Annotated in this window: 53 protein-coding genes (1 of these 53 cut by a window edge); 18 read left to right on the top strand and 35 right to left on the bottom strand. The window is 69.7% G+C overall.

Going from position 1 to position 55,432, the window contains the following annotated elements:
• From ASC98_RS25705 to ASC98_RS25685, 5 genes are all read right to left on the bottom strand, one after another.
• A protein-coding gene (locus tag ASC98_RS25705; RefSeq protein WP_157598275.1) for a TonB-dependent siderophore receptor crosses the window boundary here: on the bottom strand, positions 1-950 show its 5' portion. Its footprint begins 1,450 nt before the window's first position; the window shows 950 of its 2,400 coding nt (coding positions 1-950); it begins with the start codon at positions 948-950; the stop codon falls past the left edge of the window.
• A gap of 88 nt (positions 951-1,038) precedes the next feature.
• The gene (locus ASC98_RS25700; protein ID WP_082542302.1) at positions 1,039-2,046 is read right to left on the bottom strand and encodes a FecR family protein; all 1,008 of its coding nucleotides are present in this window, start codon (positions 2,044-2,046) and stop codon (positions 1,039-1,041) included.
• Positions 2,043-2,621: an RNA polymerase sigma factor gene (locus ASC98_RS25695; RefSeq protein ID WP_056808873.1), complete on the bottom strand. Its 579-nt coding sequence runs from the start codon at positions 2,619-2,621 to the stop codon at positions 2,043-2,045. Before ASC98_RS25695 ends, ASC98_RS25700 begins: the two co-directional genes overlap by 4 nt.
• A 20-nt stretch (positions 2,622-2,641) precedes the next feature.
• The gene (locus ASC98_RS25690; RefSeq protein ID WP_056809255.1) at positions 2,642-3,910 is read right to left on the bottom strand and encodes a lysine N(6)-hydroxylase/L-ornithine N(5)-oxygenase family protein; all 1,269 of its coding nucleotides are present in this window, start codon (positions 3,908-3,910) and stop codon (positions 2,642-2,644) included.
• Positions 3,911-3,912: 2 nt separating this feature from the next.
• Positions 3,913-5,007, bottom strand: a complete 1,095-nt coding sequence (locus ASC98_RS25685) for a GNAT family N-acetyltransferase (RefSeq protein WP_235581398.1) — start codon at positions 5,005-5,007, stop codon at positions 3,913-3,915.
• A gap of 136 nt (positions 5,008-5,143) precedes the next feature.
• On the opposite strand from ASC98_RS25685, the gene ASC98_RS25680 reads away from it, so the two are divergent.
• Together ASC98_RS25680 and ASC98_RS25675 are read left to right on the top strand one after the other, a co-directional pair.
• Entirely contained in the window at positions 5,144-6,004 is an 861-nt protein-coding gene (locus ASC98_RS25680; RefSeq protein WP_056809257.1) for a N(5)-hydroxyornithine transformylase PvdF, read from the top strand.
• Entirely contained in the window at positions 6,001-8,388 is a 2,388-nt protein-coding gene (locus ASC98_RS25675) for a penicillin acylase family protein (RefSeq protein WP_056808874.1), read from the top strand. The genes ASC98_RS25680 and ASC98_RS25675 overlap by 4 nt, the downstream gene beginning before the upstream one ends.
• A gap of 16 nt (positions 8,389-8,404) precedes the next feature.
• Here the strand turns inward: ASC98_RS25675 and ASC98_RS25670 are convergent, their stop codons facing one another.
• From ASC98_RS25670 to ASC98_RS25605, 14 genes are all read right to left on the bottom strand, one after another.
• Entirely contained in the window at positions 8,405-9,337 is a 933-nt protein-coding gene (locus tag ASC98_RS25670) for a DMT family transporter (RefSeq protein ID WP_082542304.1), read from the bottom strand.
• Positions 9,338-9,370: 33 nt separating this feature from the next.
• Positions 9,371-10,690, bottom strand: coding sequence for a type III glutamate--ammonia ligase (glnT, locus tag ASC98_RS25665; RefSeq protein WP_056808876.1), 1,320 nt, complete (start codon positions 10,688-10,690; stop codon positions 9,371-9,373).
• Positions 10,687-11,973 carry a 4-aminobutyrate--2-oxoglutarate transaminase gene (gabT, locus tag ASC98_RS25660; protein WP_056808877.1) on the bottom strand — a complete coding sequence of 429 codons (1,287 nt, stop codon included), beginning with the start codon at positions 11,971-11,973 and terminating at the stop codon, positions 10,687-10,689. Before gabT ends, glnT begins: the two co-directional genes overlap by 4 nt.
• Positions 11,974-11,986: 13 nt before the next feature.
• Positions 11,987-13,474 carry an aldehyde dehydrogenase gene (locus ASC98_RS25655; protein WP_056808878.1) on the bottom strand — a complete coding sequence of 496 codons (1,488 nt, stop codon included), beginning with the start codon at positions 13,472-13,474 and terminating at the stop codon, positions 11,987-11,989.
• Between the two features lie 13 nt (positions 13,475-13,487).
• Positions 13,488-14,900 (bottom strand): DUF3138 family protein, encoded by a 1,413-nt coding sequence (locus ASC98_RS25650; RefSeq protein ID WP_056808879.1) that lies wholly within the window; start codon positions 14,898-14,900, stop codon positions 13,488-13,490.
• A 39-nt stretch (positions 14,901-14,939) separates the two neighbouring features.
• Complete coding sequence (locus ASC98_RS25645; RefSeq protein ID WP_056808880.1) at positions 14,940-15,788, bottom strand: ABC transporter permease; 849 nt, start codon at positions 15,786-15,788, stop codon at positions 14,940-14,942.
• Positions 15,785-16,702 (bottom strand): ABC transporter permease, encoded by a 918-nt coding sequence (locus ASC98_RS25640; RefSeq protein WP_056808881.1) that lies wholly within the window; start codon positions 16,700-16,702, stop codon positions 15,785-15,787. The genes ASC98_RS25645 and ASC98_RS25640 overlap by 4 nt, the downstream gene beginning before the upstream one ends.
• 424 nt (positions 16,703-17,126) lie before the next feature.
• Positions 17,127-18,236, bottom strand: a complete 1,110-nt coding sequence (locus tag ASC98_RS25635; RefSeq protein ID WP_056808882.1) for an ABC transporter ATP-binding protein — start codon at positions 18,234-18,236, stop codon at positions 17,127-17,129.
• A 115-nt stretch (positions 18,237-18,351) separates the two neighbouring features.
• Positions 18,352-19,455 carry a polyamine ABC transporter substrate-binding protein gene (locus ASC98_RS25630; RefSeq protein ID WP_157598280.1) on the bottom strand — a complete coding sequence of 368 codons (1,104 nt, stop codon included), beginning with the start codon at positions 19,453-19,455 and terminating at the stop codon, positions 18,352-18,354.
• 48 nt (positions 19,456-19,503) lie between these two features.
• Positions 19,504-20,886, bottom strand: coding sequence for an aspartate aminotransferase family protein (locus ASC98_RS25625; protein ID WP_082542305.1), 1,383 nt, complete (start codon positions 20,884-20,886; stop codon positions 19,504-19,506).
• 16 nt (positions 20,887-20,902) lie between these two features.
• Entirely contained in the window at positions 20,903-22,270 is a 1,368-nt protein-coding gene (locus ASC98_RS25620; RefSeq protein WP_056808885.1) for a glutamine synthetase family protein, read from the bottom strand.
• A gap of 81 nt (positions 22,271-22,351) precedes the next feature.
• Positions 22,352-23,140 carry a gamma-glutamyl-gamma-aminobutyrate hydrolase family protein gene (locus tag ASC98_RS25615; protein WP_056808886.1) on the bottom strand — a complete coding sequence of 263 codons (789 nt, stop codon included), beginning with the start codon at positions 23,138-23,140 and terminating at the stop codon, positions 22,352-22,354.
• 133 nt (positions 23,141-23,273) lie between these two features.
• Positions 23,274-24,602, bottom strand: coding sequence for an FAD-binding oxidoreductase (locus tag ASC98_RS25610; protein ID WP_056808887.1), 1,329 nt, complete (start codon positions 24,600-24,602; stop codon positions 23,274-23,276).
• Between the two features lie 54 nt (positions 24,603-24,656).
• Entirely contained in the window at positions 24,657-25,961 is a 1,305-nt protein-coding gene (locus tag ASC98_RS25605) for an aspartate aminotransferase family protein (protein WP_056808888.1), read from the bottom strand.
• Between the two features lie 136 nt (positions 25,962-26,097).
• Between ASC98_RS25605 and ASC98_RS25600 the strand changes: the two genes are divergently transcribed.
• The gene (locus ASC98_RS25600; RefSeq protein WP_056808889.1) at positions 26,098-26,577 is read left to right on the top strand and encodes an Lrp/AsnC family transcriptional regulator; all 480 of its coding nucleotides are present in this window, start codon (positions 26,098-26,100) and stop codon (positions 26,575-26,577) included.
• Here the strand turns inward: ASC98_RS25600 and speB are convergent.
• Genes speB through ASC98_RS25585 form a run of 3 tightly spaced genes read right to left on the bottom strand, consistent with a single transcriptional unit; the run spans position 26,549 to position 28,461 of the window.
• On the bottom strand, positions 26,549-27,487 hold the full coding sequence (gene speB / locus ASC98_RS25595) for an agmatinase (protein ID WP_056808890.1): 939 nt from the start codon (positions 27,485-27,487) through the stop codon (positions 26,549-26,551). The two genes, ASC98_RS25600 and speB, sit on opposite strands and share 29 nt — an antisense overlap.
• An 18-nt stretch (positions 27,488-27,505) precedes the next feature.
• A complete protein-coding gene (locus ASC98_RS25590; RefSeq protein WP_056808891.1) occupies positions 27,506-27,961 on the bottom strand; it encodes a hypothetical protein in 456 nt (151 codons plus the stop codon).
• A complete protein-coding gene (locus ASC98_RS25585; protein ID WP_056808892.1) occupies positions 27,961-28,461 on the bottom strand; it encodes a 5'-nucleotidase C-terminal domain-containing protein in 501 nt (166 codons plus the stop codon). Before ASC98_RS25585 ends, ASC98_RS25590 begins: the two co-directional genes overlap by 1 nt.
• A 370-nt stretch (positions 28,462-28,831) precedes the next feature.
• On the opposite strand from ASC98_RS25585, the gene aceA reads away from it, so the two are divergent.
• The 3 genes from aceA to ASC98_RS25570 all read left to right on the top strand — a co-directional run bounded on the left by aceA (position 28,832) and on the right by ASC98_RS25570 (position 31,246).
• Entirely contained in the window at positions 28,832-30,148 is a 1,317-nt protein-coding gene (aceA, locus tag ASC98_RS25580; protein WP_056808893.1) for an isocitrate lyase, read from the top strand.
• Positions 30,149-30,218: 70 nt separating this feature from the next.
• On the top strand, positions 30,219-30,755 hold the full coding sequence (locus tag ASC98_RS25575) for an antitoxin Xre/MbcA/ParS toxin-binding domain-containing protein (RefSeq protein ID WP_235581397.1): 537 nt from the start codon (positions 30,219-30,221) through the stop codon (positions 30,753-30,755).
• Complete coding sequence (locus ASC98_RS25570) at positions 30,752-31,246, top strand: RES family NAD+ phosphorylase (protein WP_235581396.1); 495 nt, start codon at positions 30,752-30,754, stop codon at positions 31,244-31,246. The genes ASC98_RS25575 and ASC98_RS25570 overlap by 4 nt, the downstream gene beginning before the upstream one ends.
• Before the next feature lie 29 nt (positions 31,247-31,275).
• Here ASC98_RS25570 and ASC98_RS25565 read toward each other — a convergent pair whose 3' ends face one another.
• On the bottom strand, positions 31,276-32,424 hold the full coding sequence (locus tag ASC98_RS25565; protein WP_056808895.1) for an iron-containing alcohol dehydrogenase: 1,149 nt from the start codon (positions 32,422-32,424) through the stop codon (positions 31,276-31,278).
• Positions 32,425-32,507: 83 nt separating this feature from the next.
• Between ASC98_RS25565 and ASC98_RS25560 the strand changes: the two genes are divergently transcribed.
• The 5 genes from ASC98_RS25560 to ASC98_RS25540 all read left to right on the top strand — a co-directional run bounded on the left by ASC98_RS25560 (position 32,508) and on the right by ASC98_RS25540 (position 38,380).
• Complete coding sequence (locus ASC98_RS25560; RefSeq protein WP_056808896.1) at positions 32,508-33,419, top strand: alpha/beta hydrolase; 912 nt, start codon at positions 32,508-32,510, stop codon at positions 33,417-33,419.
• Entirely contained in the window at positions 33,416-34,273 is an 858-nt protein-coding gene (locus ASC98_RS25555; protein ID WP_056808898.1) for a YbgC/FadM family acyl-CoA thioesterase, read from the top strand. The genes ASC98_RS25560 and ASC98_RS25555 overlap by 4 nt, the downstream gene beginning before the upstream one ends.
• A 129-nt stretch (positions 34,274-34,402) precedes the next feature.
• Positions 34,403-36,343 (top strand): histidine kinase dimerization/phospho-acceptor domain-containing protein, encoded by a 1,941-nt coding sequence (locus ASC98_RS25550; RefSeq protein WP_056820560.1) that lies wholly within the window; start codon positions 34,403-34,405, stop codon positions 36,341-36,343.
• Positions 36,337-37,347, top strand: coding sequence for an ATP-binding protein (locus ASC98_RS25545; protein ID WP_162249359.1), 1,011 nt, complete (start codon positions 36,337-36,339; stop codon positions 37,345-37,347). The genes ASC98_RS25550 and ASC98_RS25545 overlap by 7 nt, the downstream gene beginning before the upstream one ends.
• 13 nt (positions 37,348-37,360) lie before the next feature.
• A complete protein-coding gene (locus ASC98_RS25540) occupies positions 37,361-38,380 on the top strand; it encodes a Bug family tripartite tricarboxylate transporter substrate binding protein (RefSeq protein WP_056808905.1) in 1,020 nt (339 codons plus the stop codon).
• A gap of 1 nt (position 38,381) precedes the next feature.
• On the opposite strand, the gene ASC98_RS25535 is transcribed toward ASC98_RS25540, so the two are convergent.
• From ASC98_RS25535 to ASC98_RS25525, 3 genes are all read right to left on the bottom strand, one after another.
• On the bottom strand, positions 38,382-39,341 hold the full coding sequence (locus ASC98_RS25535; protein ID WP_056808907.1) for an NRDE family protein: 960 nt from the start codon (positions 39,339-39,341) through the stop codon (positions 38,382-38,384).
• Complete coding sequence (locus ASC98_RS25530) at positions 39,329-39,625, bottom strand: DUF4936 family protein (RefSeq protein WP_056808909.1); 297 nt, start codon at positions 39,623-39,625, stop codon at positions 39,329-39,331. Before ASC98_RS25530 ends, ASC98_RS25535 begins: the two co-directional genes overlap by 13 nt.
• A 62-nt stretch (positions 39,626-39,687) precedes the next feature.
• Complete coding sequence (locus ASC98_RS25525; RefSeq protein ID WP_056808912.1) at positions 39,688-40,608, bottom strand: folate-binding protein YgfZ; 921 nt, start codon at positions 40,606-40,608, stop codon at positions 39,688-39,690.
• 92 nt (positions 40,609-40,700) lie between these two features.
• On the opposite strand from ASC98_RS25525, the gene mltG reads away from it, so the two are divergent.
• The 7 genes from mltG (at position 40,701) to ASC98_RS25490 (ending at position 46,626) form a co-directional block, all read left to right on the top strand.
• Positions 40,701-41,699 (top strand): endolytic transglycosylase MltG, encoded by a 999-nt coding sequence (mltG, locus tag ASC98_RS25520; protein ID WP_082552787.1) that lies wholly within the window; start codon positions 40,701-40,703, stop codon positions 41,697-41,699.
• A 12-nt stretch (positions 41,700-41,711) separates the two neighbouring features.
• The gene (gene tmk / locus ASC98_RS25515) at positions 41,712-42,323 is read left to right on the top strand and encodes a dTMP kinase (RefSeq protein ID WP_056809264.1); all 612 of its coding nucleotides are present in this window, start codon (positions 41,712-41,714) and stop codon (positions 42,321-42,323) included.
• A complete protein-coding gene (gene holB, locus ASC98_RS25510; protein WP_056808914.1) occupies positions 42,317-43,369 on the top strand; it encodes a DNA polymerase III subunit delta' in 1,053 nt (350 codons plus the stop codon). Before tmk ends, holB begins: the two co-directional genes overlap by 7 nt.
• Positions 43,366-43,755: a PilZ domain-containing protein gene (locus ASC98_RS25505; RefSeq protein ID WP_056808915.1), complete on the top strand. Its 390-nt coding sequence runs from the start codon at positions 43,366-43,368 to the stop codon at positions 43,753-43,755. Before holB ends, ASC98_RS25505 begins: the two co-directional genes overlap by 4 nt.
• Positions 43,756-43,818: 63 nt before the next feature.
• Complete coding sequence (locus tag ASC98_RS25500) at positions 43,819-44,610, top strand: TatD family hydrolase (protein WP_056808918.1); 792 nt, start codon at positions 43,819-43,821, stop codon at positions 44,608-44,610.
• A gap of 224 nt (positions 44,611-44,834) precedes the next feature.
• Positions 44,835-45,062 carry a hypothetical protein gene (locus ASC98_RS25495; protein ID WP_056808920.1) on the top strand — a complete coding sequence of 76 codons (228 nt, stop codon included), beginning with the start codon at positions 44,835-44,837 and terminating at the stop codon, positions 45,060-45,062.
• A 70-nt stretch (positions 45,063-45,132) separates the two neighbouring features.
• A complete protein-coding gene (locus ASC98_RS25490) occupies positions 45,133-46,626 on the top strand; it encodes a carboxypeptidase M32 (protein WP_056808922.1) in 1,494 nt (497 codons plus the stop codon).
• Here ASC98_RS25490 and ASC98_RS25485 read toward each other — a convergent pair.
• The 9 genes from ASC98_RS25485 to ASC98_RS25450 form a co-directional block, all read right to left on the bottom strand.
• Positions 46,614-47,057 (bottom strand): DUF3037 domain-containing protein, encoded by a 444-nt coding sequence (locus ASC98_RS25485; RefSeq protein WP_235581395.1) that lies wholly within the window; start codon positions 47,055-47,057, stop codon positions 46,614-46,616. The two genes, ASC98_RS25490 and ASC98_RS25485, sit on opposite strands and share 13 nt — an antisense overlap.
• Entirely contained in the window at positions 47,035-47,826 is a 792-nt protein-coding gene (locus tag ASC98_RS25480; protein ID WP_157598277.1) for a HipA family kinase, read from the bottom strand. Before ASC98_RS25480 ends, ASC98_RS25485 begins: the two co-directional genes overlap by 23 nt.
• 106 nt (positions 47,827-47,932) lie before the next feature.
• Positions 47,933-48,661, bottom strand: a complete 729-nt coding sequence (locus ASC98_RS25475; protein WP_056808925.1) for an FAD-binding oxidoreductase — start codon at positions 48,659-48,661, stop codon at positions 47,933-47,935.
• Entirely contained in the window at positions 48,661-49,269 is a 609-nt protein-coding gene (locus ASC98_RS25470) for a sulfite oxidase-like oxidoreductase (protein ID WP_056808927.1), read from the bottom strand. Before ASC98_RS25470 ends, ASC98_RS25475 begins: the two co-directional genes overlap by 1 nt.
• 79 nt (positions 49,270-49,348) lie before the next feature.
• Positions 49,349-51,931 (bottom strand): ATP-binding protein, encoded by a 2,583-nt coding sequence (locus ASC98_RS25465; protein ID WP_082542308.1) that lies wholly within the window; start codon positions 51,929-51,931, stop codon positions 49,349-49,351.
• Between the two features lie 67 nt (positions 51,932-51,998).
• On the bottom strand, positions 51,999-52,961 hold the full coding sequence (locus ASC98_RS25460) for a hypothetical protein (protein WP_056808931.1): 963 nt from the start codon (positions 52,959-52,961) through the stop codon (positions 51,999-52,001).
• A 172-nt stretch (positions 52,962-53,133) separates the two neighbouring features.
• Positions 53,134-53,520: a hypothetical protein gene (locus ASC98_RS25455; protein ID WP_056808934.1), complete on the bottom strand. Its 387-nt coding sequence runs from the start codon at positions 53,518-53,520 to the stop codon at positions 53,134-53,136.
• A gap of 407 nt (positions 53,521-53,927) precedes the next feature.
• Positions 53,928-54,056 (bottom strand): hypothetical protein, encoded by a 129-nt coding sequence (locus ASC98_RS32070; RefSeq protein ID WP_255358844.1) that lies wholly within the window; start codon positions 54,054-54,056, stop codon positions 53,928-53,930.
• Positions 54,057-54,355: 299 nt separating this feature from the next.
• Positions 54,356-55,366: an IS5 family transposase gene (locus ASC98_RS25450; protein ID WP_056810710.1), complete on the bottom strand. Its 1,011-nt coding sequence runs from the start codon at positions 55,364-55,366 to the stop codon at positions 54,356-54,358.
• Positions 55,367-55,432: the final 66 nt, after the last annotated feature.

The raw sequence follows: 55,432 nt of genomic DNA, 5'->3' as shown, positions 1-55,432 counted from the left end.
TGCGTGCCGGTGTCCAGGCCCAGGCCGACGACACGCCAGCGCCACTGGCCGTCGGCATCGATCGCGCCGCCCACGTCGGCCATCACCTGCTTGCGGTCGTAGCGGCCGGTCTGCACGCCGATCTCGCGCACTGCGTCGGGCCCGGGCACTTTGCTGACGCGGTTGACGACGCCGCCGACGTCGCCCTTGCCGAACAGCACCGACGACGGGCCGCGCAGCACCTCGAGGCGCTCCAGCCCGTAGACCTCGGTCTGCACGCCGAGGAAGGTGATGCCGACGTTCTGCGCGAGGCCGTCGCGGAAGCTGCTGGTGTACCAGCCGTCGAAGCCGCGCAGCAGCACCCAGTCGAGCCCGCGCGAATCGAAGCCGTACGGGTTCACGGTGATGCCAGGGGTCTGCGCGAGCGCGTCGGTCAGCGTCGCCAGGCCCTTGTCGTCGATCTCCTGGCTGCCGATGACCGAGATCGACTGCGGCACCTCGGCGAGCGGCGTGTCGGTCTTGGTGCCGACGCTGGCGCGCTGCGCGACGTAGCCCCCGGCATCGGCATCGGCGCGGGCGCGCACGGTGAGGGCGGGCAGCGTGGTCTCGGCCACGGCCACGGCTGCGGCGGCCGACGCCTGGCGCACCGCGAAGCCGCCGTTCGGCGCACGGGCGGCTTCGAGGCCACTACCGGCGAGCATCTGCTGCAGCGCCTGGGCCGCGCTGAAGCGGCCGGACACGGCGCGCGAGGTCTTGCCGCTGGTGGCGTCACCGGCCGCGAGGACGGCCACGCCGGTCTGGCGCGACAGCTCGTTCAGCGCGGCCTCCAGCGGCTGGGCCGGCACCTGGACGTCGAACTCGGCTTCGGCCAGCACGGCGGCCTGGGCGAGCGCGCGCGACGGCGCGAAGGGGCCGCTGAAGGCGGCAGCCAACGCGACGACAAGCAGGCGTTGGCGGGGGAGGGAACGCATGGGGTACTCCAGTCAGGTTTTTCGGGATTTCCTGCTGGCTTAGACGGATGAGCCGCCCAAAGCAGGACAGCCCGGCCCGATCCGATGGCTAGCGAGCGAACAGTTCGGCGCTGCCATCCGCCCGCGGGCGGACGGTGATCGGCAACACCTGCGGCAGCGCCGCCAGCAACCCGGCCGCATCCCGCACCGGGAAGCGGCCGGTCAGCCGCATCGCGTCGACCCGCGGGTCGGTGCTGACGATCGCCGCGCTGCGGTAGGCGTTGACGCTGGCCAGCGCCTCGCGCAGCGGGGTGTTCTCGAAGCTGAGCCAGCCGTCGCGCCAGCCGGCGAGGGCCGCCGCGTCGCCCTGGCGCGGCGGCTGCGCGATGCCGTGGCGGATGTCGATCAGCTCGCCGGCGCCCAGTTCGATCGGCGGGCCGACGCGGTCACCGCCGCCGTCGGCCGCCGTGGCGCGCAGCGCGACCTGCACCCGCCCGCGTTCGACACCCACCGTCAGTGCACCGCCGCGGTCGCGCAGGCTGAACACCGTCCCCAGCACCTCGATGCGCGCGTCGCGCGTCAGCACCTGGAACGGCCGCGCGGCGTCGTGCGCCACGTCGCAGCGCAGTTCACCGCCGTCGAGCCGCACGATGCGCCGCTGCCGGTGCAGCCGCACGTCGACCGCGCTGTCGGCGCCGAGCGCCAGCTGCGTGCCCGGCCGGGCATCGGGCAGGCTGACATTGAGCAGCTGCAGCGGTTGCGTGCGGTACGCCGCCGTGAACACCGGCGTCTGCCAGTGCTGCCACCCCAGCCGGCCGGCAAGCGCCGCGCCGCCGAGCACCGCAGCCGCCGACAACAGCAGGTTGCGCCGCCCCTTGAAGGCACCGGCGGCCACCGGTTCGTCGAAGTGCTCGCGCAGCTCTTCCGACAGGCCGCCCAGCATCTGCCAACGCCGGCGCGCTTCGTCGGCCGCGGCCGCATGGTCGGGCGATTCGCCGATCCACTGCCGCAGCCGCGCGAGCGCCCGGCCGGCGGCCGGTTCAGGCTCGACCTCGCTCTTGACGACCAGGTCGAGCGCATGCTCGATCAGCTTTTCGGCGGTCGCGGCGCGACTCATGCCCCCTCCTCGGCCAGCGCCGCGCGGAAGCTGCTGCGCGGCGACACCGCCGGCGCCTCGATCAATTCCGCCTGCATCTCGGCAAACACGCGCGAGCAGTCGAGCGCCGCCCGCACCAGGTGCTTGGCCACCGCCGCCTCGCTGAGCGCGAGCCGCGCCGCGATCTCGGTGCGCGTGAAGCCGTAGGCGCGGAACAGCAGGAACACCTCGCGCCGCAACGGCGGCAGCGACTCCAGCACGCCGATCACGCGCCGCAGCACCTGGCGCTGCGCATGCACGTATTCGCACGACGGGGCCGTCGTCTGCAGGCCGGACCCGGCGTGCTGCGCGGCCCAGCTCTGCACCACCTGCCGGTGCCGGGCCTCATCGATGCACAGGTTGCGCGCCACGCGGAACAGCAGCGCCCGCGGCGCCGCGATCGACGCCCGGGGCCCGTCGCCCAGCGCGAGCGCATAGACCCGCTCGAAGCTCGACTGCGCGATGTCCGCCGCATGCTGCGGGTCGCGCAGCTCGCGCGTCAGCTGCCGTCGCAGGTCCGCACAATGGGCCACCAGTTCCTGGATCAGCTCGCGCATGCGTTGGAAGAGCACCTCGCTCAATGAGAATTGTTCGCATTGAGTGTAGCAAGGTTCGTCGCGATCTCGTTCGAGCGCACCGCGGTGATCGACAGCAGTGTGTCGCTCAGCCCGTGGGTGGTCTCGCAGGCCCCCTGCAGGAACACCGCCGGGCGGAACTCGCGCGGCGCGATCACGCGGTAGTCGCGGTCCACCTCCAGCCGCCCAAGCCACGGCGCCAGCTCGCCCAGCAGCGCATGGTGCTGCTCGCGCGCATAGCCGGTGGCCAGCACCACCGCGTCGTAGCGCTGGCTGCGCTCGCGCGAGGCGTTGACGTCGAGCAGGTTCAGGTGGATGCCGTCGGGGACGGCGCGCACGCTCTGGATCTCGTGCCGCCGCAGCAGGCGGTGCCGCTCGTCGCCGCTGACGCGCTGCTCGTAGAACACCGCGAACATCTGCCGGATCAGGTCGAGGTCGGCGCAGGCGTAGTTGGTGTGGCGGAACGCCGCCAGCATCTCGGCCCGCTGCGCTTCGGGCTGGGCATACACCTGGTCGACGAAGCCGGCGTTGAAGATCTCGTTGACGAACGGGCTGTCGTCGGCCGGCCGGATCGCGCGCGCCCGCATGATCAGGTCGACCTGTGGCGCGTTCGGCCGGCCGTGCAGGTCGATGAACAGCTCGGCCGCGCTCTGGCCGGCCCCGACGATCGCGATGCGCTTCGCATCGGCCTGGCGCGCCATCCCGGCCAGGTAGCCGCTGGAGTGCATCACCCGCGGGTCGCCCTTCAGCGCGCGGAAGGCCTCGGGGATGTGGGCGGTGCCGCCGATGCTGACCACCAGGTGGCGCGCGAGCCGCTCGTGCCACCGGCCGCCGGCGTCGCGCGAGCGCACGCGCAGCAGCGACACCTCGCGGCCCTGCGCCTGCGGCAGCACCTCGACCGCCTCTTCGCCGTAGACGCAGGCGTCGTCGAACTGCGCCGCCGCCCAGCCGAGGTAGTCGTTGAACTCGCGGCGGCTCGGGTAGAAGGTCTTCAGGTTGATGAAATCCTGCAGCCGCCCTTGCTGGTGCAGGTAGTTCACGAAGGTGAAGCGGCTGGTCGGGTTGCGCAGCGTCGCCAGGTCCTTCAGGAACGAGATCTGCATGTGGGCCTGCGGCAGCAGCATATCCGGATGCCACGCGAAGCCCGGCTGGCGCTCGATGAACAGCGCGTCGACGAGCGGCCGGCCGGCACGCCGCTGCTCGTCGAGCGCGATCGCCAGCGCCAGGTTCGACGGCCCGAAGCCGATGCCGATGAGGTCGTGCACGCGCATGCTCATGTCCTTGCCTGCAGGGCGGTGGGGGGGGCGGACGTGAGGACGGGCGCGGGCTCGTCCTCGCGCGGCCACCACAGCGTGTCGGTGAAGAAGCGTTCGCGCAGCAGCGTCACCAGCATCGCGCGCTTGTGCGGGAAGTCGAACTCCTTGACCTTCGCGTAGCCGGAGCGGTCGAGGTTGCGCAGCTGCTGGCGGTGGTCGGCGCGCGGCTCGCCGACGATGCGCCGCGTGCGCGGGTCGGCGAGGAACAGGTAGTGCGAGATCGACGTGAGCCAGGCCGTCGCGAAGGCCTTGCCGCGAAAGCCCGGCTCGCCGATCAGCACATGCCAGCCGCGGTCGTGGTCGTCGGCCTCGCAGAACGGCGCGATGCGGTTCTCCTTCGCCCAGTAGGCCTCGAAGTAGCCGAAGGGCTCGCCGTCCAGGCAGGCGATCATGGCCTGCATGTGCGGGTCGACGGCGATGGCGTCGAGGTAGCCGCGGTGCTTCGCGAGGTCGCCGTCTTCCTGCCAGACCTGGGCCACGTCGGGGTCGTTCATCCAGCGGTGGAAGCGTGGCAGGTCGGTTTCGATGTCCAGGCTGCGGAACGAGAACGTGCGGTCCAGCCACGGGATGTGCCGCTGGTACAGCACGCCGCGGCGCTTGGCGGCGCGCAGCGGGTGGCGGCGGTCGCCGGTCAGCGCATAGCGCAGCGGGATCGGCGAGGCCACCTGCGGCAGCCACATCGGTGCGTGCTGGAAGAACATCTCGCGGTGCACGATCCATCCGCCGCCGGTGGCCGGCAGGGCCAGGCCATGCTCGACCAGGTTCAGCGCCGACGCGAACGGCGGCTGCAGCAGCAGGCGGGCGGTGCGCGGCTCGAAGGTGAACGCCGCCTCGACGATCGCCAGCAGGTGGGCGGCCGAAGGCTCGCCGGAGCACGGGCCGAGCCATTGCAGTTCCGAGAGCTGGCCGGCATCGAAGCCGCCGTGCCGCCACTGCCAGCGGCCGATGCGGTCGCGCGGCGCGTCGCCCGCGCGCGCCGGCTGCGGGTCGGTCACCACCAGCCGGTCGCCGTCGCGCTGCACCTGCAGCGCCTGGCCGAACGGATGGCTCACGCAGCGCGGTGCTGCAGGGGAGGGAGAGGATCGTGGGGAGGTGCCGCTGTTCATGCCTCCATGACGAGCGGTCGGTGGGTTTGTTCAGCCGAAGTCGTCCGCTGAACAGCGCGGCCCGTGCTTCGTCATGTGGCACATGGAACCGTCAACCAGACCGCCGGAGAGACCGGCCAGGCTCGTCTACATCGCGTCGCTGCGCAACGCGGCCGCCGACCGCGCCGGGCAGCCCGTCGCGTTCAAGGGCGGGCAGCGCTACATGAAGTCGCCGCTCGAATTCCTCGTCGAGACGCTGAACGGCAGCGCGCTCGGCGATGCGTATTCGTTGCAGGCGGTGATCGTCGACGACGACGAAGGCAACCCGCGCGACCGCGAGCTGCTGAAGGACTACGGCTTCTCGCCGCACCCGAGCCGCTGCTGGCCGTTCCCGCCGGCGCTGCAGGTGCAGGGCAGGCCGCTCGTCGAGCTGATGGAAGCGGTGCCGTCCGACTACCGCCGGCTGCCGCTCGGCGCGGCGCAGCGCGTGGCCGGCAAGCGCGATTTCGAAACCCGGCTGCTGGCGCGGCTGCTCGCGCTGCGAGCCGACATCGTCGTGCTCGACGGCCTGCTGGTCATCCTCGACGCGCTGGTGCGGCCGGGCGCGCCGTTCCACCGCCGCATCGTCAACATCCACCCCGGCATCACGCGCGACGGCTCGCCGCACCAGCGGCGCGGCGCGTGGGCCACGCTCGATGCGCTGCACGGTGCCCGGGGCCAACGCATCGACTGGCGCACGATGGCGCGCACGCCGGTCGAGCCGGTGCGGCAGACCGGCGCGTCGTTCCATTACGTCGACAACGGCATCGATTCGGGCGAGGTGATCGTCGACGTGCTGGCCACCGAGATCGACCCGGCCGACACCATCCTCGAGCTGCGCTGGAACAACTTCCACCGCAGCCTGTTCCCTGCGCTGCAGCGCGGGCTCGCGACACTCGCCGAACAGGCGAAGGAGCCGTCATGAGACTGTCGACCCGAGGCCTGCTGCGGGCGTTCGCGCCGCTGCTGTCGATACCGCTGATGGTCTCGACGGCTTCCGCGGCTCAGCCGGGCGGCGTCGAGATCCGCCGCACCGCCGACCGCATTCCGCACATCCGCGCGCCAGGCTGGCGCGAGCTCGGCGTCGGCATCGGCCATGCGCAGGCGCAGGACGCGCTGTGCACGCTGGCCGAGGCCTTCACCACCTGGCGCGGCGAACGATCGCAGCACTTCGGCGCCGATGCGCGACCGGCGCGGCTGTCCACCTTCGGCCGGCCGACCAACCTGGAGCTGGACTTCTACTTCCGCGCGTTCGCCGACGACGCGATGCTCGCGCGTTCGCGCGCCGCGCTGCAGCCGGACCTGCTGGCCGCGGCCGACGGGTATGCGGACGGCTACAACCGCTACCTGGCGCAGGCGCGCAACGGCGCCGGTGGCGAACCCGGCGCGCCGCGCCAGGCCTGCCTGCGCGAGCCGTGGGTGCACGAGATCGGCGGCGACGACATCCTGCGCCGCCTGTTCGCCGCGCAGGTCGCCGCGGGGCAGGCGCGCTTCATTCCCGAGATCGTCAACGCGCGGCCCGCGGCGACCGGCGCTGCGAAGGTCGGCCACGCAGCCGACGACGGCACGCTGCGCGCCCAGCTCGCGCACCCGCTGGGCGAGCAGGCCGGCCTCGGCAGCAACATGATGGCGTTCGGCCGCGAGGCCACCGGTGAAGCCGGCAGCGTGCTGTTCGGCAACCCGCACTGGTACTGGGGCGGACCCGATCGCTTCTACCAGATGCACCTGAGCATTCCGGGCCGCGTCGACGTGGCCGGGGTCGCCTTCCTCGGCGTGCCGCTGGTGATGATCGGCTTCAACGACCGCATCGCGTGGAGCCACACCGTGTCGGCCGCGCGCCGCTTCGGCCTCTTCGACCTGGCGCTGGACCCGGCCGACCCGACGCGCTACCAGGTCGACGGCGCCAGCGAGGCGATGCAGTCGCGCGAGGTCACGGTGCAGGTGCGCGCGGCCGACGGCACGCTGCAGCCGGTGACGCGCCGGCTGTACGGCACGCGCTTCGGCCCGATCGCCGACCTCGGGCGGCGCGCCGCGCCGTTCGGCTGGGGCACGGCCCATGCACTGGCGCTGCGCGACATCAATGCCGACAACTTCCGGGTGTTCCGCACCTTCTTCGCGTGGAACCAGGCGCGCTCGCTGGACGACTTCATCGCGATCCAGCGCCGCGAGGCCGGCATGCCGTGGGTCAACACCGCGGCCATCGGGCGCGGCGACGGCAGGGTGTGGATCGCCGACGTGGGCACGGTGCCGAACGTGCCCGATGCGCTGCGCGCGCGCTGCAGCACCGCGTTGTCGCGCGGCTTCGCGCAGATCGATGCGGCCACGCCGTTCCTCGACGGCAGCCGCGCGGACTGCGACTGGGCGGCCGATGCCGCGGCGCCGCAGCCGGGTGCGATGCCGGTGGCCGCGCTGCCGAGCCTGCTGCGCAGCGACCACGTCGAGAACATGAACGACAGCCACTGGCTGTTCAGCGTGCAGCAGCCGCTGGAGGGCTACCCGAGCGTGCTCGGTGCGCAGCGGCAGGCCTTGTCGCTGCGCGCCCGGCTGGGCCACACGATCGCGCAGGAGCTGGCGGCGACGCCGTCGCGCTCGGCCGAGGCGCTGGCCGGCCGGCTGAAGCAGGCGGTGCTCGCGCCGCGGGCCTGGGCGGCGGAGCGATTCAGGCGCGAGCTGCTGGCGCCGACCTGCGCGGCGCCGGCGACGGCCGACGTGGGCCGGGCCTGCGAGGTGCTGGCGCACTGGTCCGGTCGCGCAGAGCCCGACGCGCGCGGTGCGCTGCTGTGGGATGCGTTCTGGGCGCGCCTGCAAGGCCTGCCCGATGTCGAGCTGTTCGGCGTGCCGTTCTCGCCGCAGTCGCCGCTGGACACCCCGCGCGCGCCGAACGGTTCCGATCCGCGCATTGCACAGGCGCTCGCGGCCACGGTTGCGGCGTTCGCCGAACGCGGCTGGGCGCTCGACGAGCCGCTGGGGCGGCGACGCTTCGTGCGCAGTGGTGGCCAGCAGCTCGCGCTGTTCGGAGGCTGCCATGGCGCGGGTTATTTCGCGGTGGTCTGCGATGGCGACGACACGCACGGCATCGGCCCGGACGCGGTTGCCAACAGCTACCTGCAGGTGGTGCGCTTCGGGCCGCGCGGCGTGGTGGCGGACACCTTGCTCGCGCATGGCGAGAGCGACGGCGCGGTCGAAGCGGGCGAGGGCGCGGCCGAGGCGTCGGTCGCACGCCATGCCCGCCGCGCGTGGCTGCGCTTCCCGTTCCACGACGACGAGATCGCGCGCGATCCTGCCCTCCGCACGACGCGGCTCCCGTAGGTTCCCCTGCCGGGCGTCAGGCCGGGCTGCGGGCAGGCCAGGTCGCGAACAGCACCCCGGCAATCGCCAGGCCAAAGGCAGCGGCCTGCGTCGCGCTGATCCGTTCCCCGAGGAACACCACGCCGATCGCTGCCGCGCTGATCGGCAGCAGCACCGTGAAGATGCCCGCCGACGAGGCCGGCACCTGGCGCAGGCCCGTCATCCACAGCCACACGGTGACCATGCTGGCCGCGAGCGAATAGAACAGCAGCAGCGACCACGAGCCCGGCTGCACCGCGCCGAAGTCGAACGACATCGCCTGCCACAGCCCGAGCGGCGTCACCAGCGCCAGCCCCCACAGGTTCACCAGCGCGCTGATGCGCCTGGCCGACACGTTGCCGGTGAGCTTCTTGCCCATCACCACGTACGAGGCCTCGCAGATCACCGCGCCGAACAGCAGCAGGTTGCCGAGCAGCGAACTGCCGCCCTGGTCGCTGCCGCCGTGCGCCACCACCGACACCAGCGCGATGCCGCCGACCGCGCACGCAATGCCCACCGCCACGCGCGGCACGATGCGCTCCTTCAGGAACAGCCGCGACAGGATCGCCACCGCAGCCGGGATCGCGGCCATGATCACGCCCGCCGCCAGCGCCGAGCTGAGGCCGACGCCGAACAGCATGCAGATCGAGAACAGGAAATTGCCGAAGAAGGATTCGAAGAACAGCAGGATGCGGTCGTGCCGGCTCAGCGGCGCTTCGCCGGGCCGGCGCCTCACCCAGCCGACCATCGCGACCGCTGCCATGCCGAAGCGCAGCCAGGCCAGCAGGAAGACCGGGAACACCGCCAGCAGCAGCTTCGACAGCCCCACGTAGCTGCCCACCAGGGCCATCGAACTGCCGAGGCAGAGGTAGGCGATCCACGGCGCGTGCGCGCGGTGGGCGGCCCCAGGGGCCGAAGACGAAGAGTTCATTCGAGAAGGAGGAGAGGGGGCACGGGGGAGGGCTCAGAACGCCGAAGCGTACCGCGCAATCTCCCAGCCGCTCACATGGCGCGCGTAGTCGGTCCACTCGGCGCGCTTGAGCCGGATGAACTCGGCCGACAAGGTCTCGCCGAGCGCCGCGCGGATCACGTCGTCGGCCTCGAGCGCGTCGACCGCCTCGCCCAGGCTCTGCGGCAGCAGCCCGATGCCGCGCTCGCGGACCTGCGCCAGGCTGAGCGGGAACAGGTCTTCGGTGCAGGCCGGCCCCGGGTCGAGCGCGCGTGCGATGCCGTCGAGCCCGGCGGCGATCAACCCGGCCGTCGCCAGGTACGGGTTCGCCGACGCATCCGGCAGGCGCCATTCGAAGCGGCCGTCGAGCGTGCGGACCAGCGCGGTGCGGTTGTTCGGCCCGTGCGCGACGTAGGCCGGCGCCCAGCTGGTGCCCGACAGCGATTCGCCGACCACCAGCCGCTTGTAGCTGTTGACGGTCGGCGCGGCCAGCGCGCACAGCGCGGCCGAATGCGCCAGCACGCCGGCGATGAACTGCAGTGCGAGCGTCGACAGCGGCTGCTGCCGGTCGGCGAACACGCAGTCGCCACCGGCCCACAGCGACACGTGGAAGTGCATGCCGCTGCCCGGCTGGTTCGCGAACGGCTTCGGCATCATCGAGAACACACTGCCGTGCCGCTCGGCCAGCGCCTGCGCAGCCAGCTTGAACAGCATCAGGTGGTCGGCGCTCGCCAGTGCCTCGGCATGGTGGAAGTTCAGCTCGTACTGGCCGTGCGCGTCTTCATGGTCGACCTGGAACACGTCGAGGCCGCATTCGGTGAGCGCCGCGGCGAGCTCGTGCAGGAAGGCGGCCTGGCGCGGCAGCGTCTTCAGGTCGTACGACGGCTTGTCGAGCGCGTCGTGCGGATCGGCCGGCGCGATGCCGCCGTCGGCCGTGCGGCGCAGCAGGAAGAACTCCGGCTCGATGCCGGTGCGCAGCGTCCAGCCGCGCCCGGCCAGCCGCGCCAGCTGGCGCTTCAGCACCTGGCGCGGGCAGGCGTCGAACGGCTCGCCGGCGACATGACCGTCGCAGACGATGCGCGCATAGCCCGGCATCCACGGCAACGCGCGCGCGGTCTCGGGCTGGCCGCGGCCGTAGTACTCCGCGCGCGGGCCGGTGCGCGGCAGCCCGGTGCCCCAGATCGACGGACCGGCAAAGCCCGCGCCCTCGGCCAGCAGGCTCTCCAGGTGCGCGAGCGGCACGTACTTGCCCTTCGCGACGCCGTGCAGGTCGGTGAACTGCGCGACCAGCGTGTGGACGCCCTCGGCCTGCAGCCGCTCGCGGAGTTCTTTCATGCGCTCGCCGCGGCCGCCCGCAGCGAGGCCTGCAGGATCGCGGTCGCCTCGACGAAATGCGCGTCGGGGATCGTCAGCGGGAACAGGAAGCGGATCACGTTGGCATCGACGCCGCAGCTCAGCAGGATCAGCCCGCGCTGCAGGGCTTCGGCCTGCACCTGCTTCGTGAACGCGGCGTCGGGCGCGTCGGTGCCGGGGCAGTCGAACTGCACCGCCACCATCGCGCCCAGCCCGCGCACGTCGGCGATCTGCGGCACGGCAGCGCGCAGCTCGTTCAGCACCGCCTTCAGCCGGTCGCCGAGCGCCTGGCCGCGCGCCGGCAACTGCTCGTCGTGCATCACGCCGATCACCGCATGCGCGGCGGCAATCGCCAGCGGGTTGCCGGCGTAGGTGCCGCCGAGGCCGCCGGGCGCGGGGGCATCCATGATCTCGGCGCGGCCGGTCACCGCCGACAGCGGCAGCCCGGCGGCCAGCGACTTGGCGCTGACGAGGATGTCGGGCAGCACGTCGGGGAAGTGCTCCATCGCGAACAGCCGGCCGGTGCGGCCGAACCCGGTCTGCACCTCGTCGGCGATCAGCACGATGCCGTGCTCGTCGCACAGCGCGCGCAGCCAGCGCAGCGCGTCGGCCTGGATCACGTTGAAGCCGCCTTCGCCCTGCACCGGTTCGAACACGATGGCCGCGACGCGCGACGCCTCGATGTCGGCCTTGAACAGGTGCTGCACCGCCTTCTGCACTTCGGCCAGGTTCGTGCCTTCAGCGGGGAAGGGCACGTGGTAGATCTCGGGCGGGAAGGGGCCGAAGCCGGCCTTGTACGGCTGCACCTTGCCGGTCAGCGCCACCGCGAACAGGCTGCGGCCATGGAAGGCGCCGCCGAACGCGATGACACCGGCGCGCTTCGTGTGGGCGCGGGCGATCTTCACCGCGTTCTCGATCGCCTCGGCACCGGTGCTGAAGAACGCGGTCTTCTTGGCGTGGCGGCCGGGCGTCAGCGCATTGAGCTGCTCGGCCAGCGCGATGTAGCCCTCGTAGGGCACGACCTGGTAGCAGGTGTGCGTGAAGCGCTTCAACTGCGCCTCGATCGCCGCGACGATCTTCGGGTGGCGGTGGCCGGTGTTCATCACCGCGATGCCGCCGGCGAAATCGAGGAAACGCCGGCCTTCGACATCCCACAGCTCGGCGTTCTCGGCATGGTCGGCGAAGAACGTGCCCATCACGCCGACGCCGCGCGGCGTGGCCGCGGCCTTGCGGGCCATCAGCTGTTCGTTCTGCGAGTGGTTCATCGCGGTTCTCCGGTCAGTCCAACCGTATCCAGGTGGTCTTGAGTTCGGTGTACTTGTCGAACGCATGCAGCGATTTGTCGCGCCCGTTGCCGCTCTGCTTGAAGCCGCCGAACGGCACGGTGATGTCGTCTTCGTCGTACTGGTTGACGTGCACCGTGCCGGCGCGCAGCGCGCGGGCCACGCGGTGCGCGCGGTTGATGTTGCTGCTCCACACGCTCGCCTGCAGGCCGTAGGCGCTGTCGTTGGCCATCGCGATCGCTTCGTCCTCGGTCTTGAAGCGGATCACCGACAGCACCGGCCCGAAGATCTCCTCGCGGGCGATCTTCATGCTGTTGCTGACACCGTCGAACACCGTCGGTTCGACGAAGTAGCCGCCGCTGTCCTGGCGCGACTGCCGGCCGCCGGCGGCGAGCCGCGCGCCTTCGCTCTGCCCGGCATCGATGTAGCCCATCACCGTGCGCAGCTGCGTGTCGTCGACCAGCGCGCCGAGCTCGGTGCCGGCGTCGAGCGGGTTGCCCGGCTGGTACTTCGACGCCTCGGCCGTCACCGTCTTCACGAAGTCGTCGGCGATGCTGTCGTGCACGAACACCCGCGACGGCGCATTGCACGACTCGCCCTGGTTGAAGAACATGCTGCCGGCCACCGTCTGCGCGGCGCGGGTGAGGTCGTCGAAATCGGGGAACACGACGAAGGCCGACTTGCCGCCCAGCTCGTTGTAGACCCGCTTCAGGTTGCTGCGCCCGGCGTACTCCAGCATCTTGCGGCCGACGCGCGTGGAGCCGGTGAAGCCGATCGCGTCGACCTGCGGGTGCAGTGCGAGCGCCTCGCCGGCCTCGTGGCCGTAGCCGGGCACCACGTTGAACACGCCTTCGGGCAGGCCGGCCTGCAGCGCGAGCTCGGCCAGGCGCAGCGCGGTCAGCGGCGATTTCTCGCTCGGCTTCAGCACCACGCTGTTGCCGGCGGCAAGTGCCGGGCCGAGCTTCCACGAGGCCATGATCATCGGGTAGTTCCACGGCACGATCGCGCCGATCACGCCCATCGGCTCGCGCGTGATCAGCGCCAGCGCGCTGTGCGGCGTCGGCGCGATCTCGTCGTAGACCTTGTCGACCGCCTCGGCATACCAGGCGATGCAGCGCGCGGTGGACGGCACGTCGACGCTCAGGCTGTACTTGATCGGCTTGCCCATGTCGAGCGTCTCGAGCAGCGCCAGCTCCTCCTTCGCGCCGAGGATCAGCTCGGCGAAGCGCTGCAGCACCTTCTTGCGCTGGGCGGGCGCCTTGCGCGACCAGCGGCCGTCGTCGAACGCACGGCGCGCCGACTGCACCGCCGCATCGACGTCGGCCGACTGGCCGCGGGCCACCTGCGTCAGCGTACGGCCGTCGAGCGGCGATACGCAGCCGAAGGTCTCGCCCGCGAGGGCCGCAACGCGCTGGCCGCCGATGAAGGCGCGGCCGTCGAATCGTTGTTCAGCGGCCCGAGCGATCCAGTCGATGGAAGCCATGTCGTCTCCTTCGTCAGAACGTCAACACCACCGAGGCTCCGAGCAGGTGGTTGCTCTTCTTGTAGCTGCCGTCGTTGGCGTCGATGAAGACCGGCAGTGTCGCGCGATCCAGCCGGTATTCGGCCTTCAGGGTCGTGTTGCGGGTCATCAGGTAGTTGAAGCCGACGGCCAGCGCATAGCGGTTCGCGCCTTCGTCGCAGCCGTCGACCAGCGCCCCCGGCGCGCAGCCCAGTGCCGGGTCAGGGCCGATGCCGTTGCGGTCGTCGGCCACCGAGTACTGCAGCAGCCCGCCGCCGTTCTTCTTGTTGTTGATGTAGTCGGCGCGGACCACGCCCTCGAAGCGCGGCTGGAACTTGTAGGCGGCGAGCGCCGACAGGCCCCACCACTTCGCGTCGCGCAGGCTGCCGTCGGCCGCCGGCACGATCGACGCATTGCGCTGGCGGCCGACACCGACCTGGCCCTGCACCGTCCAGTCGCCGCGGATGAAGTAGCCGTCGATCTCGAACAGGTCGAGCCGGGTGTCGTCCTGCGGGATCACCTCGAGCGTCGTCGGATCGATCGCGCTTTCGGAGAAGTTGCCGACCTTGCCGTGCACGCCGGCGAAGCCGAAGCCGTTGAACTCGCCCTTCGAGTAGTCGACGCGGTAGGCGAACACCGGCGCCTTGTGGTTCGCGCCGTTCTTCGTCTTGTTGTAGTTGGCCAGCACGCCCTTGATGTCCCACTTGCCGCGGATGAATTCCAGCCCGGCACCGGTGTACACGGTGGGCTCGGTGAAATCGAGCAGCAGGCCGCGCGTCACCAGCTTGGTCAACGGGCCCTGCACGTATTCGTAGCCCGACCAGTCGGGGATCTGGCCGAAGATGAAGCGGGTTTGCAGGTCGCCGATCGGGATCGACGCCGAGGCCTCGTGCACGATCGAATTGCCGTCGGGGTCGGCGATGGAGCCGGCGCCGCGGTTGGGCATCAGCGTCAGGCGCAGCTTGGTGCCACCATCGAGCTCCTTCTGGAAATCGAGGTTGACCACGCCGAAGTAGCCGTTGTCGTAGTTGTAGCCGTCGTCCGAGACGCGGTTCAGGAACTGGAAGCCGGCGCTGTGCTGGTTCTTGTTGTAGATCCAGGTCGGGTCGACGTAGCCGCCGATCTTCAGGCCCTTCAGGCCTTGCGCTTCCATCGCGTCTTCGAGCGCCTCGGTCTTCACCGCGATGCGGTTGAAGTCCTGCACCTGCTCGGGGGTCATGCCCCATTGCTTTTCAGTGGGCTTGGCCTCGGGGGCCGACTTCTCGGCCAGCTTCTTCTCCAGGTCCGCGATGCGCTGCTTCATCGCCTTCAACTCGTCCATCAACTCCTTGTTCGACTGCGCCTGGGCGGGGGCCGCGAACGCGGCGGCGATCGCCAGCGCCAGGGTCGAGAGCTTCGCGAACTTCATCGGTTTTCTCCTCGGGGTTGGATTCGGGGTGTTGCGATGTCAGGCGCCACGCTGGGCCGCGTTCATTTCCTGCACGCGACGCCGCTCGGCGCGCGCGATCCAGAGGCTGGCCGCCGCGACGCAGATGGCGACGATCACGATGATCACGGTGGCGACCGCATTGACGCTCGGGTTCAGCCCGAGCCGGGCGCGCGAGAAGATCACCAGCGGCATCGTGGTGGCGCCGGGGCCCGACAGGAAGGCCGACACCACCACGTCGTCGAGCGACAGGCTGAAGGTGAGCAGCCAGGCCGAGGCCAGCGCCTGGCCGATCATCGGCAGCGTGACCAGCGTGAACACCTGCCAGGGCCGCGCGCCGAGGTCCATCGCGGCCTCTTCGAGCGACGGGTTCAGGTCCTGCAGCCGGGCCTGCACGACGACGGTGGCGTACGACATGCCGAGCAGCAGGTGGCCGAGCCAGATCGTCATCAGCCCGCGCTCGGGAAAGCCGACCGCCTTCTGCACCGACACCAGCATCAGCAGCAGCGACAGCCCGCAGATCACCTCAGGCATCACCAGCGGCGCGTTGACCAGGCCGTTGAACAGCGTGCGGCCGGTGAAGCGCCGGTACTTGACGAGCGAGAACGCGGCCAGCGTGCCCAGCACGACCGAGCCGCAGGCGCTGAGGAAGGCGATCTTCAGCGACAGCCACAGGCCGGACAGCATTTCGCGGTCGTGGGCGAGCTTGCCGTACCAGTCGAGCGTGAAGCCGCCCCACACGGTGGGCAGCGGCGACGCGTTGAACGAGTAGATGACGAGCGTGACGATGGGCAGGTACAGGAACACGAAGCCCCCGACCAGCCAGGCGCGGCCGAACCAGGCGGCCCTCGGGTGCACGGTGCCGCTCATCGCCTGCGCTCCTGGCTTTCGACCTGGTACTTGTTGAAGAGCGCCAGCGGAAACACGATCAGCAGCACCAGCACGACGGCGACGGTGGACGCCATGGTCCAGTCGTTGTTGCTGAAGAACTCGTCCCACAGCACGCGGCCGATCATCAGCGTCTGCGGGCCGCCGAGCAGCTCGGGGGTGACGAACTCGCCGACGCAGGGAATGAAGACCAGCATCGAGCCGGCGATGATGCCGGCCTTCGAGAGCGGCACGGTGATGCGCCAGAACCCCTGCCACGGCGTCGCGCCGAGGTCGGCCGCGGCCTCGAGCAGCCGCAGGTCCATCTTCGCGAGGTTGGCGTACAGCGGCAGGATCATGAACGGCAGGTAGGTGTAGGTCATGCCGATCACGAGCGAGAAGGGCGTGTTCATCAGCTTGCCGGGCACCTCGATCATCTGCGCCTGCACGAGCAGCGTGTCGAGGTGCAGCCCGACGATCAGGCGGTGCACCCAGCCGTTTTCCTCGAGCAGGCCCTTCCAGGCATAGACGCGCAGCAGGAACGAGGTCCAGAACGGCAGCATCACGAGCATCAGCAGCGCGGGCTGCAGGCTCTGCTTCGCCCGGGCCATGAAGTAGGCGAACGGGTAGCCGATCAGCAGGCACAGCACGGTGGTGATCAGCGCGAACTTCAGGCTGGAGACATATGCCTTGAAGTACAGCGCGTCGCCGGTCATGAAGACATAGTTGCCGAACTTCAGCGTGATCTTCAGCGCGCCGTCGGCCACGCTCGTGATGTCGTTCGGCGTCACGGCGCCCATCTCCGACAGGCTGTACTTCAGCACGATCAGGAACGGGGCCAGGAAGAACACCAGCAGCCACAGGTACGGGATGCCGATGACGGCGCTTCTTCCTCTCCACCATGTCGGAGCGTTCATGGGTTTGCTCCTTCTTGCTGTGCGCGCAGGCTGCGGCAGGGGGACTGGGCTGGGGGCTCATGCCGGGTCGGTCGGCCCTGGCGGGCCGACTTCACGAAGAAGATCGGCTCCGGGGTCGCGCCGCGAAACTCCCTCCGCTCACTTCGTTCGCTGTGGTCAGACAGTCGCGGCGAGTCAGTCTCACGAAGCGCGCAAGCGCGCCGACCCCGGAGCCGATCTTCTTCGTCGCCCCAGAAATCGCCCCCAGCCCAGTCCCCCTGCCGCAGCCCGCGAACCGCTTGTGTTCGTCGAAGTACCACGCCGTCGCAGCGCGCAAGACCATCCCGTTCGGGTCGAGCAAGACCCCGTTCGGGCCGAGCAAGACCCCGTTCGGACTGAGCTTGTCGAAGGCCGCGCGCAAGGCGAGCGGTTCGTGAGGGGGCTGTCATTGCGTCAGCACCACGTGAGCCGAGGGAGACCAATGCGCCCAGACCTCGTCGTCCCAGGTGAGCACGTCGTCGCGGTGCCGCTCGGCGTTGTTCTGGCTCACCTTCAGCATCGCGCCGCTCGGCAGCTGGATGTGGAAGACCGTGAAGCTGCCGAAGTACGCCAGGTTCTTCACCTTGCCGCGGGCCCGGTTGTGCGGGCCGTGCTCACCCTCCGGTGGGTTGCGCGACAGCTGGATCTTCTCGGGCCGCAGCGCCACCGTCACCTCCATGCCCTCGGTGCCGGTGATGCCGTGGCCCACGTAGTGCGTGCAGTCGGGGCAGGTGATCACGACGTGGTCGGGCTGGTCCACCGTCACCGCGCCGTCCATCAGGTTCACGTTGCCGATGAAGTCGGCGACGAAGCGCGTCGCCGGCGTCTCGTAGATGTCGGCCGGCGGGCCCACCTGCAGGAAGCGGCCTTCGCTCATCACCGCGATGCGCGACGCCATCGTCATCGCCTCTTCCTGGTCGTGCGTCACCATCACGCAGGTCACGCCGACCTCTTCGATGATGTTCACCAGCTCGATCTGCGTTTCCTCGCGCAGCTTCTTGTCGAGCGCGCCCAGCGGTTCGTCGAGCAGCAGCAGCTGCGGCTTCTTCGCCAGGCTGCGCGCCAGCGCCACCCGCTGCTGCTGGCCGCCCGACAGCTGGTGCGGCTTGCGCTTGCCGTACTTCGTCAGCTGCACCAGCTTCAGCATCGCGTCGACCCGCTCGGCGATCTCGGCCTTCGGCAGCCGGTCGCGCCGCAGGCCGAACGCGATGTTGTCCCACACCGTCAGGTGCGGGAACAGCGCGTACGACTGGAACATCATGTTCAGCGGCCGGGCGTACGGCGGCAGGCCGGCGAGGTCCTTGCCGTCGAGCACGATGCGGCCCGAGGTCGGCGTCTCGAAGCCCGCGAGCATGCGCAGCAGCGTCGTCTTGCCGCAGCCCGACGAGCCGAGCAGCGCGAAGATCTCGCCTTTCGCGATGTCGACGCTGACGTGGTTGACCGCGACGGCACCGCCGCCGAAATCCTTCACCACATCCTCGATGCGAAGAAAGCCGCCTTGAGATGTATCCGTCATTGGGAAGATCCACGCAAAGAGCTGAGATCAAGCGGCCGCCGCGGAACCGGCTTTGCCGGGCCGCTGGCGGCGCCCCCTTGAGGGGGAGGCGCGTCAGCGCCTCGGGGGTGGGTCATCAGATGCCGGTCTTGAAGCTGGTGTAAATGCGCGTCATCGTGCGCCGGATGTCGTTCGTCACCGCCTCCGGCAGCGCCATCTTCTGCATGTCGGCATCGCCCGGGAACACCGTCGGGTTGCTGGCCACCTCGGGCTTGATGAACTTGCGCGACTCCTTGTTCGGATTCGCGTAGAACACCTTGTTCGTCAGCGAGGCGTGCACCTCGGGCTTCATGATGTAGTTGATGAACTTGTGCGCGTTGTCCGGGTGCGGCGCATCGACCGGGATCACCATCGTGTCGAAGAACAGCACGCCGCCGGTCTTCGGAATCAGCGCCTCGATCTTCTGCCCGGTCTTGCTGTCGATCGCGCGCTGGCGGGCGATGTTGATGTCTCCCGACCAGCCGAGCGCGACGCAGATCGAGCCGTTGGCCATGTCGTTGATGTAGCCCGACGAACTGAACAGCGTCACCGACGAGCGGATCTTCTTCAGCAGGTCCGGCACCGCCTGGTAGTCGCCGGCATTGCGCGAGAACGCCGGCTTGCCGAGGTAGTGCATCGCGGCCGGCACGATGTCGGTCGGCGAGTCGAGGAAGGACACGCCGCACGACTTCAGCTTGCTGATGTATTCAGGCTTGAACACCAGGTCCCAGGCGTTGTCGGGCATCGGCAGGCTGCCGAGCGCAGCCTTCACCTTGTCGACGTTGATGCCCACCGTGGTGTAGCCCCACAGCCAGTCCACCATGTAGTCGTTGCCCGGGTCCAGCCGCGCCAGCGTCGCCTGGGTCTGCGGGTCCATGTTCTTCAGGTTCGGCAGCTTGCTCTTGTCGAGCTTGCGCAGCAGCCCGCCGTCGGCCTGCAGCTTGGCCCAGTACGACGACGGCACCACCACGTCGTAGCCGCTCTTGCCGGCCACCAGCTTCGCATGGACGATTTCGTTGTTGTCGAAATTGTCGTAGCGCACCTTGATGCCGGTCTCCTTCTCGAAGTTCGCCAGCGTGTCCTCGGCGATGTAGTCGGACCAGTTGTAGATGTTGATGACCTTGTCTTCTTCCTGCGCCAGCGCCTGCGGACTCCAGCCCACCACGGTCGCGGCGAATGCAAAGCCCAATGCACCGAACATCTGCTTCATGGTCATGTCCTTCGTGTTGAGAAAACTTGAGGCGTGAACTCAGATCCAGCCGCGCTGCTTCACGTCGGCGAGCGTCAGGTCGAGGCACTTGCGGATCAGCCCGACCATCTCGTCGAGCTGCGCGATCGTCATCACCAGCGGCGGCGCGACGATCATCCGGTCGCCGACGGCGCGCATGATCAGCCCGTTGCCGAAGCAGTGGCCGCGGCACACCATGCCCACTTCGAGCAAGGGGTCGAACACCCGGTTGGCCGCCTTGTCCTTGACCAGCTGCAGCGCGCCCATCATTCCGCAGGTCTGCGCCTCGCCGACCAGCGGGTGCTCGCCGAGTTCGGCAAAGCGCGCCGCGAGGTGCGGGCCGAGCTCGGTGCGCACGCGGTCGACCAGCCCCTCGCGCTGGATCAGCCGGATGTTGGCCAGCGCCACCGCGCAGGCCACCGGGTGGCCGGAGTAGGTGTAGCCGTGGTTGAACTCGCCGCCTTGCTCGATCAGCACCTTCGCGATGCGGTCGCCGACCATCACGCCGCCGAGCGGGATGTAGCCCGAGGTCACGCCCTTCGCGAAAGTCATCAGGTCGGGCTTGAAGCCCATCGTCTCGCAGCCGAACCAGCGGCCGGTGCGACCGAACCCGGTGATGACTTCGTCGGACACGACGAGGATGCCGTGCTTGTCGCAGATGCGCTGGATCGCCGGCCAGTAGCTCGACGGCGGCACGATCACGCCGCCGGCGCCTTGCACCGGCTCGCCGATGAAGGCGGCCACCTTGTCGGCGCCGACCTCGAGGATCTTCGCTTCCAGCCAGTCGGCCGCGCGGATGCCGAACTCCTCGCGGTTCATCCCCTGGCCGTTCTCGAACCAGAACGGCTGCTCGATGTGGGTGATGCCCGGAATCGGCAGCCCGCCCTGCGCATGCATGCCGCTCATGCCGCCGAGCGAGGCACCGGCCATCGTCGAGCCGTGGTACGCGTTGTGGCGGCTGATGATCACCGTGCGCTCGGGCTGGCCGAGCACGTCCCAGTAGCGGCGCACCATGCGCACCACGGTGTCGTTGCCTTCGGAGCCGGAGCCGCTGAAGAACACATGCTTGAACTGCGGCGGCGTCACCTGCGCCAGCAACTCGGCCAGCTCGATCGCCGGCGGTGTCGCGGTCTGGAAGAACGAGTTGTAGAACGGCAGCTGCTTCAGCTGCGCGGTGGCGGCGTCGATCAGCTCCTGGCGGCCGTAGCCGACGTTGACGCACCACAGGCCGGACATCGCGTCGAGGATCTTGTGGCCCTCGCTGTCCCACAGGTAGATGTTGTCGGCCTTCGTGATGATGCGCGAGCCCTTGGCCGACAGCGACTTGTAGTCGGTGAACGGGTGCAGGTAGTGGGCCGCGTCGGCGGCCTGCCATTGCGCGGTGCTGCGTTGCGGGTTGCTCATGGTCTTGATCTCCCGGTCAGACATGGAGGAGGAGGTGTTCGCGCTCCCAGGGGGAAATCACCTTCATGAACTCGTCGTGCTCGATCTCCTTGATCTCGGAGTAGACGGTGATGAACGGCTTGCCCAGCACGTCGTGCAGGTCCTTCTCGTCCGACAGCCAGCCCAGCGCCTCGCTCAGCGAGCGCGGCAGCTGGTACTCCGACAGGTAGGCGTCGCCCTTGCACTCGGCGGCCGGCTCGATCCGGTTCTTGATGCCGAGGTAGCCGCAGGCGAGCGTGGCCGCCAGCGCCACGTACGGGTTCGCATCGGCCCCGATCACGCGGTTCTCGACCCGGCGTGCCGCCGGTGTCGCCACCGGCGAGCGGATGCCGACAGTGCGGTTGTCGGTGCCCCACTGGATGTTGATCGGCGCCGCGGTCGAGCGCGCGAGCCGGCGGTACGAGTTGACGTACGGCGCGAACAGCGCCATCGCCGCCGGCGTGTACTTCTGCAGCCCGCCGATGTACCAGAAGAACTCCTTCGACGGCGAGCCGTCCTCGTTGCTGAAGATGTTCTTGCCGGTCAGCTTGCTGACGATGCTCTGGTGCACGTGCATCGCGCTGCCCGGCTCGTTGGCCATCGGCTTGGCCATGAAGGTGGCGTACATCTCGTGGCGCAGCGCCGCCTCGCGGATCGTGCGCTTGAAGAAGAACACCTCGTCGGCCAGCCCGAGCGGGTGGTCGTGGAAGAAGTTGATCTCCATCTGGCCCGCGCCGACCTCGTGGATCAGCGTGTCGACGTTCAGCTCCATCTGCTCGCAGTAGGCGTAGATGTCCTCGAACAGCGGGTCGAACTCGTTCACCGCATCGATCGAATAGGCCTGGCGCGAGGTCTCGGCGCGGCCGCTGCGGCCCTTCGGCGGGCGCAGCGGCTGGTTCGGGTCGGTGCTGCGCTCGATCAGGTAGAACTCGAGTTCCGGCGCGACCACCGGGTCCCAGCCTTCGGCGGCGTACAGGTCGCAGATGTTGCGCAGCACCGAGCGCGGCGCGTACGGGATCATCTTGCCGTCGCGGTCGAAGCAGTCGTGGATGACCTGCGCGGTCGGGTCGACCGCCCACGGCACGATGCGCACCGTGCTCGGGTCGGGGCGCAGGTGCATGTCGCGGTCGGTCGCATGGATCACGTCGTAGTACGGGCCTTCCTCGGGGAACTCACCGGTGACGCCGATCGCGACGATGGCCTCGGGCAGCCGCATGCCGCGGTCTTCGGTGAATTTCTCGCGCGGCAGGATCTTGCCGCGGGCCACGCCGGTGAGGTCGGGCACCAGGCATTCGATCTCGGTCACGCGGCGGTCGTTGAGCCACTGTTCGAGGTCGCTGAAATTGAAGTTGTTCTTGTCCACCATGGGATCACCTGTTTGATTCGTTGGCCGCAGGTCGGGAGTGACCTGCGGTTGGGTCGAGCGTCAGGGCAGGGTGGAACGCACCTAACGGTCGGGGTCGCGGTGCGGCTCCCGGTGGCGGTCGCGGAACGACTGGCAGGCGGCGCCGAAGGCCTTGAACAGGCGCAGCGAGATCGGGTTCTGCGCGGCCTGCCATTCGGGGTGCCATTGCACGCAGAGGTTGAAGGACTTGGCCTCGGCCATCGAGAAGGCCTCGACCAGGCCATCGGGCGCGCGCGCCTCGACGCGCAGCCCCGGCGCGAGCTTGTTGACGCCCTGGCCGTGCACCGAGTTCACCTGGAACGACGGCCTCTCGACGATGCCGGCGAGCGTGCCGCCGGGGACCACGGTGACCTCGTGCGCGAAGTCGTAGACCACCTCGGGCGGCGCGTCTTTCAGATGCGGCGCGCCGCGGTGGTCGCGCTGGCCGGGCACCTCCTGCACGGCCTGGTACAGCGATCCGCCGAGCGCGACGTTGGCCTCCTGGAAACCGCGGCAGATCGCGAACAGCGGGATGCCGCGCGCGAGCGCCCGCGGGATCATCGGCAGCGTCCAGTCGTCGCGGTCGGGGTCGAGCGGGAGCGACGGGTCGTGCACCGCTTCGCCGAAGTGGCTGGGGTGCACGTTCGACGGCGAACCGGTGAGCAGCACGCCATCGGCGACGTCGAGCAGTTCGTCGATCTCGGCCGCGGTGGACGAGGGCACCACCAGCGGCAGGCAGCCGGCCAGGCGCACCGCGTCGATGTACTTCTTGCCCGCGATGTGGAAGGGATGCAGGCCGACCAGTCGGTTGCACGCGGGGACCAGGACGACCGGCTTGTTGGGTGTTTTCATTGGGCTTGCTGCGTGTCGCTTGTTGAGCGACAGCACACTGGGCTTGCTGTCAACAGACATGGAGCAATGAGCGTGCCTGTGAGTTTGACCCCACGAGGCACAAAGTCAATCGGAAGGAACCTCGCTGCGGCACTCACAGCATGTCCTTCAGGCGGTAGTACGCCATGCCCATCACCAGGGCCGGCGTGCGCAGCAGCGGGCCGCCGGGGAACGGGCGGTGGCGCAGTGCCGCGAAGGTGTCGAAGCGGGCCGCATGGCCGTCGATCGCCTCGGCGACCAGCTGGCCGGCGAGGCCGGTCAGCGCGAGGCCGTGGCCCGAGAAGCCCTGCAGGTAGTAGATGTTGTCGTGGTGCGGTTTCGAGCCTGCGCCTGCACCCTCGGCGGGCAGGCGCCCGAAATCGGGCGCGCGGTTCATGCTGATGTCGACGAAGCCGCCCCACGAGAACTCGACCGCGGTGTCCTTCAGTTGCGGGAAGCTGCGCGCCATGCGGCGCTGCATGCTGGCCGCGAGGTTGATCGGCGTGCTGGTGCTGTAGCTGACGCGTCCGCCGTACAGCATGCGGTGGTCGGGCGTCGGGCGGAAGTAGTCGAGCACGAAGTTGGTGTCGCACACCGCGGACTGCGACGGGATCAGCGAGCGCGCGAGTGAGGGATCGATCGGCCGCGAGGCCACGATGTAGGTGCCGACCGGCATGATGCGGCGTTCGAGCTGCGGCGCGAGGCCTTGCAGGTAGACGTTGCCGGCGAGCAGCACGTGCTTCGCGCGCAACTCGCCCTGCGGTGTGCGCAGCCGCACCGTGGGGCCGGGCGTGATCGATGTGACCGGCGACTGCTCGAACAGCTGCACGCCGAGGCTGGCCGCGGCTCGCGCGAGCCCCAGGCTGTACTTCAGCGGATGCAGGTGCCCCGAGCGCGCATCGTGCGCGCCGCTGTGGAAGCGCGGGCTCGCGATCCACTGCGGCAGCTCGGCCGGCGCGATCCAGGTGGTGTCGTGGTCGTAGCGCTCGCGCATCAGCACGTGCCAGTCGTGCAGCTCGCGCGCCTTTCGGGCATTGACGGCCACGCTGAGGTAGCCCGGCTGCCAGTCGCAGTCGATCGAGAAACGCCTGCAGCGCGCGTGGATCAGGTCCAGCGCTTCGAGCGTCATCGTCCACACGCGGCGCGATGCATCGAGGCCGAGCTGGTCCTCGATCACCGTCTGCTCGCAGGCCAGGCCGGCGATGGCCTGGCCGCCATTGCGGCCCGAGGCGCCCCAGCCGACCTCGCGGGCTTCGAGCAGCGCGACGCGGTAGCCGCGGTCGGCCAGCTCGATCGCGGCCGACAGCCCGGCGAGGCCGCCGCCGACCACCGCGACATCGCATTCGAGGGACGACGACAGCGTGGGAAAGCCCTGCGTCCGCTGCACGGTCGCGGCGTAGTACGAGTGGCGGGTGAGATCGCTGTCGGCGCTCAGGAAGCTCATACGGTAGGCGCTAGGCAAGGCCCTCTGGTGTGCGGTGGCAGGAACGGGGGGTGATCAGGCGGCTCGCTTGATCGCGTCCGACAGCGTGCCGATCAGCTGGTCGATGTGCCTGTTCTCGATGATCAGCGGCGGCGACAGCGCGATCGTGTCGCCGGTGGTGCGGATCAGCAGGCCTTTCTCCCAGCAGTCGAGGAAGACCGAGAACGCGCGCTTGCCGGGCTGGCCGTCGATCGGCGCGAGCTCGATGCCGCCGACCAGGCCGAGGTTGCGCACGTCGACCACGTTCGGCAGGTCTTTCAGCGAATGCACTGCGCGCTCGAACGTTGGTGCCATCGATTCGCCACGCGTCAGCAGGCCTTCGTCGGCATAGGTGTCGAGCGTGCCGAGCGCCGCGGCGCAGGCCAGCGGATGCGCCGAGTAGGTGTAGCCGTGGAAGAACTCGATGGCCTGCTCGGGGCCGTTCATGAAGGCGTCGTGCACATGCTGCTTCGCGAACACCGCGCCCATCGGCACCGCGCCGTTGGTCAGGCCCTTGGCGACCGTCATCAGGTCGGGCGTGACGCCGAACTTCGTCGCGGCGAACGGCGCGCCGAGGCGGCCGAAGCCGGTGATGACCTCGTCGAAGATCAGCAGGATGCCGTGCTTGTCGCAGATCGCGCGCAGGCGTTCGAGGTAGCCCTGCGGCGGCACCAGCACGCCGGTGGAGCCGGCGACCGGCTCGACGATCACCGCGGCGATGGTCGATGCATCGTGCAGCGCGACCAGGCGCTCCAGGTCGTCGGCCAGCTCGGCGCCGTGCAGCGGCTGGCCCTGCGTGAAGGCGTTGCGCGGATCGTGCGTGTGGCGGATGTGGTCGACGCCCGGCAGCAGGCTGCCGAACATCTTGCGGTTGGCGACCAGCCCGCCGACCGAGATGCCGCCGAAGTTGACGCCGTGGTAGCCGCGCTCGCGGCCGATCAGCCGGGTGCGCTGGCCTTCGCCGCGGGCGCGGTGGTAACCGATCGCCATCTTCAGCGCGGTCTCGACCGCTTCGGAGCCGGAGTTGGTGAAGAACACCTTGGTCAGTTCGGCCGGCCCGAGCTTGACGAGGCGCTCGGCCAGTTCGAAGGCCTTCGGGTGGCCCATCTGGAAGGGCGGCGCGAAATCCATCTCGGCGGCCTGCGCCTGGATCGCCTTGACGATCTTCGGCCGCGCATGGCCTGCGTTCACGCACCACAGGCCGGCGGCACCATCGAGCACCTGGCGGCCCTCGGGCGTCCAGTAGTGCATGCCTTCGGCGCGGGACAGCAGGCGCGGCGCCTGCTTGAACTGCCGGTTGGCGGTGAAAGGCATCCAGTGGGCGTCGAGCGTGTTGTCCATGACAGGCGGTCCAGATGGCTTGTGATTTCCGTCACGCAGTCTAGCCGGGCTGCCGCGAAATTTGCTTGCGCAACGCAGCCCGATTTCGATCCGCCGAGCAATATCATGCGGTGGAACGTTCAAGGATTCGAAGAATATGGCAAGCAGCAAGCCGACGGTGCAACTCGATGCGATCGACCGCCAGATCCTGCGGGTCTTGCAGGTCGAGGGGAAGCTGGCCAATGTCGACCTGGCCGAACGGGTTCACCTGTCGCCGTCGGCCTGTCTGCGGCGCGTGAAGGCGCTGGAAGACGGCGGCGTGATCGCGCAGTACGTCGCGCTGATCGATTCGAAGGCGGTCGGCCAACCGGGCACCAGCTTCACGATCGTCAACCTCGAGAAGCTGACGCAGGCAGCGATGACCGAGTTCGAGCAGGCGGTGCGCGGCGTGGCCGAGATCCTCGACTGCTTCTACGTGGCCGGCACCAACGACTACCTGCTGCGCTTCACCTACTGCGATGCCGGCGACCTGGAGCGCTTCCACACCGAGGTGCTGGAGCGGCTGCCTGGGGTCGTGCGATCGAACTCGATGCTGGTGCTGCGGACGGTCAAGAAGACGACCGCGCTGGCCGTGTAGCGAGCCGGCCGCACAGGTAGGTCCAGACGAAATTCGCCGCCGCATAGCTGGTGAGTTCCGCGTGGTCGTACGGCGGCGAGACCTCCACGCAATCCATCCCGACGAAGGGCAGGTCGGCCAGTTCTTCCAGCACCGTCAGCACCTGCGTGGTCGTCAGGCCGCCAGGCTCGGGCGTGCCGGTGCCGGGCGCGAAGGCCGGGTCGAGGCAGTCGATGTCCAGGCTCAGGTAGACCGGCGGGTTGCCGTGGCGGGACAGCCGGCTGCGGATCGCCGACAGCACCGGCTGCAGCTGCACCGCGCCGTCGAGGCCGCGCAGGTCGCGCGCGGTGAAGATCTGCCCGCCCTGGTCGCGCACGTACTCGCGGGCCTCGCGCTGGCCGGCCGAGCGGATGCCGATCTGCGTGAAGCATTCCTTGATCACCAGGCCTTCGTTGATCGCTTCGTAGACCCAGGTGCCGTGGCCGCTCGGCTCGCCGAAGTGGTCCTCCCAGGTGTCGCAGTGCGCATCGAAATGGATCACCGCCAGCGGCTTGCCCAGCCATTCGACATAGCTGCGCAGCAAGGGCAGCGTGATCGAATGGTCGCCGCCCAGCCAGGCCATGTGGTGCTGGCGGATCAGCGGCGCCACCTGCGGCCCCATCGCCGCGCGCATGCGCTCGAGGCTGGTGTTCGGCAGCAGCAGGTCGCCGGCGTCGCCGAGCTGGCCATCCGGCGTGGTGTCGAAGAACGGATGGATGCCGTCGCACAACATGTGGCTCGCTTCGCGGATCGCCCGCGGGCCGAAGCGCGCGCCGGGGCGGTTCGTCACCGAGCCGTCCCAGGCGATGCCGGCCACCGCGTACGGCGTGTCGGCCGACGCGGCGGGCGACTTGAGAAAGGCGTTGTTCGACAGGAAGGCGAAGCTGCTCATCCCGCAATTCTCGTGGATTCAGGGCTTCGGCTTGCTGCCCTTGCGCAGCGCCTCGATCTGCGCCAACCGGCTGCGGCAGTCACCGGCCACCGTGGGGCACAGGGCCTCGTGGCTCAGCTTCAGCGGCTTGCGCAATGCATCCACCCGCGCGAGGTAGCCGCGGGCGCAGACGTCGGAATGCAGGGTCGCGATCCGCGCGGCCGACACGCAGCCGACCAGGCCCAGGTAGGCCGCGCCGAGTTGTTCGACCGGCTTTCCCTCGGCGCGCAGCAGCCGCGCGTCGACACAGGCCGAGAACTCGTCGGTGTCGTGGTGCATCTGGTGCAGGCAGGCCTGCGAGGTCTGCTGCACGGCCTCGTTCAAGGCGTCCCACCGCGCCTTGTCGAACGCGCTGGCAGGCCAGGCCGGCAGCGCACACGACAGTGCGATGCCAGCCAGCGCCCCGATACGCCCGAAGGTCGGCAGCGACCGCATCAGTTGATGCGCGTGATCCGCGGCGTCGTCGGCGCGACCGGCGATTTCTCGCGGAAGTAGGCGATCAGCGCATCGAGGTCGATCACCTTGGAGTCCACCACGTTGCTGCCTTGGGTGGCCAGCACGGTGAAGTTGTCGCCGCCGCTGCCCAGGCCCAGGAAGTTGTTGGTGCTGACGACGTAGGTCTTGGCCAGGTCCAGCGCCGCGCCGTTGACCTTGACCGACGACACCACCACGCGATGCCCGGTGCCCGCGTCCGCGCAGTTGTTCGGGCTCGCGCCGGACGTCCAGGCGTTGACGCTGTTGTCGAAGCTGTAGGTCAGCCCGCCGGAGACCTGCAGCAGGCGGCCGTACTGCATCGTCGCCGGGTTGAACTTGGCGCTGCAGTTCGGGGCTTCCCACTGCTGCTCGAGCAGGCGGACCAGCTGGGCACCGGTGACCGAGACCTTGACGACGGTGTTCGCGAACGGCGCCACGGTGTTCACCTGGGCGTAGGTCACCGGGCAGGGCGGCGGCTCGACAGACGACGGTTCGACACGAAGGCACTCCTCGAAAGCCCGCGATCTTGTCCGCGCAGCATTTCGAGTTGGTGACAGCCCAAGGCGGGCGGTTCCGATGCACGCACCAGCTTCCACATCAAGAAAACATCATTTCGCATCGCGGGAGGTCGTCGGGGTCGACATGATTGCGTTCTTCCAGATGGGAAGAGCTGGTTTCACATCCAGAAATTTAAAGTGCAAGCCATTGATTTCGTTGAACAATATTTTTAGTCTTATATAAGACACAAGTCTTCCGGAACGAACGCATGGCTTCTATTCTTGAAGTCATCAAGTCCTCGTTTTTCACCCCCTCACACTTCCGGAGACCGACATGACCCAAGCGACCCGCGAACAACAGATCGCCGCCCTTGAAAAAGACTGGGCCGAGAACCCGCGCTGGAAAGGCATCAAGCGCGGCTACACCGCAGCCGATGTCGTGCGCCTGCGCGGCTCGCTGCAGATCGAGCACACGCTGGCCAGGCGCGGCGCCGAGAAGCTGTGGAGCCTCGTCAACACCGAGCCCTTCGTCAACTCGCTCGGCGCGCTGACCGGCAACCAGGCGATGCAGCAGGTGAAGGCCGGCCTGAAGGCGATCTACCTGAGCGGCTGGCAGGTTGCAGGCGACGCCAACCTGGCCGGCGAGATGTACCCCGACCAGTCGCTGTACCCGGCGAACTCGGTGCCGATGGTGGTGCGCCGCATCAACAACACCTTCCAGCGTGCCGACCAGATCCAGTGGTCCGAAGGCAAGGGCCCGGGCGACGCCGACTACCGCGACTACTTCGCGCCGATCGTGGCCGACGCCGAAGCCGGTTTCGGCGGCGTGCTGAACGCCTTCGAGCTGATGAAGTCGATGATCGAAGCGGGTGCCGCCGGCGTGCACTTCGAGGACCAGCTGGCGTCCGTCAAGAAGTGCGGCCACATGGGCGGCAAGGTGCTGGTGCCGACGCGTGAAGCGGTGGCCAAGCTGGTGGCGGCGCGCCTCGCGGCCGACGTGATGGGCACGCCCACCGTGCTGCTCGCCCGCACCGATGCCGAAGCGGCCGACCTGGTGACCAGCGACGTCGACGACAACGACAAGCCGTTCACCACCGGCGAGCGCACCATCGAGGGCTTCTACCGCACCCGCAACGGGCTGGAGCAGTCGATCAGCCGCGGCCTCGCCTATGCCGAGTACGCCGACATGATCTGGTGCGAGACCGGCAAGCCCGACCTGGCGTTCGCGAAGGCCTTTGCCGATGCGATCCACAAGAAGTTCCCGGGCAAGCTGCTGGCCTACAACTGCTCGCCGAGCTTCAACTGGAAGAAGAACCTGGACGACGCGACGATCGCGAAGTTCCAGCGCGAGCTCGGCGCGATGGGCTACAAGTTCCAGTTCATCACGTTGGCCGGCTTCCACAGCCTGAACTACTCGATGTTCAACCTGGCCTACGGCTATGCGCGGAACAACATGAGCGCGTTCGTCGAGCTCCAGGAAGCCGAGTTCGCCGCGGCCGAGAAGGGCTTCACCGCGGTGAAGCACCAGCGCGAGGTCGGCACCGGTTACTTCGACGCGGTGACGACGACGATCGAACGCGAGGCGTCGACGGCGGCGTTGAAGGGCTCGACCGAAGACGAACAGTTCTTCGACGAGCGCAAGCACGCCTGAGCGGTCCGGGAGAGACCTGCTGGCGCAGGCTGCTCATTTGAGTGAAAATATCCGCTCAAAGGATGCACCGATGAGCAGGTCTCGAACCCCACGCCCTCCGCGCCGCCCAACAGCGAGCCAGCCCGCCCTCAAGCTGACATCGGCCCGGGCGGCTGTTCCACTGGCCAGCAGCACCGTCTCGACCGATTTCCTGCAGGCCTTCCAGGCCGACGCGATGGAACGCGTGCGCATCGTCAAGCGCGGCGTGCCGGCCGGCGTGATCGACACGATGGCTCGGCGCATGGGCATGCCGAAGGAAAAACTGATCGTGACGCTCGGCCTGGCCCGCGCCACCGTCGATCGCAAGGCGCGCGACAGCAAGCCGCTGTCGCCCGACGAAGGCTCGAAGGTGCTGGGCATGGCGCGACTGGTGGGGCAGGTGCAGGCAATGGTCGAAGAGTCCGGCGACGCGGCGGGCTTCGATGCGGCGGCCTGGGTCGCAGGGTGGCTCGACCGGCCGCTGCCAGCGCTGGGCGGTCAGCGCCCCGCCGAGCTGATGGACACCGCCGAAGGGCAGGGGCTGGTGTCCCAGCTGGTCGCTCGGATGCGCAGCGGAGCCTACGCTTGACGGAGGAGGGGGCCGGGGCGCACCGGTTGTGGCGCATCGCCACCGACGCTCGCGAGTACGAGGCCGATGACCTGAGCGGCAAAGGCGCCGAGCAGACCGGCGGGCGCTGGAACCGGCCCGGCCGGCCGCTCGTCTACGCCGCGTCGACGGCGTCGCTGGCATGCCTCGAGACGGTGGTGCACCTGAATGCCGGTGAACTGCCGCTGAATCGCTTCCTGGTGCGCATCGAGGTGCCGGCGGCGGTGTGGCAGTCGCGCCGGCTGTTCGCGCCCGCCGACCTGCCGGTGGGCTGGAGCGCGATCCCCGAAGGCAAGGTGTCGCTCGACATCGGCGACGCCTGGCTGCGCACCGCGTCGTCGGCCTTGCTGGTGGTGCCGTCGGTGATCGTGCCGGAAGAGTGCAACGTGCTGATCAATCCGCTGCATGCCGATGCCGCGCAGATCCGGGCGGTGAAGGAGCGGCCCTGGACCTACGACCTGAGGTTGGCCTGACGGCCTGATGGCATGACGCATGCAGCCGGCTACATCGACGCTGCCAGCATCTCCCGGTAGTCGTCCCGCGTCGCGAGGCGCGGGTTCGTCTTGTGGCAGTGGTCGACCATCGCGCCGTCGATCACGCGCTCGAACAGGTCTTCGGTGACGCCGAGCGCACGCAGGCCCGGGGCCAGCCCGAGCCGCGCGTTCATCTCGCGCACCGCGTCGGCGAGTTCGGTGCCTTTCGCATCGCAGGCGCCGAGGCCCATCGCATGCGCCATGCGCGCCAGCCGGCGCTCCCGCACGATCGATTCGGCACCGGCATTGAAGCGAATCACCGCCGGCAGGAACATCGCGTTCAGCGTGCCGTGGTGCAGCTTCGGGTTCACGCCGCCCAGGCTGTGGCTGAGCGAATGCACGCAGCCGAGCCCCTTCTGGAACGCCATCGCGCCTTGCAGGCTCGCGCTCATCATGTTCCAGCGCGCGTCGCGGTCCTGGCCGTTGCGCGTGGCGCGCTCGATGTGGCTCCAGCCGCGCTCCAGGCCGTCGAGCGCGATGCCGTCGGCGGGCGGGTTCACCGCCGGCGCCATGAAGGTCTCCATGCAGTGCGCGATGGCGTCCATGCCGGTCGCCGCCGTCAGCAGCGGCGGCAGGCCGAGCGTCAACGCCGGGTCGCAGATCGCCGCGCGCGGCAGCAGGTTCCAGTTGTGGAAGCCGAGCTTGCGGCCGTCGTCGACGATCACGATCGCGCCGCGCGCGACCTCGCTGCCGGTGCCGGCGGTCGTCGGCACCGCGATCACCGGCGCGACGCGGTCGCTGATCTTCGTGCTGCCGCCTTCGATGGTCGCGTAGGTCTTCATCGGGCCGTCGTGCGTCGCGGCGATCGCGACGCCCTTGGCCAGGTCCATGCTCGAGCCGCCGCCGACCGCGATCAGCCCGTCGCAGTCGTGTTCGCGCCAGACCTGCACGGCAGAACGCACCGCCGCCTCGGTCGGGTTGAACGGCGTGCCGTCGAACACCGCATGGGGCAGGGGGCCGAGTGCCGCCAGCGCCTGGTCCAGCACGCCGGCCGCGCGCACGCCGGCGTCGGTGACGACCAGCGGCTTGCGGATGCCGATGCGCTCGCACTCGGCGGGCAGCAGCGCGAGCGCGCCGAAGTCGAGCTGGATCTGCGTGAGGTAGTAGATGAAGGCCATGGCTGAACAGGACGTTGCGATGGACGGGCCAGTATGCTCTGGCACACTCGCCCCCCGTGAGCTCGCATCCCCTGACCCCCGCGATGAGCAGCCTGCTGTATCGCATCGGCCGCGCCAGGCGCCCCCCGTTCCACACCATGCCGGTCGCGCAGGCCCGCGAGGTCTACACCGCGGCCGCCGAAACCATCGACCCGCCGCGGGCGTCGCTGGCGCGCGTCGAGGACTTCTCGCTGCCGGCCGCCGACGGCACGCCGTTGCGCGCGCGGCTCTACGCGCCGTCGACCGGCCGGCTGCCGCTGACGATGTACCTGCATGGCGGCGGCTTCACGATCGGCAACCTCGAAACCCACGACAGCCTGTGCCGCCAGTTCGCGCTGCGCAGCGGCACCGCGGTGGTCGCGATCGACTACCGGCTCGCACCGGAGCACCGCTTCCCGACCGCAGTGGACGACGCCTGGGCCGCGCTCGCGTGGCTGGCCGCGCATGCCCAGACGCTGGGGCTGGACGCACGCCGCCTGGCCGTCGCCGGCGACAGCGCCGGCGGCACGCTGGCGGCGGTCAGCGCGATCCATGCGCGCGACATCGGCCTGCCGCTCGCGCTTCAGGTGTTGATCACGCCCGGCACGACGGCCTACGCCGACACCCCGTCGCACCGCGAATTCGCCGAAGGCTTCCTGCTCGACGCGCGCGGCATGGAGTGGTTCTTCGGCCACTACATCGACCATGCCGACCGCGGCGACTGGCGCTTCGCACCGCTGAATGCCCCCGATCTCGACGGCGTCGCTCCGGCCTGCGTGGTGCTGGCCGAATGCGATCCGCTGGTCGACGAGGGCGTCGCCTATGCCGACCGGCTGCGTGCCGCTGGCGTCGGCATCGAGCTCGAGCTGTACCGCGGCGTGACGCACGATTTCATCAAGATGGCCCGCGAACTCGACGAAGCCGTCGCCGCGCAGGACGCCATCGCCGCCGCACTGAAGAAAGCCCTGCTCGCATGAAACGCACCGATTTCCGATTCCTCGAACGGCTGCGCGTGCGCTGGGCCGAGGTTGACCTGCAGCAGATCGTCTTCAACGGCCACTACCTGATGTACTTCGACACCGCGGTCGCCGGCTACTGGCGGGCGCTGGCGATGCCGTACGCGTCGACGATGCACTACCTGGGCGGGGACCTGTTCGTGCGCAAGAGCACCGTCGAGTACGAAGGCTCGGCGCGCTACGACGACGTGCTCGACATCGGCGTGCGCTGCGGGCGCATCGGCACCTCGTCGATGGTGTTCAGCGCGGCCGCGTTCCGGCAGGACCAGCTGCTGGTCAGCGCCGAGCTGGTCTACGTGTTCGCCGACCCGGTCGCGCACACCTCGAAACCGGTGCCGCAGGAACTGCGCGAGCTGCTGCAGGATTTCGAGGCCGGCAAGCCGATGGTGGCGGTGCGCGTCGGCCGCTGGGCCGAGCTGGGGCGCGATGCCCAGCGCATCCGCACCGAGGTGTTCGTCGAGGAGCAGCGCATCCCGCCGGAACGCGAATGGGACGATGCCGACGCCGATTGCCTGCACGCCGTCGCCTACAACCATTTCGGCGCGGCGCTCGCGACCGGCCGGCTGCTGGAGCACGTGCCGGGCGTCGCGAAGATCGGCCGCATGGCGGTGACGCAGGCGATGCGCGGCAGCGGCGTCGGGCGCGCGGTGCTCGATGCGCTGATGAAGTCGGCGCGCGAGCAGGGCTACCGCGAAGCCGTGCTGCATGCGCAGACCTCGGCCGAGGCGTTCTACCTGCGGGCCGGGTTCGCCCCGCGCGGGCCGGTGTTCGAGGAGGTCGACATCCCGCACATCGAGATGGTGCGGACGCTCTGACGCCGGCGTCGACGGGCATCCGTCAGACGCCGGCGCGCCGTCCGATCCGGGGGGATGTCGGCGCATCCACCGTTGTGAGCGAAGGCGCCGGCGGGTATACCTCGACCGTTGTTTCCCGGCAGGCGCTCGATGGACCTTGACTACTTCGGGGCGGATCACGACGTTCAAGGTCTTGAACGGCAGCTGGCCGTCGTCGACGGCCCGTTGCGGCTGCCTGGCCTGACCGCGCTGGCCTGGTACCTGCGCCAGCGCGACACGCGGCGCGCGTTGCTGCTGGTGCACGAGGCGCAGGCGCTGCTCGCGACCGGGTCGACAGGGTCGGCCACGCCGGACGCGACCGCCGGCGACGACACCGAGCGGGTCCGCTGCCAGGCCCGGCTGATGCTGGTCGAGGGCGAAGCCCGGTGGCTGTTCGCCGAGCTGGCGCCGGCGCAACAGCTTCTTTCGCAGGCGCGCGAGCGATTCGCCGCGATCGGCGATGCCACCGGGGCCGGCGACGCCTGGCTCGCGCTGGCCATGCTGTTGCAGTTCCATGCCGACGAACCGGCGCGCGCCAACGCCTGCTTCGCCGAATCGCAGTCCGCCTACCGCAGCGCCGGCGACGAGCTGCGCCTGCGCTGCGCCGAGGCCAGCCTGGCGCTCGGCCAGTTCATGCAGGAGCCCGCGGCGGCGGTCGCGCGCTGGGCGGCGGTGCTCGGTGCCGCGCCGCCGTCGGGCCATGCCGGGCTGGACGCGCGGATCGCGGTGACGAACGGCTGGTTCGCGCAGTTCCGCGGCGAGCTGGCGCAGGAGATCGCGCTCAACCAGCGCGCGTTCTCGCTGGCGCTGGTGGCCGGGCAATTGCGCACGGCGATCATCGTGGCCGGCAATGTCACCCGGGCCTTCATCAACCTGAACGACCCGGCGCAGGCGCTGGAGTGGGCGGAACGCGCCGTCGCGCTCGCCCGCAGGACCGGCTGGCCGGCCACGCTGACGTTGAGCCTGTCGTGGATGGGCATGGCGCTGCACCGGATGGGGCGCCCGGAGGCGGCGCGCGCGTTGCTGGACGAGGCGCTGGCCGGCTCGGGCGCGCGCACAGGCAACTTCCACACGATTGCCTCGACGCTGCTGGGCGACGTCTGCGTCAGCCTCGGCGAGTACGCGGCGGCGGCCGATGCCTATGCGGTCAGCGAGGAGATCGAGCGGCGGGCCGGCCGCAGCACCTGGTACCTGGCCGATGCGCTGCGCGGCAAGTCGCTGGTGCTGTCGCGCTTTCGCCGCCGCGGCGAGGCCGTCGCCGCGATCGAGGAGGCGATCGCGATCCACGTGAAGGCCGGCGTGCGCTGGCGGCAGGCCGCCTGCCTGCAGGCGCTGGCCACGATCGCCCGCGAACACCAGTTGCCGCCACCGGCCGGATCGAGCGCGGCGACCGGCACGATCCACTACCTCGAACAGGCGCTCGCGATCGACGAAGGCACCGAGGGCAAGACGGTGTCCGACGAGCTGTGCAGCGAGCTGTCGCGGGAGTACGAAGCCGCTGGCGACCTGGCGCGGGCGCTCGCGTTCGAGCGGCGCGCGATGGCGACCCGCGTGCGCATCCAGTCGAAGAAGGCGACCGACCTGGCGGCGGCGATGCAGGTGCGCTTCGAGACGGAGCGCGCGAAGGCCGATGCCGAGCACAACCGTGCGCTGGCCGAGGCCGAGGCGCGCCGCGCCGACGCGGAGGCGGCCGCCAACCGCGCGAAGAGCGTGTTCCTCGCGAGCATGAGCCACGAGCTGCGTTCGCCGTTGAACGCGATGCTCGGCTTCTCGCGCCTGCTGATGCGCGACGCCAGCCTGGGCGAGCGCGCGCGCCGCGACGTGGGCGTCGTGCTGTCCAGCGGCGAGCACCTGTACCAGGTGATCAACCAGGTGCTGGAGCTGTCGAAGATCGAGGCCGGCCACATGAGCGTGAAGCCGGTCGGCTTCAACCTGCCGGTGGTGCTGCACGAGCTGGAGGAGGTGTTCGCGCTGAGTGCGCGGCAGAAGGGCCTGCGCCTCGTGGTGGAGGCCGCGCCGGGGCTGCCGTCGCATTGGAGGCCGATGTGCTGAAGCTGCGGCAGGTGCTGGTCAACCTGCTGGGCAATGCGATCAAGTTCACCGCGCAGGGCAGCGTGACGCTGGCGGTCCGGATGGTCGGCGACGGCTGGCTGCAGGTCGGCGTCACCGACACCGGCGTCGGCATTGCCGCGGCCGAACTGCGCATGCTCGGCGAGGCCTTCGTGCAGGCCCAGGCCGGCAGGCAGGCCGCCGAAGGCACCGGCCTGGGCCTGGCGATCAGCCGCGGCTTCGTGCAGCTGATGGGCGGCGAACTGCGGATGGACAGCGAACCCGGCCGGGGCACCACGGCGCAGTTCGAGATCCCGGTGCGCGTGCGCGACGAAGGCGCGGCGGCGGACGCCCCGGCGGCGCCCGGCCGGGCCGTCGCGCTGGCCGCGGGCACGCCGCAACAGCGCATCCTCGTCGTCGACGACCTGGCCGACGGCCGGGCGCTGCTGGTGCGGCTGCTGCAGCCGCTGGGCTTCGTGGTGCGCGAGGCGGCCAACGGCCGCGAAGCGGTGGAACTCTGGCAGCAATGGGCGCCGCAGCTGGTCCTGATGGACATGCGCATGCCGGTGATGGACGGGCGCGACGCCACGCGACGGGTGAAGGCCGGGCCCGGCGGCACGCTGGTGATCGCATTGACCGCCAGCAGCTTCGACGAACAGCGCGAGGAGTTCCTGCGCCTGGGCTGCGACGACTTCCTCGGCAAGCCGTTCAAGGAAGAGGCGCTGCTGGAGATGATCGGCCGGCACCTCGGCCTGCGCTACGAGCATGAAGCGCCGCCTGCCGCGCCCGCCGACGCGGTGCTCGACCGGCAACGGCTCGCGCAGGTGCCGCAGCCGCTGCTGGCCCGGCTGCGCAGCGCGCTCGATCGTGGCGACCCGCAGTCCATCGAGCAGGCGCTGCAGCAGATCCGGCCCGGCGATGCCGACACCGCCGAGGCCCTCTCGGCGATGGCCGCGCGCTTCGAATTCAAGCGGATCCAGGCCTTGCTGAACGAGGCGGACCGCTGACAGGAGAGTTGCCATGGGCACGACGCGTCGACAGTTCCTCGGCCACGCCGGCGCCGCCCTCGGGGCCGCGTGGTTCGCCGGCGGCGTCGTGCAGGCCGGACCGCCCGGCGACAAGCCGGTGCCGATCGATCCGCCGATCGAGACGCTGCGCATCGTCATCGGGTTCGCGGCCGGCGGCTCCGGCGACCTGCTCGCCCGCAGCGTGGCCGAATCGCTGCATGGCACGCATGCGCGCACGGCGCTGGTCGACAACCGGATCGGCGCCGGCGGCCAGCTGGCGCTGCTGTCGATGAAGACCGCGCCGGCGGACGGCAGCACGCTGCTGCTGACCCCGTCGTCGATGCTGACGCTCTTTCCGCACACCTACAAGCAGCTGCCGTACGACCCGCTGCGCGACGTCGCCCCGGTGTCGCTGGCCTGCACCTTCGACCTGGCGTTCGCCGTCGGACCGCAGGTCGATGCGTCGGTGCAGACGCTGCAGGCGTTCATCGCCTGGGCGCGGGCCCATCCCGAGCTGGCCAACTTCGGCAGCCCGGCGACCGGCTCGTCGACCCATTTCGTCGGCGAGATGCTGGCCCGCGCCGGCCAGCTGCCGCTGCGCCATGTGCCGTACCGCGGCAGCCGGCCTGCCATCGTCGACCTGATGGGCGGGCAGGTCGCCGCGGTCTGCACACCGCTGGGCGACATGCTGCCGCACCTGCAGGCCGGACCGATCCGCCTGCTGGGTGTCTGCGGGGCACGGCGAAGCCGCTTCGTGCCGGAGGTGCCGACCTTCGTCGAGCAAGGCCTGAAGGACATCGTCGCCGACGGCTGGTATGCGTTCTACCTGCCGGGCGGTGCGGGGCCGCAGGTCGTGCAGCGCGCAAATGCCGCATTGCGCGGTGCGCTCGACGATGCGCAGGTGGTCGCGATGCTGGCCCGCATGGGCTTCGATCCGGCCGGGTCGTCCCCGGCCGAACTGGCGGCCTTGCAGCGACGTGACACCGAACGCTGGGGCGCCGTCGTGAAGTCGCTCGGGTTCAGCGCGGTGTGATTCAGTCGCCGGCCGGCCGGTTGCGGCGCGGCCGCTCCGGCTTCAGCAGGCTGCGCACCCGCGTCTTGCGCGGCACGGCGGCGCTGCTGCCCGACGGGTCGTCAGCCTCGTCGACGCTGCCCTGCGCGGAGGCCTCGGCCGGCGGCGCTTCGCTGTAGCGCGGCGGCCAGTCCTTCAGCGTCGAGCGGCGCAGCAGCGCCATGCCGCCGCTGGCGGCGTAGGTGCGTTCGAGCACGTGCGTGACCAGCCGCTTGTTGACGCGCTCGGTGATGACCAGTGTCGAGCAGCGGGTGCCGTAGCTGCCGTCCGGCGTGCGGATGAACGCGGCCGACAGCAGCTTTTCCCATTCGGGCGACACGCCGGTCGACGGCAGCAGCGCGTCTTCGGCCAGCGTGCGGTCGCCGAGCGCCTCGAACAACCGGGTGCCGAGCGTGTCGACCGTGTCGCTCGCCGACAGCGCCGCATCGACGCGCGCCTTCAGCAGGTCGACCTTGGGCCACGGCGCATCGAGCCGGCCGTTCGACAGGCCGAACAGCCCGCGTTCGAGCCGCACCGGGTGCACCTCGTGGCTCGACGCCCAGAAGCATTCGCCGCGCTGGAAATCGGCGGCCACCAGGTTGAAGCCGTTGTAGCCGGCCAGCGCGGTGCGCATCCAGAAGCGGTCGGTCTGCAGGTCGCCCGACAGCCAGCGCGGCACGATGTCGCCGCGCGACGGCGCCAGCGGGTCCTGGCGCGACGGGTCGCGCACGTTGGTGACGAAGGCCAGGCGCCCGGCGGCCGTCAGGCCGAGCCAGGTGCCGCCGGCTTCGAGGTCGCGCCCGCCGAGGATGTCGGGCCGGTCGGCGCCCGGCGACCACCAGGCGAGGCGTGCGGTCGGGCGCTTGAAGAACTCGTCGCGGTTCGCCGCGATCACCAGCGGGAAGCGGCGCGACTGGTCGATCGCCAGCGCTACGAGGCACATGGCACGAAGCCCTCGCAGTGGCGGGGGCCAACGATCCACGGCGCGAGCACGGCAGCGAGCTGCGCTTCGATCTGGCGCGCCAGCGTGTCGTCGATGCCGTGGGGCGCGAAGGCGTAGGTTTCCATCCAGGTGTGGTGTTCGTCGCGGGAATCGGGGCGGCGCAGCAGCCGGGCCTGGAGCCCGGGCCAGGCCGACTGCAACAGCGCCTGGGCCGCAAGGACCGCGGCCGACAACGCCTCGGCGTCGCCGGCCTTCGCCCGATAGTAGATGAACAATTCGCGCACGATGCCGCCGCCGATGCGGGTCCGTGAAGTCGTGCCTGGAATGCCCGAGGCAGCCCGGCCGCTCAGGCCGTCACGTCGATGTCGACGTCGTATGGCATCGGTTGGCGGACCAGCACCGGCCCGTCGACGGCGCCCAGGTGCAGGCTGCCGCCGTCGAGCGCCGCGAGCTTGACCTCGGCCAGCACGCGCGGCCCGGCCGCATTGACGACGAGGCCGGCCGGCTGCCCGGGATCGGCGCTGTGGAAGATCTCCTGCCCGGCGCTCGCCGGCACCGCCGACTCGAACAGGAAGCTGCGGCGCTTGATGGTGCCGCGGTACTGGCTGCGCGCGACGATCTCCTGCCCGGGGTAGCAGCCCTTCTTGAAGTCGACGCCGCCGACCAGCTCGAAGTTGAGCATCTGCGGCACGAACTGGTCGACGGTGGCCGCCTCGACGCGCGGCACCGCGCTCGCGACCTCGCCTTCGCGCCAGGCATCGAGCGACAGCACGGGCAGGGCAGGGGCCGGCGTGCCGGCGGCCGCGGCCCACAGGTAACGTTCGTGTCCATCGGCATCCGGCAGGCGCACCAGGCTTGCGCCGGCGTGCTCGCTGCGCTGCCACGGCGCGGCCGATGCCGCGCTGCCGAGCCAGGCCCGGGCCGAGGCGCCGGCGAGACCGTGCAGCACGAACTCGGCCGACGCATCGCTCAGCTTGCACTGCGCGCGCAGCACGAACATCGACAGCCGCTTCAGCGTCGGCGCCAGCAGGTCGGCGCTGCAGGCGAGCAGCAGCTCGTCGGGGGCCGGTTTCCACACCACGAAGCTCGCGAGCAGGCGGCCCTTGGCCGAGCAGTAGCCGGCCAGCCGCGCCTGGTCGGCACCCAGCTGCGCGACGTCGCTGGTCAGCTGGCCGTGCAGGAAAGAGGCGGCATCGGCGCCGCGCGCGCGGATCACGCCCCAGTGGGACAGGGTCGCGATGCCGTCGAGGGAGAGTGTTGTGCTCATTGGATACAAGCCGTGCGGAAGTGCCGATTATCATCAGCGCCCGTCATCGGGTCCCGACCGGGGTCTCCGGGCCTTCTTTCGAGCTTCCCGCCGTGAAATTCCTGCGCCGTCTCGTCCTGCTGGTGTTCGTGCTGGGCCTCCTCGTCGTCGGTGCGGCCGTCGGCGGCACGGTGTGGTGGCTGCAGCAGCCGCTGCCGCTGAATGCCGATGCGGTCGAGGTGTCGATCGAACCCGGCACCTCGCCGCGCGAGGTCGCACTGGCCTGGACCCAGGCCGGCGTGCAGGCGCCGCCGGTGCTGCTCTACGAATGGTTCCGCTGGTCGGGCCAGGCGCGCAAGATCCGCGCGGGCAGCTATGCGATCGCGCGCGGCATCACGCCGCGCGGCCTGCTCGACAAGATGGTGCGCGGCGACGAGGTGCTGTCCACCGTGCGCCTGATCGAAGGCTGGACCTTCCGCCAGTTCCGCGCCGAACTCGCGAAGGCCGAGAACCTGAAGCAGACCACCACCGGCATGACCGAAGCGCAGCTGATGGCCGCGATAGGCGCGGCCGGCCTGTCGCCCGAAGGCCGCTTCTATCCGGACACGTATGCCTACAGCAAGGGCGCAAGCGATGTCGCGGTGCTGAAGCGGGCGCACCGCGCGATGCAGCGCCAGCTGGAACTGGCCTGGGCCGAGCGGGCCGCCAGCTCGCCGCTGCGCAATGCCGACGACGCGTTGACGCTGGCCTCGATCGTCGAGAAGGAGACCGGCACGCCCGCCGATCGCAGCCGCGTGGCCGGCGTGTTCACGAACCGGCTGCGCATCGGCATGCCGCTGCAGACCGACCCGACGGTGATCTACGGGCTCGGCGAGGCCTTCGACGGCAACCTGCGCAAGCGTGACCTGACCACCGACGGCCCGTACAACACCTACCTGCGCACCGGGCTGCCGCCGACCCCGATCGCGATGCCGGGGCGGGCCTCGCTGCTGGCCGCGGTGCGGCCCGACACCACCAAGGCCTTGTACTTCGTGGCCCGCGGCGACGGCAGCAGCCAGTTCAGCGAGACGCTGGCCGAGCATAATCGCGCGGTCAACCAGTACCAGAAGTAGCCACCAGTGCCCGTGCGCGGACGATTCATCACCTTCGAAGGCATCGACGGCGCCGGCAAGTCCACGCACATCGACGCGCTGGCCGAACACCTGCGCAGCGCCGGCCAGCCGGTCGTGCTGACCCGCGAGCCGGGCGGCACCCCGCTGGCCGAGCAGTTGCGCGAACTGCTGCTGCATTCGCCGATGGACCCGCTGACCGAGGCGCTGCTGGTCTTCGGCGCGCGCCGCGACCACCTGGCGCAGGTCATCGAACCGGCGCTGGCCGCCGGCCGCACCGTGCTGTGCGACCGCTTCACCGATGCGAGCTTCGCCTACCAGGGCGGCGGGCGCGGCTTCGATGCCGGCGTGCTCGCCACGCTCGAAAGCTGGGTGCACCGCCACCTGCAGCCCGACCTGACCTTCTGGTTCGACCTGCCGGCCGCGCTGGCGGCCGAACGCCGTGCCGCGGTGCGGGCGCCGGACCGTTTCGAACAACAAGATTTGGCCTTCTTCGAGCGCGTCCGCTCGGGGTATGCATCGCGCCTGCAGGCCGCGCCGGATCGCATCGTCCGCATCGATGCCGCCGCACCGCGCGAGCAGGTCTGGCAGCAAGTTCTCGCCTCGTTGGAGCAGTACCCGTGGTAGATCCCGAAGGAAAGCTGCCGTTGCCCTGGCTGGCGACGGCGCTCGACGAGGCGCTGCGCACGCAGCGCGGCCATGCGCTGCTGATCCACGGGCCGCAGGGCATCGGCCAGTTCGAACTGGGGCTGGCGCTGGCGCAATCGTGGTTGTGCGAGGCCGTGCCGGCCGGACAGTTCAAGCCGGCCTGCGGGCGTTGCGCGAGCTGCCACCTGGTGCAGGCGCGCTCGCATCCCGACCTGCTGGTGCTGCTGCCCGAGGCGCTGCGCGAAGCGCTGGGCTGGGACAGCGCCGACGACGGCGGCGACAGCGAGACCAAGGCCTCGAAGGCCAAGCCGAGCAAGGAGTTGAAGGTCGAGGCGATCCGCGGCGCGGTCAACTTCGCGCAGACCACCTCGGCGCGCGGGCGCGGCAAGGTCGTGCTGCTGCACCCGGCGGAGCGCATGAACGGCATCTCGGCCAACACGCTGCTGAAGACGCTGGAAGAGCCGCCCGGCCAGGCGCGCTTCATCCTCAGCAGCGGCTCGCCGGATTCGCTGCTGCCGACGATCCGCAGCCGCTGCCAGGCGCTGCCGCTCGCGCTGCCGCCGACCGACCAGGCGACCCGCTGGCTGGCCGAGCACAAGATCGCGCAACCGGACGTGCTGCTCGCCGCGGCCGGCGGCCAGCCGCTGCAGGCGCTCGACTGGGCGCAGGACGGCGTCGACGCGGTGGCCTGGCTGCGCCTGCCGAAGCAGCTTGCGGCCGGCGACGCGGGTCAACTGGCCGCCTGGCCGCTGCCGCGGCTGCTGGAGGCGATGCACAAGCTCTGCCATGACGCGCTGTGCCTGGCGTGCGGTGCACCGCCGCGCTACTTTCCGCCGGCCTCGCTGCCACCGGCGATGCCGCTGTACGGCCTGACGCGCTGGGCGGCGTCGCTGTCGGCCGCGAGCCGGCATGGCGAACACCCGTGGAATCAGCCGGTGATGGTGGAATCCTTGGTGCAACAGGCCCGCGAGGCGCTGGCACCGGCACGCCATGCCAAGGGTCCTTCGGTACACTCGGCCCGATGAGCGATTCCTCCGCCACTCCCTCCCGCGCAGTCGCACCGGCCGCGGCCTCGCGGCCGAGCGTCATCCAGCTGGTCTTCCGCGAAAAAGGTGCGCTGTACGCCGCCTACATCCCGCTGTTCAGCGAAGGTGGCCTGTTCGTGCCGACCACCCGCGAGTACAAGCTCGGCGAAGACATCTACCTGCTGCTGTCGCTGCCGGACGATCCGCAGCGCTATCCGGTCGCCGGCAAGGTGTCGTGGCTGACGCCGCCCAACGCCTCGGGCGGCCGCACCCAGGGTGTCGGCGTGCGCTTCCCGACCGACGAGAAGACGCGGGTGCTGAAGCTGAAGATCGAAGAGATCCTCGGCACCTCGATCCAGTCGTCCAAGCCGACGCAGACGATCTGAACCCGCCTGCCGGCGCACCGCGCCGGGCCCGTCGACGCCAATTTCCCGCTCCCGCCGTTCCCCATGTTCGTCGACTCGCACTGCCATTTGAGCTTTCCTGAGCTGCATGCCCGCCTCGACGAGATCCGCGCCGAGATGGCGGCCGCGCAGGTCGACCGCGCGCTGTGCATCTGCACGACGCTCGAGGAGTTCGACGGCGTGCAGGCGCTGGCGGCGGGTCACGACAACTTCTGGGCCTCGGTCGGCGTGCACCCCGACAACGAGGACGTGCTCGAGCCGAGCGTCGAGACGCTGGTGGCGCTGAGCCAACGCGACAAGGTGGTCGCGATCGGCGAGACCGGGCTCGACTACTACCGCCTGAACGGCCGCAGCATCGCCGACATGGAATGGCAGCGCGAGCGCTTCCGGGTGCACATCCGCGCCGGGCTCGAACGCGACCTGCCGCTCGTCATCCACACTCGCAGCGCGTCGGACGACACCGTCGCGCTGCTGAAGGAGCAGGGCGCCGGCCGCTCGCGCGGCGTGTTCCATTGCTTCACCGAAACGATGGCCGTCGCGCGCGAGGCGCTCGACCTCGGCTTCCTGATCTCGTTCTCCGGCATCCTGACCTTCAAGAGCGCCGTCGAGCTGAAAGAGGTCGCGCGCTACGTGCCGCTGGACCGCTGCCTGATCGAGACCGACAGCCCCTACCTGGCGCCGGTGCCGTACCGCGGCAAGACCAATTCACCGGCGTACGTGCCCTACGTCGCCAAGCAGCTCGCCGAGTTGAAAGGCTGCACGGTGGAAGAGGTCGCGGCCCACACCAGTCGGAATTTCGAAGCGCTGTTTCGCCTGCCTGCCCCGGCGCCGGTGTAAGCATTCAGATCTCAAGTTTTGCATGAGGTAACGCATGCAGTTCATTGATCTGTAAAGATAAATATGATTTCATATGGAGCTGGATCACCGGCTCCTTCGCTCCGCCACCGACAGGCATGTCAGGGTTCTTCTGACCCCTCGTTTGGAGCAGTACCGACTACGAGGAAGCGGACGCGGCGCCTACAGTGACTCCATCGATACACCCCGTTCACTGGAGCGTCACCATGCAGAGCACCGACAGCACCGAGATCGTTGGCAACCCCTTCGTTCTGATGATGAATCCGGCCGAAGTGTTCCAGGCGATGGAGCGTTCCGAGCGACTCGAACGCCTGCAGCGCCGCATCTGCCGCCCGCTGGACAAGCCGCTGATCCCGCGCGTCGAGTCCGACATCAACGCCTACGATCACCTGATCGACGCGGAACCCGAATCGGAAGCCGATTCGGCCGACTGAATTCCTCGGGGTCTGTCCGGGTCCGGCCAGGCCGGCCTGACGTAGCATCGATGCACAACGCATCGATGACATGACCACCAAGACACCCGCTTACGACGCGCTGGCCGCCCTGAGCCAACGCCTTCACCACTTCGATCACCTTCGCGCCATCGCCGGCTGGGACCAGGCCGCGATGATGCCGCCCAAGGGCAACGACGCCCGGGCCGCCGCGGTGGCCGAGCTCTCGGCGCTGATGCATCGGTTGCGCACCGATCCGTCGACCGCCGGCGAACTCGAACGCGCCGGGCAGGAGCCGCTCGACGACTTCCAGCGCGCCAACCTGCGCGAGATCCACCGCGAATGGCAGCTCGCGAACGCGCTCCCCGAATCGCTGGTGCAGGCTCGCTCGCTGGCCACCGCACGTTGCGAACACGCGTGGCGCACGCAGCGCCCGGCCAATGACTGGGCCGGCTTCGTCGTCAATTTCCGCGAGGTGTTGCGCGTCGGGCGCGAAGAGGCGAGCCTGCTGTCGCAGCAGACCGGCCTGTCGAAATACGACGCGCTGATGGACCGCTACGAGCCCGGCATGACCAGCGTCGAGGTCGACCGCGTCTTCGACGACCTGCGCCAATGGCTGCCCGGGCTGATCGCGCAGGTGCGCGAGCGGCAGTCCCGCGAGACCTGCATCGAGCCGACCGGGCCGTTCCCGGTCGAGCAGCAGCGCCGGCTGTGCGAGGCGGTGATGCACCTGCTGGACTTCGATTTCGACGCTGGCCGGCTCGACACCAGCGCCCATCCGTTCTCCGGCGGCGTGCCGGAAGACGTGCGACTGACCACCCGCTACCGCGAAGACGGCTTCCTGCAAAGCCTGATGGGCACCATCCACGAGACCGGCCATGGCCGCTACGAGCAGAACCGGCCGCGCAGCTGGCTCGGCCAGCCGGTGTCGAGTGCGCGCTCGATGGCCATCCACGAAAGCCAGAGCCTGAGCTTCGAGATGCAGCTCGGCTGCAGCCGCGGCTTCACGCAGCTGCTCGCGCCAATGCTGGCCACGCATTTCGGCGCGCAACCGGCCTTCGCGCCCGACAACCTGTACCGCCTGGTCACGCGGGTGAACCCGGGCTTCATCCGTGTCGACGCCGACGAGGTGACCTACCCGGCGCACGTGATCCTGCGCTACCGGATCGAGCGCGCGCTGATCGAAGGCGAGATCGAGGCGGAAGACATCCCGGCGCTGTGGGACGCCGGCATGATGGAACTGCTGGGGGTCGACACCCGCGGCAACTTCACCAACGGCCCGCTGCAGGACGTGCACTGGCCCGAGGGCCTGTTCGGCTACTTCCCGTGCTACACGCTCGGCGCGATGTACGCCGCGCAGTGGTTCGCGACGCTGCGCCGCCAGCACCCCGATCTCGATTCGCGCATCGCTGCCGGCGACCTGTCACCGGTGTTCGACTGGCTGCGCGAGCAGGTCTGGCAGCAGGCGAGCCGCTGGACGACGGCCGAACTGTCGGTGCGCGCGAGCGGCGAGACGCTGAACCCGCTGCATTTCCGGCGGCACCTCGAAAGCCGCTACCTCGGCTGAACTTCTGCGCTGCCCGCGATGGCAGCGCGGCGCGGCCGCACCATCGCGTCGAGCAGCCGCTCGAGCGCGCCCGGCAGGTCGCGGCAGCGCCCGGTGTGCACCGGCGAGGTCTGGATCGCGGTGCTGCGCGGCGCGACCAGCCAGTCGAAACGCTCGCGGGGCAGCAGCCGGCCGAGCGCGCCGGCGTCCGCACCGCCGCGGCAGATGGCCGGGATCGCGGCCAGCGACGCGCGGATCGCGGCCAGGTCGAGCCCCGGATCGAGCGCCAGCAGCCGCGCGTCGTCGACCTCGATGCCCGCCTGCAGGAAGCCCGACGGCGCGCACGAGACGATCGCCCCGACATTGATGAACTCGCCGCGCTCGACCCGCGGCACCACGCGGACGATCGCGTAGTCGTAGGTGCAGAGGTCAGCGGAGCTGGGAGCGGGCACGGATCGCCTCCTCGACAAAGACATGCGACGCCGCCAGCCGGCGCGTCAGGTAGTCGGCATAGGCCTGGCGGTGCGCGGCCCGGTCGGCGAACACCTCCGGCTCGTCGAGCCAGGCATCGGGAATCAGCGCGACGATCTCGGCAATCGCCTGCGGCGTGATCGCTTCGTGCATGCGCGCATCGGCCTCGGGCAACGCGGCCGCGAACGGCAGCAGCACATGGTCGCGCACCAGCGCAAAAGGGCTGGCGGCGCGGTCGAGGTGGCCATCCCACGAGTGATGGAAATACAGCGCCGCGCCATGGTCGATCAGCCACAGCCGCCGGTGCCACATCAGCAGGTTGCTGTTGCGGGGCGTGCGATCGACGTTGGTGACGAAGGCGTCGTGCCAGACGATGGCGGAGGCGATGTCGGCGGCCGGCCGGTCGACCAGCGGATCGAAGGTGACCGAACCGGGCAGGTAGTCGAGCGCGAGGTTCAGGCCGGCGCTGGCGCGGATCAGGTCCTGGATCTCGGGGTCGGGTTCGGTGCGGGCGAGTTCGGCCTCGAGTTCGACCAGCACGATCTCGGGCACCAGCAGGCCGGCCATGCGGGCCAGCTCGCCGCACACCAGCTCGGCGATCAGCGCCTTCGGGCCCTGGCCGGCGCCGCGGAACTTGAGCACGTACAGGCCTTCGTCATCGGCCTCGATGATCGCGGGCAGCGAGCCGCCTTCGCGCAGCGGCGTGACGTAGCGGTGGGCGCAGACGGTGCGCAGGGCAGGGCGGGACATCGGGCGATTGTCTCCCGAGATGACGACCCCTCGCCCGACGGGTACGTCGGGCGGTCCCCCGAGGGGACCCGGGCCGGCTTGGGGCGGCCCGGCGCTCGGCCCGGCGTCAGGCCCCGCCGTAGCGCTCGGTGCGGATCGTCGACGCATCGAGGCCGGCGGCGCGCAGCCCGGATGCCACCGCCTCGACGAAGGGCGTCGCGCCGCAGACGAAGGTGGCCGCGGGCGCGTGGCCCCAGTCGGCCAGTGCCTCGCGCAGCAGCGCGTCGTCCAGCCGGCGGTCGAGGTCGCCGGGCCGGCGGGCGGGTTCGCGGGTCGTGATGAAGACCAGCCGCAGCGATGGATCGGCCGATGCCATCGCGCCCAGTTCATCGGCAGCGATCAGCTCCTCGTGGCGGCGCGCCGAGTACAGCAGCAGCGTCGGCACGCCACGACCGGCCGTGTGCCGCAGCCGCAGCATCGCCAGCAGCGGCACGACACCCGAGCCGCCACCGACCAGCAGCAGCGGTCCGCCGTCGGCCGGCTGCCACACGAAATGACCGCCGATCGGGCCGCGCGCTTCCAGCGTGTCGCCGGCCTCGGCGGCGTCGTGGAACCACGGCGAGACCTCGCCGTCGTCGAGCCGCTCGACCAGCAGCTCGACCGGCGCCGCGCCTGGTGCCGACGCGATCGAGTAGCTGCGCTGCGCCTGGTAGCCGTCGGGCGCCGACAGCCGCAGGTCCAGGTGCTGGCCGGCCAGCGACGCGGGCAGCTGCAGCCGCAGGAACACGCTGACGACGCGCGGCGTGCGCCGCACGATCGCGTCGACCGCGACCTCTTGCCAGGTGCCGGTGGCCATCACGGATCGTTCGTGTAGCGCTGCTCGCGCCACGGATCGCCACGCATGTGGTAGCCGCGCAGCTCCCAGAAGCCGGCTTCGTCGCGCGCGGTGAAGCGCAGGCCCTTGAGCCACTTCGCGCTCTTCCAGAAATACAGGTGCGGCACCAGCAGCCGCGCCGGGCCGCCGTGCTCGGGGGCGAGCGGGGCGCCGCCGAAGCGCGTCGCGACCATCGCCCGGCCTCCGACCAGGTCGGCCAGCGGCACGTTGGTGTCGTAGTCGTCGAACGAGCGGGCCAGCACCCAGGGCGTCGGCGCCTCGATGCCGGCGGCGCGCAGCAGGTCGTCGATGGTGACGCCTTGCCATTCGGTGTCGAACTTCGACCAGGTGGTCACGCAGTGGATGTCGCCGCGCCAGGTGGTCTGGGGCAGGGCGTTGAATTCGTCCCACGACCAGCTGGCCAGCGGCCGCGGGCCGTCGTGCAGCGTGAAGCGCCAGTCGGCGAGCGGTACATCGGGTGTCGGGCCGTACGACAGCACCGGGAAATCGTCGGTGAGGTGCTGGCCCGGTGGCAGCCGCTTCGCCAGGTCGGTGGCGGGGCGGCGGCCGAAGAATCCGCGGGTTGCCATGGAGGTCTCCGTCGCAAAGGTGTCGGCCCGATGTTCGCATGCAGGAACGCGGCCTGCAGGCCGCGGCGCGTCGGCACCGCTACAAGCCGCGCACGTCCGACTCGACGCGTGCCAGCTTGGCGCCGATCTCGTCGAGCGCCGCGTCCAGGTTGCCCGCCGTGCCGGTGTGCACGCTGTCGGCCAGCGCCATCGACAGCGTGGCCAGCCGCTCGGCGCCCAGTTGCCGCCCGGAGGTGGCCAGCGCATGGGCGGCGCGCTTCAGTTCGGCCCATTGCACCGGTTCGCGGGTGGCCGCGCGCATCTGGTGCAGCAACCGCGGCGCCTCGCCGAGAAAGGTCGACGTGACCGAATGCAGCAGATCGTGCATGCCAGGGCGCTGCCGGGCCCGCAGCTCGGCCAGCGCCTGTGGCGCCAGGCGCGGCGGCGCGCTGAGCCAGCGCTGCAGCACATGCTCGATCACGTCGCGGGTGAACGGCTTCGCGATGTAGTCGTTCATGCCGGCGGCCAGGCATTCGTCGCGGTCGCCCGCCATCGCATTGGCCGTCAGCGCGATGATCGGCAGGTCGCGTTCGCCGTGGGCGCGGATGCGCCGCGTCGCCTCCAGCCCGTCGATGCCCGGCATCTGGCAGTCCATCAGCACCGCGTCGTAGACGCGCTCGCGGCAGCGAGCGATGGCCTGCAGCCCGTCGCTGGCGCGATCGACCTGCAGGTTCAGCGATTCCAGCATCGCCGCGGCCACCTCCATGTTGACCGGGTTGTCCTCGGCCAGCAGCACGCGCCGGCCGGCCAGCGGCGTTCCCTGGCCGCCCGGCGCGGCCGGCCGCTCGCGCGGGGCGGGCAGGCCCTGCGCCGCGGCGAACGGGATGCGCACGCAGAAGGTGGAGCCGCGTCCCTTGGCGCTTTCGACCGCGATCGTCCCGCCCATCAACGTCACCAGCTGCCGCGTGATCGCGAGGCCCAGCCCGGTGCCGCCGTAGCGCCGGGTCATCGAGCCGTCGGCCTGGGTGAACGGCTGGAAGAGCTGCGCGCGGGCCGCGTCGTCGATGCCGATGCCGGTGTCGCGCACGCTGAATTCGATGCGCGATCCGGAGGCCTCGTCGCCCACCGCGACCAGCTTCAGCTCGATCTCGCCGTGCTCGGTGAACTTGACCGCATTGCTCAGCAGGTTGGCCAGCACCTGGCGCAGGCGCATCGGGTCGCCGCGCACGACCTGCGGCACGCCGCCGCCGATCTCCACCGCCAGCGCGACGCCCTTGCGCCGGGTCGCCGCGGCGTACATGCCGAGTTCGTCGTGCACCAGCGCGGACAGGTCGAAGTCGATCTCCTCGAGCTCGACCTTGCCGGCCTCGATCTTGGACACGTCGAGGATGTCGTTGATCAGGTGCAGCATGGTTTCGCCGGAGCCGTAGGCGGCGGTCGCGAGGTCGCGCTGGCGCGGCGTCAGCCCGGTCTGCAACAGCAGCTCGGTCATGCCGAGCACCCCGTTCATCGGCGTGCGGATCTCGTGGCTCATGTTGGCCAGGAAGGCTGATTTCGCGCGGCTCGCGCTTTCGGCCGCCGAGCGGGCGCGCTCCAGTTCGCTCAGCATGTGGTCGCGCCGCTCGAGCAGGCGGTAGACCCACCAGGTCAGCCACAGCAGCAGGGCGTTCATCACCAGCGCCAGCGAGGCGACCAGCCAGGTGCTGCGCCGCCAGTGCGCCAGCACGACGGTTTCGGTCGCGATGATGCTGACGACCAGCGGGTAGGTCTGCGACACCGCCGGCGCGACGATGCGCAGCCGCGAGTCGCTCGGGTCGGTGGCACGCGCATCGTTGAAGAGGGCGGTGCCACCGGCCCGCGCCCCCTCGGACAACGCGCGAAACGATGCGCTGCCCTTGATGACCTGGCCCATGAAATCCTCGCGCGGCGGATGGCGCGCGAGCAGCGTCGCGTCGCCGCGCAGCAGCGCGAGCGAGACGTCGCTCTGGTCGAAGTTCATCGACCGGTAGAAGCGCTCGAAGTACTCGCTGTCGATGCCGACCTGTGCGATGCCGATCATCCGGCCCTGCGGATTGCGCAGCTTGCGCGCGAGGTAGAAGGTCCAGCGGCCGTTGCCGCGGTTCTTGACCGGCTCCGACAGGAAGACTTCCAGCGACGGATTGGCCAGGTGGGTCTTCAGGTAGTCGCGGTCGGACAGGTTGATGTCAGGCGGCGGGTAGCTGCGCGAGAAGTTGACGAGGTCGCCGGCGGTGGTCGCGATCGAGATCACGTCGATCTGCGGCAGGTCTTTCTGGCGCTCGCGCATCATGTCGAACACCGCCTGCCGGCCGGCGATGCGGCGCAACGCGCTTTCGTCGATCGGCTGGGATTTCTGGATGTCGTCGACGACGCGCCCGAGCACGGCATCGGCCGCTGCAAGCGTCTGGTCGGCGTGGCGCACGGCCAGTGTCGACAGCTTCGACAGGAACAGCCGCCAGTCGTCGAGGGCATCCTGGCGGCTGCGCCAGCTGACGAAGCCGGCGGCCGACAGCGTCAGCACCATCACCGCCAGCCCCGCCGCCAGCACCGACTGGCTGCGGCGCAGCCCGGGCCGGCGCGGGGCGAGGGGCTCCCCGGCCGGTGCCGAGCCGGACCCCGCTACTGCTTCCGGAGTCGCCGGACCTTCGTGATGCCCCATCCTCATGCGCGGATGATGCCGCGTTTTGCCGGTCGGGAGCCCCGGGGATTCCGGTGGGCGCTTGGCTGATGGGTCAGCTGATCATCGGCGTCAGCGCGCGGGTCACGCGGCTGGCCTGTTCCTCGGTCAGCATGCCGGTGAGCAGCTGGAAGAAGCGGGGCTGTTCGATGCCGGAGACGATGTACTGCCAGCGGTAGGCCTTCAGCATCACCGCGTGCAGCCGGGCCAGCTGCTCCGGCGACGGTTGGCCGCGCAGGTGGACGAAGTACCGCACGTCGGCCTGGCTCTGCAGCAGCAGCAGGCCGTCGATGGCACGCATCAGTTCGATCAAGTCGTTGACGGCGGCATCGCGCTGGGGCGGTGTCAGCTTGGCGTCTTCGCGCCGCCATTCCAGTTCGTCGAGCACCGCGTGCTGCGATTCTTCTTTCCAGTGGAACAGGAACACGTCCTTGAACAGCTCCGACAGGTCGGGGTCGACGTGGATGCTGCGCTGGTAGTGCGTCTGCGTGAAGAGCTCGATGTGGCAGGTCAGCGCGAGCACGGCCCAGGTCGACTTGCCGAGCACCAGCCGCGCGACGGGGTCGGCCTCGGGCACGAACTGGTAGCCCGGCGCCATGCCGGTGGCCATCAGGTGTTCGAGCCGCCGGAACAGCGCCTGGTGCTTCAGCTCCTCGTCGCTGAAGCGGATCAGCGCCTCGAGGGCGACCTGGTCGCCGAACCAGTGCTCGCGGCTCACCTCGAGCAGCTTGGCGTTGATGAAGCGCTCGACCATGCCGAACATGTTGGCGTAGGTGCGGCCCTGGATCTGGCTCAGCAGCCGTTTCTCGCCGGTGCTGAAGCCGTGCAGGTGCTCGAGGTGCGTCAGCCCGTCGGGCAGGAACTTGCGGTCGAAATCGAAGGTGCGGCTGCGGATGACGTCGCGGTCGATTTCCCAGCGCACGCGCTTGGAGATCTCGATGCAGCGCGCGTAGCGGGCGGTGGTTTCGGGGCTGTTGCCGTGCGGCGTCGACGGCTGCGAGAGTAGGTCGGTGCTCATGATCAGTCCTCCTGAATGTGTTTGCGGATCGGTGGAGCACCGGCGACCCTAGTCACAACAAGAGGAGAAATTGTGCAGTTCACCCTGTTGTCGAAACGACTTCGGGTGCTGCAAACGATGCCAGGCAGAGCACGCAGCGTGCGGGGACGCTGCGGCTGCTGCCGGGCAAGGCTCAGGCCGTGCCCGCGCCGATCGCGCGCTGCGGCAGGGTGGGACCGGTCTTCGGTCGTCGGCGGCCGATGCGGCCGTGCATCGCCGGCATCGAGCGTGGCGTGGCGATGGCGGCAGCCGTGACCTGGATCGGCTGCGTCAGCCACGTGGGTGGCTGCCAGTCGCCGAACCAGGCGGGCGGCGGCTGCGTGCTGACGCGCGGCGTCAGTTGCTCGTCGACGATGCGGCCGAGCTTCATCAGCAGCGCACGGGCGTAGTCGGCTTCGTCGGCCACCAGGTGCTGCAGTTCGTCGCGGATCTGCATCACCTGCAGCCGCAGCTGCTGCACCGGCGCAAAGTCGGCATGGCGTTCTATCGCCAGCAGGTGGTCATGGGTCAGTCGAGTCATGGACGAGGTCCCTCCGGGTTGGATTGGCTGGATTCGTTGGCAACACGTGTTTACCTTTCAGTGCTTGCGGCGCGGACGCGGCCGTGGCAGCAGTGTCCGGCCCGGTGCAGATGCGGCAGCAGACCCATGCGAACGGGCGATGGCAAATGCGAAGCCGGGGCGATGGGCGGCCGGGCGAGGCTTCTGGCTGGTTGCTCCTTAAGCGCGACAATGTATATTATGTTAACTGTTGGGTGGGCTGTCCCCGGCTGCTGCCCCTCACGACGGCAACGAACTCGGCATCGTTGGCTGCCGGACCTTCCGGTGATCTGGATTCCGAATGGCGGCCCGCGGATCAATTCCACTGCGCAAAGTGCCCATTGAGCGCTTTGAGCATCCCAAGCTAGTCTCTCTCTCCGGGCACTATCCTATTTCACGGCCACGATGTGCATATCGAAGAATTCGTCATCGATGAGTACCTTGATCAGCACATAGGACCTCCCTTTCAGCGTCACCCCTTTGGTGAAGATTACGGCGTCAGGCTGGTAGGCGTACATGTACGAGTAGGAGTCGCAAACGAGACTCATGCCGTTCTCAAACCGAATTCTCTTGCCGTGCTCGCAGCCCTCGAACTCACCCTTAAGGATGTGCTGATCAATTCAATTTCTGGAGCCGACAGCTTCTCTGCGAACACCGGTGCACCGCGGCGAGCGCGAGTTTCCGCGGGTTTTGAACGATTGGGGATGTGCTGATCAATTCAATTTCTGGAGCCGACAGCTTCTCTGCGAACACCGGTGCACCGCGGCGAGCGCGAGTTTCCGCGGGTTTTGAACGATTGGCGAGCTCGTCTTGGCCCTCAAGACGCACTGACCCCGGCGGGCCTCAGCAACGGCCTCTTGGCCATCGCCAGGTTGGCCAGCGCGAACAGGCTGTACATGCGCGCCCGGTTCTTGGCCAGCCCGCGATAGCTGACCTTCTTGTGGCCGAACAGGTTCTTGACGATGTGGAACGGGTGCTCCACCCGCGCCCGGATCTGCGCCTTCTTGTGTTCGACCAACTCTGCCAAGCGCTTGTGCACCCCGTCGGCCATCGCAGCGAGCACGCCGCGCTTGGTCGCGATCAGCCAAGCGATGTCACCGCGGATGCGGCCCTCGTCCTGCGCCTTGATGATCTCTTCTCGCTTGGCAACACCCGTGTAGCCCGAGTCGCCGTGCACACGGCGCTCCTGGCCGTGCAGCAGCGCATGCGTGTTGACCACGTCGCTCTCGTTGGCAGAGGTCACGTGCACGCTGTGCACCAGGCCCGAGTCGGCATCCACGCCGATGTGTGCCTTCATGCCGAAGTAGTACTGCTGGCCCTTCTTGGCCTGGTGCATCTCAGGGTCGCGCTCACCGTCCTGGTTCTTCGTCGAGCTCGGCGCCGCGATGATCGTCGCGTCCACCAGCGTTCCCTCGCGCATCAGCAACCCGCGCTCGCCCAGGTGCGCGTTGACCTTCTCGAAGATCGCCTTCGTCAGCTCGTGCTGCTCCAGCAGCCGGCGGAACTTCAGCAGCGTGGTCGCGTCAGGCACCTGCTCGCGTGACAGATCCACGCCCACGAACTCGCGCATCGCCTGGCTGTCGTAGAGCGCGTCCTCCAGGCCCTCGTCGCTCAGGCTGTACCACTGCTGCAGGAAGTACATCCGCAGCATCCGTTCCACACCGATCGGTGGGCGGCCGACACGGCCGCTGCGCGGATAGTGCGGCTCGATCAGCCCGCACAACGCCGACCACGGCACCACGCGCTCCATCTCGCCCAGGAACTTCTCGCGCCTCGTCTGGCGCTTCTTGCCCGCGTACTCCAGGCTCGCAAAGCTCGTCTGTTTCATGCCGCCATCCTCGCCGTCCGCAGCTCATTCGGCCATCGAGATCTGCCCGAATAAATCAGTGGTTCC

Source organism: Rhizobacter sp. Root1238 (assembly GCF_001425825.1).
Taxonomy (GTDB): Bacteria; Pseudomonadota; Gammaproteobacteria; order Burkholderiales; family Burkholderiaceae_C; genus Rhizobacter.
This window is presented reverse-complemented; position numbering and strand designations above follow the sequence as displayed.

What these genes read in the sequence shown, in the direction of transcription:
- ASC98_RS25700 (WP_082542302.1), bottom strand. Translation starts at nt 2,046, where the DNA reads ATGAGTCGCGCCGCGACCGCCGAAAAGCTGATCGAGCATGCGCTCGAC.
- ASC98_RS25695 (WP_056808873.1), bottom strand. Translation starts at nt 2,621, where the DNA reads ATGCGCGAGCTGATCCAGGAACTGGTGGCCCATTGTGCGGACCTGCGA.
- ASC98_RS25690 (WP_056809255.1), bottom strand. Translation starts at nt 3,910, where the DNA reads ATGCGCGTGCACGACCTCATCGGCATCGGCTTCGGGCCGTCGAACCTG.
- ASC98_RS25680 (WP_056809257.1), top strand. Translation starts at nt 5,144, where the DNA reads ATGGAACCGTCAACCAGACCGCCGGAGAGACCGGCCAGGCTCGTCTAC.
- ASC98_RS25675 (WP_056808874.1), top strand. Translation starts at nt 6,001, where the DNA reads ATGAGACTGTCGACCCGAGGCCTGCTGCGGGCGTTCGCGCCGCTGCTG.
- ASC98_RS25670 (WP_082542304.1), bottom strand. Translation starts at nt 9,337, where the DNA reads ATGAACTCTTCGTCTTCGGCCCCTGGGGCCGCCCACCGCGCGCACGCG.
- glnT (WP_056808876.1), bottom strand. Translation starts at nt 10,690, where the DNA reads ATGAAAGAACTCCGCGAGCGGCTGCAGGCCGAGGGCGTCCACACGCTG.
- gabT (WP_056808877.1), bottom strand. Translation starts at nt 11,973, where the DNA reads ATGAACCACTCGCAGAACGAACAGCTGATGGCCCGCAAGGCCGCGGCC.
- ASC98_RS25655 (WP_056808878.1), bottom strand. Translation starts at nt 13,474, where the DNA reads ATGGCTTCCATCGACTGGATCGCTCGGGCCGCTGAACAACGATTCGAC.
- ASC98_RS25650 (WP_056808879.1), bottom strand. Translation starts at nt 14,900, where the DNA reads ATGAAGTTCGCGAAGCTCTCGACCCTGGCGCTGGCGATCGCCGCCGCG.
- ASC98_RS25645 (WP_056808880.1), bottom strand. Translation starts at nt 15,788, where the DNA reads ATGAGCGGCACCGTGCACCCGAGGGCCGCCTGGTTCGGCCGCGCCTGG.
- ASC98_RS25640 (WP_056808881.1), bottom strand. Translation starts at nt 16,702, where the DNA reads ATGAACGCTCCGACATGGTGGAGAGGAAGAAGCGCCGTCATCGGCATC.
- ASC98_RS25635 (WP_056808882.1), bottom strand. Translation starts at nt 18,236, where the DNA reads ATGACGGATACATCTCAAGGCGGCTTTCTTCGCATCGAGGATGTGGTG.
- ASC98_RS25630 (WP_157598280.1), bottom strand. Translation starts at nt 19,455, where the DNA reads ATGTTCGGTGCATTGGGCTTTGCATTCGCCGCGACCGTGGTGGGCTGG.
- ASC98_RS25625 (WP_082542305.1), bottom strand. Translation starts at nt 20,886, where the DNA reads ATGAGCAACCCGCAACGCAGCACCGCGCAATGGCAGGCCGCCGACGCG.
- ASC98_RS25620 (WP_056808885.1), bottom strand. Translation starts at nt 22,270, where the DNA reads ATGGTGGACAAGAACAACTTCAATTTCAGCGACCTCGAACAGTGGCTC.
- ASC98_RS25615 (WP_056808886.1), bottom strand. Translation starts at nt 23,140, where the DNA reads ATGAAAACACCCAACAAGCCGGTCGTCCTGGTCCCCGCGTGCAACCGA.
- ASC98_RS25610 (WP_056808887.1), bottom strand. Translation starts at nt 24,602, where the DNA reads ATGAGCTTCCTGAGCGCCGACAGCGATCTCACCCGCCACTCGTACTAC.
- ASC98_RS25605 (WP_056808888.1), bottom strand. Translation starts at nt 25,961, where the DNA reads ATGGACAACACGCTCGACGCCCACTGGATGCCTTTCACCGCCAACCGG.
- ASC98_RS25600 (WP_056808889.1), top strand. Translation starts at nt 26,098, where the DNA reads ATGGCAAGCAGCAAGCCGACGGTGCAACTCGATGCGATCGACCGCCAG.
- speB (WP_056808890.1), bottom strand. Translation starts at nt 27,487, where the DNA reads ATGAGCAGCTTCGCCTTCCTGTCGAACAACGCCTTTCTCAAGTCGCCC.
- ASC98_RS25590 (WP_056808891.1), bottom strand. Translation starts at nt 27,961, where the DNA reads ATGCGGTCGCTGCCGACCTTCGGGCGTATCGGGGCGCTGGCTGGCATC.
- aceA (WP_056808893.1), top strand. Translation starts at nt 28,832, where the DNA reads ATGACCCAAGCGACCCGCGAACAACAGATCGCCGCCCTTGAAAAAGAC.
- ASC98_RS25575 (WP_235581397.1), top strand. Translation starts at nt 30,219, where the DNA reads ATGAGCAGGTCTCGAACCCCACGCCCTCCGCGCCGCCCAACAGCGAGC.
- ASC98_RS25565 (WP_056808895.1), bottom strand. Translation starts at nt 32,424, where the DNA reads ATGGCCTTCATCTACTACCTCACGCAGATCCAGCTCGACTTCGGCGCG.
- ASC98_RS25560 (WP_056808896.1), top strand. Translation starts at nt 32,508, where the DNA reads ATGAGCAGCCTGCTGTATCGCATCGGCCGCGCCAGGCGCCCCCCGTTC.
- ASC98_RS25555 (WP_056808898.1), top strand. Translation starts at nt 33,416, where the DNA reads ATGAAACGCACCGATTTCCGATTCCTCGAACGGCTGCGCGTGCGCTGG.
- ASC98_RS25550 (WP_056820560.1), top strand. Translation starts at nt 34,403, where the DNA reads ATGGACCTTGACTACTTCGGGGCGGATCACGACGTTCAAGGTCTTGAA.
- ASC98_RS25540 (WP_056808905.1), top strand. Translation starts at nt 37,361, where the DNA reads ATGGGCACGACGCGTCGACAGTTCCTCGGCCACGCCGGCGCCGCCCTC.
- ASC98_RS25535 (WP_056808907.1), bottom strand. Translation starts at nt 39,341, where the DNA reads ATGTGCCTCGTAGCGCTGGCGATCGACCAGTCGCGCCGCTTCCCGCTG.
- ASC98_RS25525 (WP_056808912.1), bottom strand. Translation starts at nt 40,608, where the DNA reads ATGAGCACAACACTCTCCCTCGACGGCATCGCGACCCTGTCCCACTGG.
- ASC98_RS25505 (WP_056808915.1), top strand. Translation starts at nt 43,366, where the DNA reads ATGAGCGATTCCTCCGCCACTCCCTCCCGCGCAGTCGCACCGGCCGCG.
- ASC98_RS25500 (WP_056808918.1), top strand. Translation starts at nt 43,819, where the DNA reads ATGTTCGTCGACTCGCACTGCCATTTGAGCTTTCCTGAGCTGCATGCC.
- ASC98_RS25495 (WP_056808920.1), top strand. Translation starts at nt 44,835, where the DNA reads ATGCAGAGCACCGACAGCACCGAGATCGTTGGCAACCCCTTCGTTCTG.
- ASC98_RS25490 (WP_056808922.1), top strand. Translation starts at nt 45,133, where the DNA reads ATGACCACCAAGACACCCGCTTACGACGCGCTGGCCGCCCTGAGCCAA.
- ASC98_RS25480 (WP_157598277.1), bottom strand. Translation starts at nt 47,826, where the DNA reads ATGTCCCGCCCTGCCCTGCGCACCGTCTGCGCCCACCGCTACGTCACG.
- ASC98_RS25475 (WP_056808925.1), bottom strand. Translation starts at nt 48,661, where the DNA reads ATGGCCACCGGCACCTGGCAAGAGGTCGCGGTCGACGCGATCGTGCGG.
- ASC98_RS25470 (WP_056808927.1), bottom strand. Translation starts at nt 49,269, where the DNA reads ATGGCAACCCGCGGATTCTTCGGCCGCCGCCCCGCCACCGACCTGGCG.
- ASC98_RS25465 (WP_082542308.1), bottom strand. Translation starts at nt 51,931, where the DNA reads ATGAGGATGGGGCATCACGAAGGTCCGGCGACTCCGGAAGCAGTAGCG.
- ASC98_RS25460 (WP_056808931.1), bottom strand. Translation starts at nt 52,961, where the DNA reads ATGAGCACCGACCTACTCTCGCAGCCGTCGACGCCGCACGGCAACAGC.
- ASC98_RS25455 (WP_056808934.1), bottom strand. Translation starts at nt 53,520, where the DNA reads ATGACTCGACTGACCCATGACCACCTGCTGGCGATAGAACGCCATGCC.
- ASC98_RS32070 (WP_255358844.1), bottom strand. Translation starts at nt 54,056, where the DNA reads ATGTACGCCTACCAGCCTGACGCCGTAATCTTCACCAAAGGGGTGACG.
- ASC98_RS25450 (WP_056810710.1), bottom strand. Translation starts at nt 55,366, where the DNA reads ATGAAACAGACGAGCTTTGCGAGCCTGGAGTACGCGGGCAAGAAGCGC.